The organism is Vitreimonas sp. (assembly GCF_036392335.1).
Classification (GTDB): Bacteria; Pseudomonadota; Alphaproteobacteria; order Caulobacterales; family Aquidulcibacteraceae; genus Vitreimonas.
This window is the reverse complement of sequence record NZ_DASVYD010000071.1, coordinates 1-51,667: the sequence shown is the minus strand read 5'-3', so window position 1 is coordinate 51,667 and position 51,667 is coordinate 1. Positions and strand designations below refer to the sequence as shown.

The window sequence follows — 51,667 nt, the reverse complement described above, 5'->3', positions numbered from 1 at the left end:
GGTGCAGATCGCCCGGTGATCGCGGCGAACCACGGAGCCCCAACCATTTCGCTCGATAGCGCGGCGAGGCTCGAAAACTTGTCGATCGAAACGCGCTTTGCAAACCACGCCGTGCAATGTGACGGCGGCCAACCGTCCATTCTCCGCTGTGACATCCGCCGCTTTGCAAATGCCAAGGCCACCGACGAGTATGACGCAGCATTCTATGTGGCCACTCGTGCAAACCCGATCGTCATTTCCTCGAGCGTCGCGTCGACTGGTTGCCGCGCGCTCCTCTTCGTCTCAAATTCAGGCGGGTTGTTCTTGGGGGTGAGCGTCGTCGCTTCGCGCGGAGACGGAATAACCTGTCGCGGCCGACCTCAGTTTCAAGCTTGCAACATTGAGGCAATCGGCGCGCCTGCGGTACGTGTGTTGGGTCAAGGATCGCCAAGCCTAGAAACCTGTGAAGTCACTGGTCGCGGCGACGCCGTGATTTACGCTCGCAATCGCGCGTACCCGCGCATCGCTGGCAGCCGCGTGAATGCCATACGGCAGCTTGCCTTTGACTTCGATGACAACGCCGCGGGACGCTACGAAGGAAACATAGTCTCGATCGAAACTGGAGGCGACGCAGGCACCAAACGTGTCGCAAACGACGGCTTCTTCGCGCGCTTCAAATCGAAACAAGATGCATTCATTCGGAAAGCTGAGACCGCGCAAGAGTTCGCGCGCCTCCGAGGCAACAGTCGCCCCCTGTTCATCGCGAACACGGCGCCAGACGGTCGCGCACTTGCCGAGCCAATCAGCTTTCATGCATTTTGATGCGTTACGCACCTCAGGAGCCGTAAAACGGAAATCAAAATTCTCAAAATCGCCGTCATCGGACGGCGGCGCGCGAAACGCCAGATGCAGCTAGTGAAGTCGCCGATCATCACTCGCGAAGTAGATTCGCTCCAATGCATCATAGGCCGCCACGCCTGGCGCGCCGCCCATTGTGGAGTGCCGAATTGGAACCTCCGCCAACAACGACACATGCCGGTAGTGGGTCGATAGAACGTCCTCCACGCATTCCCCAGCGCGCTGCAACAGACCGTTCGAGGGGTAGCTAAAGTAGAGCCCGGCTCCAGTATCGGACGCGGCGGAGACAAATGCGTCCATCGCATCAGCGACATGCGCTTTGTGTGAGAAGCCCGTCAGGTGGCGGTCCTGGCGGTACCTCCCCTTTCCATCGCACGCCGGGTAATCATAGAGCGCGATGGTCTCCAGCAAATGGTAATAGCGGCTGTATTGCGCCCGGGAATAAGGCGGGTCGGCGTAAACAATCAACGGCAGGCCAGACAAATATCCGCGCTTCGTCTCCAGCAGTGTAGTCGCATCCGAACAAAATGTTCTGTTGGACGTGCGTGAATAACACTGAATGGGCTTAACGGCTTCAAGTGCCGCTACGAACGCGGAAAACAGATCACGTCGGCGCATCCTTACAACCAACGCCGAATTGGCGTCGTCTCGAGGAACGAAAAATTGCGCGAAATGTCCTGGGCTTGCGGAGCACAGACTCATTGCCTGGCTCAGCGCGCACAGTAGCCGCGCCCTGCTCGAAACGGCAACACAATCAATCGCGTAGCGTATGGAGTCAATTTGCATTGCTTGGCGCAGGCCGAAATAGGCGTTTGAGAAATACTGCGTTGCCAAGGAGTATGGGAATGTCTGTGGTGAGCCCTTGTAACGCTCTAAGGTCGGCAGACCGTGAAAGCGCCGAGGCACAGACTTTGCCATTTGAGCCAGAGCATACAAGCGAAAGCGGGTAAGGCCGCGATCGCTGTTCGCCCGAGCGAGCATCCGATCTTCAAGATCGTACAACTCGCCAACGGCTTCGCGAAGCGCCCCAAGGTTCTCCTCGTAGTGCGGCAGCATCGCATCGCGAACTGACGATATACTTTGGGCCCTAAGGGGAGCGAGCAGAATTGACCGCGCAACATTTTCAGCAAAGTGGTGAATGTCATTCGCAAACACTACGTGCTTCGGCGCCAACTCGCTTCCAACGGCGCAAAGCCCGGAGAAGGCGTCAAGGATGGTTGCATTCGGATGCCTACGCGAAATGGCATCAGAAATCGAAGCTGCCAGGCTTCGCTTTGTGCCCATGTACCGCATGGAAATCGTCAATTACGCACCCTAGTCAAACCGAGCATTACTCAAACAACACGCTGCAGAACGTCATTGACCGACCTTCGCGCACATCTATCGGCTCATTTAATCCACCCTTTACGTATAAGCACGAAACGGCCTCGCTTCTTGAAGCAACCAGAAGCGACGCGAGGACGTGCGACTTGGGCCCCAATGGAACGATGATGCAGTTTCGTAGGCCGACGTGCGGAGCCACCATTTCGCCGACGGTTCTGTAACTCTGCTGTATCGACATGAGCGGCAGGATCACCGGAGGACCGTCAAGTTCGTCGAGGATCGCCTTATTGAGCTTTAATGTCCGTGCAACGCCGCCGTCATCTCCCTCGCCTGCGACAAAGGCATATTTCCAGTCAGGTTGAAGGTCCTCAAGAACAGATGGTGGGGTAATCGGATCGTAGCCCAACCCAAACAATGCCACCGACTCCACGTTGGGGTCAGCACGTCCCTCGAACCCCAGGAGCGCGATAGTTTGCGAAACTGCGCGAGTAGGATACGATCCGACATATTCTCCCGAAGCATACGCGAAATCGATCTCGATCCGATTTGCTGCTGACGCATACTTCGCCCAATTCAGAATATCGGCGTACCAGACGCGCGACATAGAGCTGATATCCACAAAGATACGTAGATGCTCTTGGGGAGCGGCAAAACGTTCCGACAGGATACCGGAGACCGGGCAAGCTGAGTTTCCATCGACTAGTATCGGCTCTGTTTCGAAACGGTCGGCGAAGAAGGCGTCGTTCTCTACCCGCTGATGTAGCGTAAGCTGATCCGGAAATCCGAGAGTGATAATTTGCCCTATCGATTGAAATCGAAGGCGCCTAGCAATTGCTCGTGCACGAGACTCGTATCCACTCGCAAATATTGCCACGTCGTACGCGCGAGAGATCACCACCCCTCGGTCAATGTCTTCGACTCTTGTAAGTTGGCGGGTCATGTCAAAGGCAACCGACGCTGTGGAAATACTACATTTAAGCTCACTGGCCGACCACGCCGTGGAAGCAACTTAAAGTATGGTGCCAATGTATAGGCGAGGCGAAACTCGCCCTCATCCGCCGGCAACGCGCTGCGCTTTTCATCTTTGAAGTGTGGGTACATGAAGCCCCAAGCAACGGCTTGGTGCACGAGCCCCGAGAACTCAACATCCTCCGCACGCAAAGCAATTGAACTAAACACATCCGTGCCGATGGGCTCTGCGTGAAGGCGCTCTGAAAAGTAACGACCGATCAGCCCAATGAATGATTTGAGATCCGGCCCGACGTCGCGAACGGCGCCGATGCTATCATAAAACCGCACGCCGATCGTTTCCATCACCTCGTTTTGCGCAGGCTCGGAAATCGCAGCACCGTCCCCCACCAGCACGGCCAAGTCGGGAAACAACATATTGAAGGTACGTATGAGGATGCGAGGATTCATGTCCGTACAAGCCAGCACCATACTCAGTCCAGAGTATGCGGTACCCTTACGTGCGCCTACGGCCCGCACGCGCTCCCTGAGCACGACCGCAGGCTTCATCTTCCGAACCAACTCATCCGACATACGCCGAAGCAGCAGCCGCTTGCCGGTCCGCGGACTTGTCTCGTAGGCGCTCAGAAGCTTCTCGATACGAAGCATCGTCTTGTCGTTCGCGTGTCGATAGAATCTTCGGGTGATCTCGTGTATGGAGGCGGACGTCACCTTCAACGGATCCAGCACTTCGCTGCTACCTAAAGCGCGCGCCAAGGCGTCGTGCGGCATGTCAATGCCCGCAGCGCGCGCGCGCTTTGTGAACAGTGCAAACGCAAACGAGTATCGCCGCTCCCATCCCTCCAACTGCGAGACAAAGTCTTGATCAAGGATCCGCTCGTGATCCATGTACACGTATTCGAAATCGTGCCCCTCGATCAGCGGCTGTGTCGTCTCCGTTTCCAGTGTGTAGTGGCAGTACGGCGCGGTTACAAACTTGAACACGAACCCCGGTGTGTCCACACGAAGCAGACTGTTGAGAATGCGGTGATGCTCTGCAGAGAGGAACTCCATCTCATCAATCGCAAGAATCCATTTCGTGGAAGGACCGAACTCGAACATCTCGTCCGCAAGACGTCGAGCTGCGTACGCGGGCTCAAGCAAACCGGTGCTAAAGGTTTGCCCCAGCGCCGCATCGAATGCCTCTGATGTAACAGAGTTGGTACGATAGATGGATCGTGTGTGTACCCTCTGCAGGCGGAAGTCCGCGTCGGCTATGCTTCGCTTCAAATCCTGCAATGAGTAGATGGGTTCAGGTGGCGGCACCTCTGGGGCCCAGAGCCGCAACAAACGCCTCACAATCTCATACTCTTGCGCTGCCCTTTTGCCTCCCTCAGTGTAGGCCTCGATGCAGCTTTGAATCGTGCCCAACAATGCCTGGGCCACTATGAAATTGAACCTCGTTATAAAGTAATCACGCTCATTTCCCTGTTGCACCAGGAGCTGGCTCTTGAGCCCACTGATCCAATTTAACCCTGCGGGAGCAAACACTCCTATGAAGCGCTTGTCGCGAACGATCTCCCGCGCTGCATCGTCATCCAACCTTCGCAAGTGGTCATGCGATACCATCCTCGCGACAGCGGTTTTCCCAGACCCACGAGTGCCCATGAGGACGTGGTTTTTCTCAGCGAGGAGGCGCCAATAGCTCCGAATCGGAACGAAGGTCGCGGCGACCTGCGCCGGATCAAGGTACTTCGCGTTGTCGTTCTCGAATGGATGCGAAAATATGGCGCTCATGGCGTCACCGTGGTCGAGAGAATGATAAGGCCATCAAGACTGTCGCGATCGCCATGAGGCCGCGCGCCGAGTTGGGGACAAACCGCTTCCAGTATGGGCCAAACAACCGTCCCCGCCTGGTAACGTAGCGCCTCGTGGCTATCGCACAGCTCCGCCCATGTGACGAACTGACGGGATGCGAGGATGCTTGTCAGCGCGTCGGTCACGAGTGACTGAATTGTGTGTCGATCAGCTACGTATCCGAATGGCGTGACGTGATCTATGCCATGTTCATTGGGCCTACTTGGCACCCAACCGCGTCCTGGAGCATAGGCCCATGATCGCGCTTGACCAAAGCAATCGTCGGAGCCCTCACGACGACCGTGCAATTCAACAAGGTGCCATAGATTTCCAATGCTTCCGTAGTACGAAGCGCCAAGCGTTTGAGAAAAACTTCCGGAGCACCACACTACTATGGGATCTCGAGCAGCTTCTACAAAGCTTCGGCACCACGGCCGGTGCTTGTGCCCATGCATTACGAGGTCGAACTGGTGTTCGATTAACATGTCCAGGAGCGCATCTCCGTTGATCATCGTGCTGAAGTCAGGCTGATCTGGGTGAGGATCGCGCTGCGGCCTTAAGTGGTGATGCGTCACGAAGACTCGATATTTATTACGTGCTTGTCCCGAGTAGGCTGCCTTCAATGCCGCGTGCAATTCTTCCCGATGCTTCTCGCGTATCTCGCCTCGGTGAGGCTTTTTGTCTGGCGTATCGTAGGCAGCCGAGTTGAAGCTCCAAAAGTCGCAGTCTCCGAAAGAACGCAATGTGAAGTGAGGCTCCTCGATCAAAGACCGATCGCCAATCGAACACCACTTCCCAAACACGTCATGACCACTAGCAAAGGGAGCAAAGCGATAGCCAAGCCAAAAAGCCTCGCCCCCATCGGTGGCAAGCTTGGCCACATCCCAGTTCAAGTCGTGATTGCCGGGTACACTGATGATCGCGTCGTCAGGGACTTTCAACGCGCGCGCGATACGGGTTATTACCTTGCCTGCATGCGAGAATTGCGATGGCTGTGCGCGGTCCGTGATATCGCCGGAGACCACCAAATAGTCGGCCGCAACGTCGAAACGCTGCACATCCTCCTCAAAAGAGTCGAGATACCCCTTTTGCCCGGCGTAAGCTGGCGATCCCCCCGGGCGCAGGTCAAATTCGCGCGCCGAATCACCAATATGCAGGTCGCTGACTATCGCGATGCGCTTCTTGGTCAAAAAACCGCCCCCTAGCCCAGGGTTGCAGACTAAGGCGATCCGGTTGAGCCACGCAATGGTCGGGCAAAATAATTCCAAAGCTACGAAGTGATAGGAGTGCGCCGCAGCGCCACACCGATGGCACCCGCACAGTCGAACGTCGGGCATTCTGCACTCATTCGGCGACGCGCGAACATCAGGAGGCCCGCGAGCACGACCTAAACCCAATGGACGCGCGCGGGCCTTGAACCGCCGCTGTTCGTTACGACAGCGCATCTTGAACGCTCTATTCCAGAAAGCGCCGCGCTACTGTCGGGCTCGCGCCGCGTCCTTAGCAGTAGCTCATATGGCGTCCGCTGTTGCGACACTGAGCATGTCGGCCAATTTCCGAGAATGCCGTGGCCGTCGGGCGGACTCTCGACCTCACCCTTACCGAGGGTGCGCTCTACCAGCGTCCGTTATCGCCACGCCGAGCGCTGTGGCTGATTTCCGAAAATGCCCCGTAGCCGTCGCGCGGACTGTCGACCTAACCCTTACCAAGGGTGCGCTCTTCCACAGTCCGCTTTCGCGGCGGCGGCGGCGGTCATCGCCAACTTCCAAAATGCCCCGAAGCAGGGATCGCATTGTATCGCGGCCTGAATTCACATCGAGCGATGCCTGGCGAGCATCGCGACAGTCGATTTCAGGTCTTTGACGTCGTCTACTAGAGCGCTAAGGCCGGAAACTGGAGGATCATTCCATGAGCCATGCGAAGGCCACCGACATTGCTTACGTGCGCTTCAACGCGCCAGATCTCGATTTGATGGAAGCCTTTCTCATCGATTTCGGCTTGGTCCGCGCCGCGCGCTCCGACAACGCGCTCTACATGAGGGGCATCGACGGCGCCCCTTTTGCGCATGCCACTGAGCGTGGCGAACCCGGCTTCGCCGGCCTTGCTTTTGAACTTGAAAACACGGCCGCGTTGGAAGCGCTCGCTTCAGCGACGGACAAACCGGTTGAAGACATCAACGAGCCCGGCGGCGGCCGCATGGTGCGCCTGACCGACCCCGATGGATTCCGTGTCGACGCCGTGGTGCGCCCGCACACAACCCCGGCCAAACCCAATTCGCGCGCCGCGCTCAATGATGGCCGCGTGCAGCCGCGCCTCAATGCCGTCAGCCGCGTGCCCGGCGGCCCCGCGCAAGTCGTTCGCCTTGGCCACGCCGTGCTGATGGTCAAGGATTATCGCACCAGCCAGCAATGGTACGCCGACCATTTCGGCCTCATCATTTCGGACGAGGTTGAGCCGGCGCCTGGCGTTGCGCTCGCCGCCTTCTTGCGCTGCGATCGCGGCGACGTCCCCGTTGATCACCACACGCTTTCGCTCGCTGGCGTTGGCGTATCAAAATACAATCATGCCGCGTTCGAGGTTGCCGATTTCGACTCGCTGATGTCCGGCCACTCACATCTAAAGAGCAAAGCATACCGCCCGGAATGGGGTGTTGGTCGCCACATACTCGGCAGCCAAATCTTCGACTACTGGCTCGACCCGTGGGGCCACACCGTCGAGCACTGGACCGATGGCGATCTGTTCGACGCGGCCTCCGGCTCGCGCAAAGCGCCACTGTCGGACCTACTCGCGGTACAATGGGGGCCGAACGCGCCGCCTTCGATGGGCGGCGCTTAGTTAGCGCATCATCCCGTCGCCTGCTCCGCTTCAATCAGACGCGCGAGCGTTCGCCGCGCATGCACGGGTGCGGCATCGCCGGCCAGCATAATCGGCTTCAACGAAAATAAATCCGTCGTTCCCATCATCGCTTGCTGCGCTTCAATCATAGGCTTGTCTTCCAACGTGAATGCCGCCGTCCCCCCCTCAAGCATCTGTGCGCTCAGCTCGTGATCATCCGTGCGGAACGAACGAGTGCCAGCCCAGAAATAGTGCGTTGTCGTCTCCGTCTCCGGCGTCATGAAATGGACGTTGAGCGTTTCCAATCCCGTCTCGCGCGCGCCGCCGACATCGGTCATGCCGAAGATCAGCGTCATCAGCGCCGGCGCATCCCATTGCACATCAAGCCAGGCGTCGACGCGCTGCCCGACACGTTCGAACAGGACGCTCGTCAGCGGCCCTTGGAAGTCATTCGCCATCCACCGGTCGCAACGCACGGTGTTGCCGTTCACCGCTACAATCGTCTTCGCACGCGCCGTCGCCTCACACCCGAGCGATGTCTCATGCAGGAAGTCCACGTGACCTAAGTCGAGGATGTTGTCCGTCATCAGCTCGTAATTGGCCTTCGAGTAGATGTAGCCTTCAATCCGTGCGAGCCGCTCGTCTTCCAGGAAGTCGTACGCCGGCAACAGAGCTGGATCAGCGCGCTTCGGCTCCCCCATCCAAATCCAGAGCGCGCCATATTTTTCCAGGAGCGGATAGCGCTTGATCTGCAGCGACTTCGGCGTCGGCCCCTCGGGAGCCTGCGGGTTGAACGTACATGCGCCCTCGGCGCTGAAGCGCAACCCATGATATGGGCATTGGATATCGTCGTTGACGATCTTGCCCATATGCAGCGGCGCAAATCGATGTGGACACCGCCCTTGCAGCGCCACCGCCTCGCCGGATTGCAATCGGCGCAGCACGATCGGCTCGTTCAGAATTCGCCGCCCGAGCAGCTGCTCGCCAACCACCTCTTTGGACCACGCCGCCACATACCAGCAGTTCCGCAGAAACGACATCCTTCTCTCCTCTCTCAGAAACCTGCAGATCGTATGCGGTCAACATCAAGCCGCGGCGCGCACACGCCCCTTAAGCCCAAGCAGCGCCCGCGCCTCATTTGGCGTTGCAGGCTCCTTGCCCAACTCACGCACGATCCGCGCCGCCTTTTCAACTTGCTCTGCGTTCGACGTCGCCAATCGACCGCGCCCGAGAAGCAAACTGTCTTCCAGGCCAACCCGCACGTGCCCGCCCATCAGCACCGATTGCGTTATGAATGGCATCTGAAACTTGCCCGCCGCCAGCACGGACCATTGGAAATTCTCCGACCCAAACAAGCGGTCGGCGGTGCGCTTCATGAACACCAGATTGTCGAGATCGGCGCCGATGCCGCCCAAGATGCCGAACACCATCTGGATAAAGAAGGGCGGCTTCACCAGCCCCGCGTCCACAAAGTGGGCCAGATTGTAGAGGTGGCCGACGTCATAGCATTCATGCTCGAATTTCGCGCCATCGACCGTGAGCGTCTCAAGTATGAGACGAATATCGCGAAACGAATTGCGGAACACGCTATCGTCCGACCCCTCGATCCACGCCTTCTCCCACGGATGCTTCCATGACGAATAACGACCGGCGATGTGATGCAGCGCGAAATTGATGCTGCCCATGTTGAGCGAGCAGACCTCCGGCTTGAACCGCGCGGCGGCGCTCAGGCGATCCTGAATGCTCATCCCGGGTGCGCCGCCCGTCGTGATATTGATCACCGCGTCGGTGTTGGTCTCAATCGTCGGAATGAATTGCGCATAGACATCCGGGTCCGGCGTCGGCCTGCCGTCCGCGGGATTGCGCGCGTGTAAATGAACAATCGCGGCGCCCGCGCGCGCCGCCTCGATTGATTGCGCGGCAATTTGCTCCGGCGTAATCGGCAATGCATCCGACATCGTCGGCGTATGCACCGCACCTGTCACCGCGCACGAAATGATAACTTTGTCCCGCATCTGCGACCTCGCCTGACCTTCAATCCGCCTGACTAAGGGCGCGGCGTGCGGCGAAACAGATTGCAAAATTCGGCCACCGAAATCGATTCCGCATCACCCAAGCGGCGCGATTCACGCCGCTTTCAGCGCGCTGCGCAATTCGACAAGCCGCGGCGAAATTTGCGCGCCGTTCGCGATCATGTCCGAGACACGCTTCGGCGCGACATCATCGATGATCACCTTCTGAAAACTCGGGCGCGCACTCACACGGTCGAACCAGGCTCTCAGATACGGCCGCTCTGCCCAGAACGGCGCTAAGCCGAGAAAATTAAAGCGCGCGATATAGGGCGTGAGCGCAATGTCGGCGATTGAGTACGCATCGCCGGCAAGCCAGCCGGTCTTGGCCAGCGCAGCATCCATCTGTCCCAAAAATTTATCGACATCCGCGACCGCCCCCGGAAAGAACGGCGCCTCGACACCGAGTTCGATCAGCGCCCGCTTGAATTTGCGTTTATTTTCATCCGGCGATTGATCCACGGCCTTCGCGACGCCCTCCGGCCCTTCGGCTAGATATTCATGCCGCGTAGAGATCGCCATCGTCAGAATGCCGACCCAGCCGTGAACCTTGGTGTCCAATTGCTGAAACCACAGCCGCATGGCTGCCAACGCGGCCGGGTTCGTCGGGCGCAATGACGGCGTCGGAAACGCATCCTCGATATATTCAAGAATGATATTCGACTCGATCACCACCACGTCGCCGTGAACGAGCGTCGGCACCACGCCGTTTGGATTGAGCTTGAGATAGCCTGGATCAAACTGATCGCCCTTACGCAGATTCAAATGATGGCTGGTCCACGAAATCTGTTTCTCATCGAGCGCGATGCGGACCTTCTGCGCGCAACTCGACAGGTCGTTGTGATAAAGTTGGATCATACGTTTGCACCATCAAGAACAGCTAAGCGCCACATCAGACCAAACGCCCGCAAAGGCGCGCGCCGCATGAAGCGACGCGCGCAGTCGGGAGGATCAATATTTGTAGCTAAGCTCCAGTGCGATCGTCCGCGGACGCTCCGACACACCGATCCAGCTGCCTGGCGGCGCAAACGGTGTTGGGAATGCAAACACGGTCCGATTCTCGTTTGTCAGATTGCGGCCAGCGAGACGGATCGAATAGCCGGCGTCCGCCTCCACGCCGATCGACGCATCGAACAGCGTGATGTCGTCCGATGGCGGCGGGAAACTTGGGTCCTGCTGACGCGTCTGGTCAGATTCGTAATTGGCGCCGCCATTGAGGATCAGGTTGAAGCCATCGGCGAGCCGATGCTCATAGGTCACCGAAACCAACCCGCTCCATTCCGGCGCGTTCGGAATTCGGCCGCCGGTGATCGAGTCTGACGCATCTGCGTACACGTTGCTCCAGTCGAGTGTTAGCCCCGGCGCAAAGTCTGGTCGCCAGATCACCTGCGTCTCGAACCCTTGCGATTCCAGGTCCGTGTTATCGATCACGAATTGCACGCCGTTGAACGTCACCATCTGATAGTCGGTGACTTCGGTCGAGAACAGAGTCGCGTTCGCCGTCAAAGAGCGATCTCTACTCTGATAACGCAAACCCAATTCGGTCGTCTGCGCGACTTCTGGATCGTATTCGCCATCAGAAAGCACGGTGGTGTTCTGCGCGAAGCCGCCACTCTTAGTGCCTTGCGCCCAGGCGACGTAGAACATTAGGTCGTCGGAGACTTCATAGCGAAGGTTCACAAGGCCATCCGTCGCCGATTCAGAGCGCGACATTGTGAATGGCGCATAAGGCTCGTAGCCGCCCGGCAACGTCAGAATGCCAGGCACGATCACGTTGCGCCCGATATCGACTTCCTTATCTTCATCGTTGTAGCGAATGCCGCCGCTCAGCGTTAGGCGATCTGTAATGTCGTAATCCGCTTGACCAAATACCGACCACGATTCCGTGGTTTGATCGAAGACAGTCTGCCAGTGCGCGGCGCCCGGCCCGTCCGGCGGCGGCGGCAAAGTGATGTTCCAATCGTCAGGCAACGACGCTTCGTTGCGGCCAATCCAAACACCGACCGCGTAGCGGAAGCGATCCTCGCTGGGCGACGTCAATCGAATTTCCTGGCTCAACGTCGATGTGTCGGTCGAGCTTTGATATAGGAAATAGTCACCCGGCAAAAAATCCGTGCCGCCAGCCGTCTGGCCCGAACCCTCAGACCAACCGGTTTGGCTCGTCAGCACAAAGCCATCGCCGAAATTCCAATGCGCCGTTAGCGACGCACGATTGATTTCGGCGCGGTCGAAATACCCCTCTGGCAGTCGGCTATCGGAATACGCCGTACGCCGATCGAAATCAGTTTCGAGATCGGGTACGCCGCCACCTGCGGCCAGCGCATCGACGCCCGCATTCGACGCCAAGATTTCCGTTGTAAAACCTTCAAGGCTGACATCTTGCGTTTCGTAGAGAAAAGTCGCGTCGAAATGCGACGACGGCTCCCAGAGCACAGTGAGACGACCCGCTTTGCGCTCGCCGCCGCCACCCATGTCGCCGGTGAGCACGTTTTCAACCCAACCGCCCTGTTCGTCATAGATGCCAGCCAAGCGAACCGAAAGCGTATCCGACAGCGGAATCGACACGCCTCCGTTGACGATCCACGATTCCAGTTCGAACTCGCGATTGACCGACAGATTGCCTTCCAGTTCACGCCCCGGCGCACGCGTCACCAGATTGACCGCGCCCAAGCTCGTGTTCTTCCCGAGCAGCGAGGATTGCGTGCCGTGAACCACTTCGATGCGATCGACGTCGAAGAGTCCCGATGAAAACTCTCGCGCACGCGGTAGATAAACGCCGTTTACGAAGAAGCCGACCGAGCTTTCAAACGACGCCGAACCTCCGGCGGACCCCAATCCCCGAATAGTGACTGTTGTATCCAAGTTCGCCGGGGCGCGCGAAATGTTCAAGCCAGGCGACACGCGCGGCAGATCGAGCAACGTCGTCACCTGCGCGCGCTCCACCGCTTCAGCCGTTGTCACAGCGACCGACATCGGCGCGTCCTGCAAGGTCTCCGCACGCAGGCGCGCGGTGACAACAATATCCTCAGAGCCGTCGTCCGTTTCCTGCGCATACGCCACAGTGGCCGTGCATAAAGCTGCGAGCACTATCGCCGACGCACCAAACCCAAAGCGATTCAACATTCGATCCTCCCCTCAATATTCGTCATTCTCGTCGGCTAGGGAGTACCGTCTGCAACGCGCCATCCTCCGACACGGTCCAGTGCGAACGGCCTTTGTGTGCCGCTCAACTGGCTTGCGCGCCGACCGACAGCGCCATCCCGAGCGACTGTGCGAATTTTGTCCAAGAAGGATCGCAGCGCCGAACCGCGCTCATAAGATGGCATCGACGCTGTAGTGATACCCGCGCGATATCGAAAACAGCCGCCACAAAGCGACAGAGACGCGCATCCGGCGCTACGCCGCCCCGGCTTGTTGGAGCTGATGCACGCGATGCCCAGCGACGCGCACAACGAGGTCGTTCCAATACTCAGCCGCCGGCGTCAGCGGCATATTTCCACGCCGCACGGCGCAGATCGGCGCGGCATTCGGCAACCCGCGGATGGGAAACGCCTCCAGCACTTCCTCTTCGTCCATAAGCTCGAGCAACAGCGCAGACATCGGCGCAAGGAGATCAGACGACTTAATGATCGTGGTGAAGCTCAAGCTTGAGCCCGCTTCCATCACAACTCTAGGCGGAGGTAGACCCGCCGCCTCGAACACCGCCACCACCTCTGTATCGATATCCATCGTCATATGCGCTGCGACCCAGCCTGCGTCCGCGAGCTGCTCCAGCGATGTCGCGCCTCGCAAGGGATGACCGCGACGGCCTACAATAATGCGCGGATTGTCCCACAGACGTTCAATGATCAACGCTGGATCTGAATAATCCTCCGGCACCGGCCCGTAGAAGACGTCAACGACGCCGTCGCGCAAATCCGGCTCCATCACGGGCAATGCGCTCTCCAACACCTTCACCCGCACATTCGGAAACCGTTGACGAAACGGCGCGATCAATTTCGGCAACATGGTGCCAAGGCTGGCGGCCGAGAACGCCACGGTGATCTTGCCGAAATCCTTACCCTTGAACTGCTCGATCTCATCAAGTGCGCGCTGCAGATCCGCTTGCATGCCCTTCGCGCGCCGCAAGAAAATCTCGCCCACCGGCGTTAGCGTCATTCCGAACTTGTTGCGTTCAAACAAGACGACGCCCAACTCGTCCTCCAGCTCACGAATGCTGCGAGACATGGCGGGTTGCGCAAGCCCAAGATGCTTGGCGGCCGAGCGCAAACTGCCGCGCTCAACGACGGCGACGACGTTGCGGATATGGTGCAGTTTCATCGCGACGCTCCCTGGACCGTAGCCTCATCTTGTAGTGGCGAAGGCTACGCGCGTGATCCCTGCCCGGCAACACGCGATGCCGATTAGGTTCAGTCCCGACGCAGTATTCGCATTCCGCGCTTCAGCTTCAGACAATGCGCAGGGGCAGTTTAGTGAACCCGTGCAATCCGGCGTTGACGCCGAGTTCTGGCTCACCCGCTTCAAACTTCGCGTCCGCTTCGATGAGCGCCTCGACGAGCACCTCCATCTCAAGCCGCGCCAAATGTACGCCCGCGCACATATGCGCACCGGTGCCCCAAGATAACTGATCCTTCGCATCGCGTGTCACGACAAATCGATCCGGATCTTCGTAGCGCCGCTCATCGCGGTTCGCGCAACCATAAAGCACCATGAGGCGCGCACCCTTCGGCAACACAGCGCCGTCCACCTCATAATCCTCCGCCGCCACGCGCGAAAACCATCGCAATACCGAGTGCAACCGCACACTTTCGATCACCGCCGCCCTCGCCAAGTCCGGCTGCGCCTTAACAGCTTCCCACTGTTCGACGTTTACAGTCAAGTTCCGCAGCAAATGCCCCTTCGCAAGGATCGTCGTGTCCAGACTGGGGATCAGGTAGGCGCTGATCGCCGCGCGCGCTTCAACCTCGCTCAGCTTCCCACTGCGCGTCGCCGCAAACAATTCTCCAGCCCATGAACCATCGCGTACGGAATCCTCCGCCAGCTCCATTATAAAGTCGCGCACTTCCATTGCCGCTCTGAGGTCGGCAGGATCTTGGTTGGGCCCGATCAGATTGAACGTCGCAGCCGCCCACGCCAGCATACGCTCGCGGCCGACCTCCGGCAGTCCGACAAGATGCGAAATCGCTTGCACCGGCAGGAACGACGCAAGCTCCTGCATCGCATCGAACCAGCCCTTACCCTTCAGTGCGTCCACGCGCGCCGCCACCATCACCTTCAAATCGTCGCGCGCCTTGCTGATTGTCGCGGGTGCGAGCGGTCGCATCACGGTTAAACGTAGGCGATTGTGCAATTCGCCATCGGACTGAATGACATTCATGCCCTTGGGTGCATTGAAAACATCGCTGAACCCGACACCTTCACCGCTGATCAGCTTATTGGGTGACCTGAGCGCCGCCTGAACATCCGCAAATCTCCCTACAGCGTACACGTCTGGGCGCGCCAACCGAACCAACGCACCCGCATCACGCAGCCTGCGATAATCCGCGAACGGATTTTTGAGGCTCGCTTCGTCAAAAAGATCGAGATCCACGTACGGCGCAGAACTGGTCACGAACTTACTCCCTCGCCGCGCCCTGCATTGAAATCCGCAAGCATCGTTTGCGCCGCGTTATGTCCGCAAGCGCCATGCACGCCGCCACCCGGATACACGCCAGGTCCGCCAAGATAGAGCCCAGATACGCTCGCGCGATACTGATCCGCACCCATACGAACCATCATCCGCCGCTCAAACCGCGACGTCGCATCGCAACGCATCGCAAGAATTTCGAAATCGTCTTCACAATAACCGCGCCAGACATCCACAAACGCTTCTGGGAAACTGGCCTCAACCGCGCGCCACGTCTCGCCATCGAGATGCTCCGCGGCTGGAAATGCGCTATCCACACCAACGACTTGGCAGCCCTCCGGCGCCAGTGTCGCATCCCAATGACCATGCATCCGCACCACACCGGCTGGTTTCGGCAACAGCCCGATGCGTACATCGGCCGATTGCGCGACCGCATCCTCTGGACGTTCGTGCCCAACGATCGTCTTCAGACATGCATCAATCTCTGGATCATGGCGTGCAGATTTGTAAATCGGTGCGCGTTTTAGGCAGAACATCGATCCCGCAATCGATCCCGGCCTGCCCTTTCGAAACGCTGCAAACTCGTCGCACTCCTTGCGCGACATCACGCCAGTCTCGAGCATACGCTCGACATCAACGATCGGCGCCGCCGCCAACACGCCCGCTGACGCCACGATTGTCTCACCCGCGGCCGTCACCACGCCCACAGCGCGCTCGCCTTCTGCAACAACGCGCGCAATACGCGTGGAAGTGCGTATCTGCACGCCCGCGTCGCGCGCCGCCGCCGCCAATGCGCCAACATATGAAGCAATCCCACCGTGGACCGTGCGCCATCGCCCAGCGATCCAAAGCGAATAGCTGAGGAAGGCTAGGTCACCGCCCTCGTCCTCCAGGCCAAGCCCCGTCTCCGTTGCGAGATGATAGAGCAGCAGCCGTACCTCGGGCGTCGCGAACAGATCGTCAATCAGCGCGCGCGCCGTGCGTTGACCCAACACACGAACATCGCACAGCTTCGCAAACGAGCGCCGCACAGCCTCGGCTTGTCTAGCGAACCATTCGGAATTTGGCGCCGCATACAAACCATCTCGAATGAGCGGCCCCATCGGCGCCGATGCCCGTTTGAGCGCAACATATTTCGCCGCATCCGCGGGCGAATAGACGCCTAGACTCGCCGCTGTTCGCTCTAACAAATCTGGCCTATGCAAAATCACCGGCGCTCGTCCGTCCGCGAACGCAACACCCAATTGCGCCGCCGGATGATGCAATTGCACGCCCCGAGCCGCCGGCGCGATCTGCTCCGGCATTAGCTCCGTAAACATCAGCGCATTCGCATGCGGATTGTGCCGAAAGCCCGGCAGCAACGGCTCGATCGTGACGGCGCAGCCGCCCGCCGACACCTCGGCCTCCAGCACCAACACCGACCAGCCGGCCGACGCAAGTTCGAGCGCCGCCGTCAAACCATTATGACCGGCGCCAATGACGATGACGTCGTATTGCTCAGCCATCCGGTCCCGGCTCGCTCACCGCGCTTAGTCACGCGGCCCAATATAGCGCCGTATCAAACCGTGAATCTCCGGCACAGTCTTTGCCGAATATTTCGACGGCCGTCCGGTCTTCGGGTTGATCGCGTAGATGCCGGCATGCGGCTGCTGTTCGCCTTCGATATAATGCACATCGACGCCCGCCTCCTTCGCTCGCGCCGCAAACGCGCGCGCTTCCTCGCGCAACACTTCCCATTCGCCCACCCAGATTACAGCAGGAGGCATACCTTCGAACGTCTCAGCCAAAATCGGTGACGCCCGCCAATCGAAGGTGTCTTCCTTCGACCGCAGATACAGCCGCGTGACCACCTCGGCCTGCGCTTGCGTCAGACTATAGTTCGCGAACTCTTCGTAGCTCTGCGTGTTGTTGCGCGCATCGAACACCGGCGTCCATAGCCATTGCACCGCGGGCTTTTGAACGCCCGCGTCACGCGCCATCAGCGACACCACAGTGGCCAGATTAGCGCCCGTGCAACCACCACCGATGCCGATCCGTGTGGGGTCCACGCCGAGTTCGTCGGCGTGCTCCACCACCCATTTGTAAGCTGCAAAACAATCCTCGACCGCCGCAGGAAACTTGGCTTTCCACGACACGCGGAAATCAACCTGCGCCACCGCGCAGCCGAAATCCTTGGCGTACATACTGTTTTCAGTGTCGCAATTCTCCAACCCGTCAAACATGCACCAGCCGCCGCCGTGTGTATGAAAGTAAAGCCCCACCTTCTCCTTGCGGTTCTTCGGCAAATAAAGGCGCATTTGCATGGGGCCGGCCGGGCCAGGCACCTCAACGTTCCGCGCTTCCAGCTCAGGCGCCAACACATGCATCGGCGGAGGCGGCGCTTCGCGCGGTTGCTCCGCGAACGGCAAATTGATGAGCCGGGTCTCTTCGTCGACTTCAGCCATGCGCTTTTGGCGCAACGCTTCGTAGTCGACCTTGTTCGCCAGTGGCGGCAGGCCACCGGGAATCGGCAGCTTCCAAGGCCCAAATTCTATCGCCGGTACGGCGTCACCATTCCACGCACCCGACTTCGCACCATTATCCGCCATTGCGTTCTCCCATTCCGGCACGTCCATTCACGGCGGCCATGCTATGTTGTTAGAGTGGCGCCACTTCAGCACGCGCAAATTGCGCCATCGCCTCGGCCATGCATTCCGGATCGGGATGCAGCGGCCCTTTCAAGCGATTAGCTACAGCCATACGATCTAGTGTCGGCAATATTTGGGGAAACATCTCGCCGGACAACGCCTGTCCGCGCTCCAACCCGGTCTTGCGCGGCAGCGGCATCATCCCGTCCACGCGATCATACCGCACGTCGTCACCGCACCACCGAGTCGAAATCGCGCGTCGCATCCTATTCGGCGAATTGTTGCCGCGTGCGCCATGCACTGTCTTCGCATGGAATAGCAATGCATCGCCCGGCTCAAGCGACCAGCTCAGAATATCAAATTTGCTTCGATTAGCATCGATGTCTGGCAACGCTTCGAGATTTGCCTCCTCTGAGACTATAGCGCCGCCAATCGCCACCGGCTTCCAGCGATTGCGCCACTTGTGCGAGCCTGCGATAAACTCCAGGGCTGAGGTTTCCGCATTGACGGCGTCGACCGAGGTCCAGAGCGTTGCGATCTGATTTCCGGTCAGCGGCCAGAATGTCATGTCGTGGTGCCAGGGCGTCGGGTCCGACGTCTTCGCGCCCTTGATGAATATTTGGTCGTAGAAGAAGTTGATCGCCTTCGATCGCATCGCCTGCTGCGCGACGCGCGCACTCGGGCCGTAGAGCACGAAGTCGCGCACGACATCGTTCTCAAGCCAATAGAAATGCGCCTCCTTGAAGGTCGCGCTGACGCCGGGCAATTGTGGCGTGTCGGACGCGTAGAACTCGTCCAGCACATCCGTCAACGTCGCCACCCATTGCGGAGAATAGATGCCGCGCAGGCACGCAACACCGTCGCGCTCGTAAGCGGTGATTTCTTCCGCAGTGAGGTCGCGCGCGGGCGCTCTATCCATAGGTCGCTCTCCCTGGCTTTCTTTTTCCGGGAGCTTAGCAAGCGGCCGGGTCTCGTCTGCATGTGAAATAAACACGGGCGATGCGGAAATCGCATCACCCCGCCACTCAGGCGATGCCTAAAGACAATCGAAGCCTCCGCGTTGCCATCTTGGGTCGCGCCGGTCCCACTCTAAAGTCGTCTCGAGAATGCCCATTGCGCGTCCGCGCCCCCCTCACTTCAGGAGAAACGCCTTGAAACTCGCAATGTTCGACGATGGGGCAGGCCCGCAATCGGGCGTGGTGATTGGAGAGCAGATCGCGCCCACCGGCATCGCCGGTGCGCTGGCCGACCTGATTCCGCAATGGTCGAGCGTCGAGGCGCGCGTGAAGCAAGCGGCCGAGACGGCGCCGCGCGTACCGCTATCCAGAGTAAAGCTCCTCGCGCCGGTCGCGCGTCCGGGCAAAGTGTTCGCCATCGGCCTCAACTACGCCGATCACATCGCCGAAAGCAAAATGGAGACGCCGCAAACGCAAGTGTGGTTCACCAAGGCGGTGACTTCCATCAACGGTCCGTTCGATCCGATCCAGATCGCCAAGGACAGCGCTCACACCGACTACGAGGTCGAACTGGTCGCCGTCATCGGCAAGCGTGGCCGCTACATCAGTAGGGCGGAGGCGCCTTCGTACGTGTTTGGCTATTGCGTCGGCAACGATGTGACCGAGCGCATGTGGCAGCATCGCACGCCACAATGGAGCCTCGGCAAATCGTTCGACACGCACGCCCCGATCGGTCCGTGGATCACAACAGGCGACGAAGTTGGCGATCCGCACGATCTCGGTCTGCGTTGCTTCGTCAACGGCGAGAAGCGCCAGGACTCGAACACCAAGCATCTGGTGTTTGATATCTGGGACCAGATCGAGCACCTCTCCTACGCGATGACGCTCGAACCCGGCGATCTCATCTTCACCGGCACGCCCGGCGGTGTCGGCGCCGCAATGGACCCACGAAAATTCCTGAACGCGGGCGACGTCGTTCGCTGCGAAATCGACAAGCTCGGCGCCATCGAAGCGACGCTTACGTCCGCATAAAGGATTATCGCACGACGGCGCTCTTGGGCGTCACCGCTTGGCGCGCCTCCACGGCGGCGCGCCCCGACGCCAGCAACAGAATTTCGGCGCCCGGCCACACATCGCCGCGCCAAGCCACGTGCTGATCGGGACGGATTAGAACCAACGATCGCTCATAGAGCGCCGCAATCCGTGCATCTGTGATGCGTATCGTCTTGAGCGGAATTCCCAGGCCGTGCGCGTCCGCTTCGGCGCGTTGAAGCTCAGCGTCGCCCGCGCGCTCAAAACCAATCAACGTGAATCCTTCGCCGAATACATCATAAAGCGAGCGCCCATCGTCCAACCATGCGTGCGGCGCCCGCGCACCCGGACGCGCTGTGGGCTCATATGTCCGCATCGCCGGGTCACGCGCGGGCGCACCGCCCTCCTCGGCCATGATTGGCGAGTCATCGTAACTCGCTCCAAGCATGACGCCGAGGCTACGAAACTCTTGCGCGCGCCCTTCCGCTAACAGCGCGCCCACTTGCGCCCGCAACGCCGCGCCTTCGTCGCTGTCCGCCTCAAGCGTCGGCGACATCGCATCGTGCAAGGATAACGTCGCGTGGTTAGAGAGCGCCGCGTCGATCACAAAACGATGCACTTGCCGGCGCTCTTGCTCATAAGACTTCAGCAAGCCTTGCCCGCCCCAGCCGTGCAGAACCGCGGCCATTTTCCACCCAAGATCGACCGAATCCCCGATGCCCATATTCATGCCGTACCCGCCGACGGGCGGATGCAAATGGCACGCGTCACCTATTAGGAAGATGCGCCCTTCGCTATATTTGTCGGCGATGAACTCGCTCGCCGCCCACTCGTCGGTACTCAATATTTCGATTGGCGTATCTAGCCCCATTGAGCGCTGAATCAGCTCAGCTGCGCTCAGTTTGTCGAGTTCAGTCAGCCCTTCGACCCTGCCTCGCATGAAATACCACAGATCGTCCTTGTCCATCGGACCAATGACGCTCGGCACGTCGGCGTTAATCTGCCAATACATGATGCCCGGCCCATGTTTATGCAGGCGCGATAAGCCTGGCGCGCGGAACACGATGTTGTAAGCGTGCGCAAGTCCGTATCGCCCCTCCATCTGCGCCCCGATCAGATCGCGGATCGCAGATCGCGCGCCATCGGCGCCCACGAGATAGTCACACCGCAGCACATTGTCCGCACCGGCCGCGCGAACGCGACAAGTCACTCCGTCTTTATCCTGCTCCGCTTCTAGAAACTCATGCTCAAACAATACCTGCACGCTCGGCAGCGACTCCGCCCGTCGGCGTAGCACCTCCTCGACGCGATATTGCGGCACCCATTGCGCGTGCTCGGCATAGAATTCGTTGCGCTCGGGCGCGCAATTGAACGCATTCTCGATCGTCGCCAGCGGAAACCCGCCAAGTCGCGTCACGAATTGAATGTTCGACGGGTAATCGACGCCAAAAGGCGCCATTGCGGCCAGATCTTCGGCGATGCCCCAGCGTCGAAAGTGCTCACGCGTGCGCGTGTGCGTGGTCTTCGCCCGTGGCGCGTATCCGACGCGATCGTTGCGCTCCACAACGATGCACTTGACGCCGCGCGTGCCCAACTCGACCGCGAGCGCCAACCCAGCCGGACCCGCGCCGCAAATCAGAACTTGAGTGCTTATCGCCGCCACGGCTTGCTCCCCTACATTTCAGCTGGCGGCCGGTTGGTCCGGATAACCGCGCTGAAACTCTAATCGGGCCGTGGCGATGCGCCTGGATGGCAAAAAGCAAAGAGCGATGCCGCCAGATTATAGCCCGCCGCCGCCAGTCGTTTGCGCGCTACGCCTGGGGACTGATATTGGCGTATGGCAACGCCCGGCGCGGCAATCCGCGACGAGCCCTTGGCCGGGCATCCGCAGTCTATCGGTGCAACACACCGCAATGGCCAACGCCCGCTTCTGCCCCACTTGAGGCGCCGGCCCACTCCTAGCCCTGTGGTCAACGCCGCCGGCAGGCGCGTCGATTTCTTGGTGGACGCCCTGCGGCCCGACGCTTTCCAGTCAGTCATCGCGCGCAAGCGTGGGGCAAGGGACGTGCGTCAGCGCGGCGCGTGAGCGCTCGCCCTTGCCCCACGCGAGCACGACGGCATCACCGCCCGAGATCAAGCCCGCGCGCCAAGCTCTTCACCAACTCATGCTTGGCCGGCTCCCGCGAAGGTCCGCGTCCCGCCATCGCTTTGAACGCCACCTCATCGCCCGCCTTGATGTCGCTGCCGCGCCCCAAGGGATGCGCCAGAACATCGCGCCCGCGCTCCAGGATCGCCGCCTTGCCGGAGAAGAGCTCCTTCACCTCACGTACGCGCCAAGTCTCACCTTCACGGATCAGATCGCGTGCATCGCCCCGTGTGCGCGTGTCCCCCTCACGCTCCAATTCAGCACGCCGCAATTCCTCGCGGGCGCCAGCGCGGAAATAGAATTTCCCGCTTGGACTGCGCGCGCCCAAACCAGCGCCTTCCAACACTTGCGCCCGCTGCTCCAGCGCCTCTTTAACCTCCGGCGCATCGGGCAGTCGCGGCGCAACACCGCGCGCCTGGCGATCAAGCTCGCGATCCAGCCCTGTCTCCGCACGCACGCGCACCTGCGCGTCGAGCCCATGAAACGATAGACGCTGCACCTCCGCCCGCTTGCCTTCGGGCTCAAAAGCCACCCACGAGCCACGCTGCAGATCGGCGATCTGTTCCATCGACGTGTTAAGCAACAAGCGCCCCTTATTGTGCGTCTCGATCACCAGCACCGCCCGGTCCGGGTTCTCACCGCGCGACCCCAACTCCATCACTTTGCCAGCGACATGCCCCATGCGCGGCTCATAGAGTCGCGCTCGCGCCAATTCGCGCCGCACATCGAGCGGTCGCGACGCTTCTAATCTCTCTTTCCAATCGCGCTCAAACCGCAGGACGTTGCGTCGCACTTCTTTTGCTAGGCCAAGCCGCGCCAATTCCTGCGCACGCGCCTTCATCGCGTTGGCGAACGCTGCATTCCGCTCGCGTCCCAGCCTTTGCACCAACACCTCGCGTTTCTCAGACAATGCCTGCTCAATTGCCCGGTCCAGCCGATTGAAACCCCGCGCCTCCACCTCACGATCGAGCCGCAGCCGCTCGTCCGCGATCGAGCGCTCGCCCAGACGTTCCGTCGCCACATCCCGTGCGGCTTCCCGCAGCCCATGCGCCACATATTCACGCGGCAAAACCAATTCGACGCCGTCGCGACGCACGCCTCGGATAATCACGTGCGCATGCGGATTGTCGGTGTTGTGGTGATCGACCGCCACCCAATCTAGCTGCACACCCAGGTCGCGTTCCATCCGCGCCATCACATCGCGGGTGTAATCTTTGAGATCGCCATCCTGTTCGATCAGCCGCGCCCCGCTCTCTGGCGCCAACATGACCCGGAAGTGACGCTTATCGTTCACCGCCCAATCGCGCAGCCGATCGTGCGCACTGTCCACCTCGTCATCGCAGCGATCGTAGAAGCGTCCCTGCTCGCCCTCACGCGCGGCGCCATCGCGTTCGAGATAGCTCGCATGCGCCAGCAGTTTCCCGCCGCCGCTACCGCCGCCCGCGGCGTGCTTCCGAAAACTGACCTTCACCACCGCGCGCTGACGTGGATCGCTCGCGAGCGGACGCGGTGCTGATCCAGTCGAGCCGCCGCCTCCAAACTTCCTCCCGTGCAGCGCTTTGCTGAGGCGCGCGCCTAGTGCGCCACTCGTGCCGCGTCCAGTCTTGCCGTTGCGCGCAAAGCCGACGCGTCCGCGCAACTCATCCTCAATCGGCAAGCGCAATGCAGCGCGTGCGAGAGATGCAAAGGGCTCGTCTGCCATCGCGAATTCTTCGCTTCATGTCGGCGCGATCAAACTTCTTTGCGCGCCATCCAACTTGCCGAAAGCATAGCAAAACCAACACTCAAAACCAATAAAATTCGCCCTTTATCTTGCTGTAATCGTTTGGTTTTGCGATCATGGGTTTGTTGTACAAGACAAGACTTGACGTGACAAAATATGCGAAGCCGCGATCATGCGCGACAAGATCGATCTGAACGCTCGCACGGACAGAAACTTGTGTTGCGCGATGCGAACGCCTTGTTGCGGAGGCGCGTCACGTGATCTGGTTGACGCATCTGCGCACGATTGTGATCGCATTGAGCGCGTTCACGTTCTGCTGCGACTTGGTCACGCAGATGATGGCGCGCGCTTTGGGCTACGCGGCCGCACTTGGCCCGCCGCTGCTCGATTTAGGGAGTCTTCGTCTCTACGCGCCGTTCTCGTTCTTGAGCTGGAGCGTTGCCTGGGCGTCCGTCGCGCCGGCGCTCGTTGTCCTGTCGCTATTTCTTGCGCTCGTCTGCGCGCTCGCCGCCTATGCGGTGGCGATTGTATTCGCCAAGCTCGAACCGATCGCGTTGGCCGAACGCTCACCGAGGCGCGATTTGGCCTCGTGGCGTGAGTTGGGACATTACGGGATATTGCGGGACGACGGCTTGGCGTTGGGCGCCGTGCATCGTCATGCCTGGGAGAAACACCGAACCATACGCAGTGACCTCCGCGCGTGCGTCTTCCTGGGCCAAACTCAGCACACCGATGATGCGGTCTTAGCTGCACTCGACTCCTGGACCGGGACGCTTGTGCTCGTCGATGCGCGCGGAGGCGCTTCGCAGAGGCTTGGCCGCGAAGGCGTCTTGCGGTTCTCTCCAAGTCGCCGTGATGGCGTTGCCATCAATCCCATGCTCGCAATTCGCGGCGGTCCTTATGCGTGGGGCGACGCACGTCAGCTCGCCGCCGCCCTTTTGGCCGACACCTCCGCCGCGCCTCAAACCGCCGTCGACGCCTTCGCGCTCCTCATGCTCGACCAGCTCCTCTGCGCCCCGCTTGAGGCGCGCACGCTCGCCTGCTTACGCCGGCGGCTGATCGATCCGGCCGCGTTGGTGGGAGAGCTGTGCAGACGTTGGACCGCCGAACCCAAAGCCGACGCCGCGCCGGTGATCTGGGAGATGCTGCGCGTCGCGCGGGCGCAGCGTGTTGAGTCAGACCAGGCGCTCGCCGATTTTGTCCAAATTGATCTAGCGCTCGCCGTCTTTGCCGACGCCAGGCTGGTCAACGCAACCAGCGCACATCATTTCAACTGGACTGACTTCATCTCGGCGCCCACGCCGCAGACGCTGGTGTTGTCCCTAGAAAACATTGGCGAGTCTGGGGCACCGCTCGTTCCCGCCTTATTGGCGCAGCTTGCAACGCATCATTCCTCGGCAAGCGATGCGCTGCCGTTGATACTCGCCATCGAAGCCGACGCCGCGCGGCTCTTGGTGGAGCAGCGGGCCGCGCTGCCGATCGGCCCCAACACAAAAATACTCATTCAAGCGACGGACATCGCCGACGCGGAGCGCTTGCGCGGCACGGGTTGGAGCGAGAGCCCAATTGTCGTCATAGGCCCGCAGACAGACGCGAGCGCACAGGGCGTGAGCCGGCTTGCGGGTCGATGCGTCGTGTTTGAGCCGATGCCCCACGCCATCCCCCGTTGGCGACGCCTGCTGCTTCCGACTTGGGTCAAACAAGAGGTGGACCGCTTGCCCACAACGGCGCTGAAGACGGTGTCGCCCAGTGAAGCGTTGTTGGTCGCACCAAATCAGAAGCCGTTGCGCATGCGCGTCTTCGTGGGTGGCGGCGCGACCAGCTTCAGGGCAGCCGCCGCGCCAGCGCAGCACGATTGGTCCGCGCCCCCCGTCGACAGCGTTCGTCTGCCAGAGCCGCCAGCGGACACCCACTCACCCGTTCTTGCCGGCCCAACGGCGACGAAGCTGCGCCGCGTGCTCACGCGCGCTGTTGCGAAGCCCGCCAATAAGGGGGCGCCCACCAAATGAGCCTCAAACGTCAGCTTACCCTGCATTTGGACGCCGATGTCACGGCTGCAATCCAAGCGGAAGGCAAACGCCGCGGCCTCAATCTCTCGCGCGCCGCCAACGATACGCTCCGACGCGCGCTGATCGACGAGGCAGGCCAAGCGCTCGCCGACACCATCAAGGTGCGCCTCGATCGGCTCGACAAGCGCGATCACGCAAGGGCGCGCGAGCTGGCGCTGCTCAAGGAGATGGTGCTGCTTTTCGTGCGGGTCTGGTTTGAATATGCTGGACCACTCAACGACGATGATCCCAATGCCAGCGCCAATGCCGAGATCAGGTTTCAGGGATTTCTGGAAATGCTCTCAGATTAAACCGGCGCAAAACCTTCCGACGCTGTCGATCGACGTAGTCTCCATGGATGGCGCCTAAGTCGACGGCGATCCGATAAATCGGGGAGATCTCGCCGGCATGCAACCCGGCAACGCTACGTACGCGACTCGGTGCGGAAGGTGAACTCGTCGACTGCAGCGTCAACAGGCCATCTGCCATCGCCATGTGCGGTGGCTTCTAGACCGACGATTATGCCCTCTTCAATCCATACAACAAAATCCCCAAGGTGAGGCAATGATGGATGGGTAACGATGCACGCGGGCGGTCTGCTCCTGATGTCGCCTGGCACCGAAGCCGCCTTCACAACTCCCTTGACCGCGAAGTTGGTGAACCCGCCGACATCACTATAGTCGCGGTCGACTACGTAGAGCGCTGTCACTTGATCACGAAGCGCGGCTCGCCACGGCTCTAGACCAGACAGTGCACAGCGAAGTGCCGCAAGCTCGACTGGGTTGGGTTCGTTCATGCTAAGGAATCCACGCGGAACCAACTCGGAATACACCGTTCACGCTTGTACCCCTCACAACCACGGACGTCCCGCCTACGTCAATCGCTGCGGTTACTACGCCCTGTCGGCCAGCCAAAGACTGCGCGCTCCCGTGAATCGCTGCAAACGCCGACTCTTGGGACCCGTAGCGCCCAACGAGCGGTCCGAGATTGTGGCGTGGCACGAACACATGGCGCAGCTTGTTGGCAAGGTCGCCGTAAATTCGCGTCAGCCAACTGCAATTATGGACCACCGCGCCATCTTCACCCACCAGGAACGTGTGCGGCCCGGAGACGGTGAGATTGTAGGTGTGCTCGACGCGGTCGGTGCGAGCGATGTCGAGGATAAGCAGGCCGCGATCGTCTGCGGTTTCGATGCGTTGATCGGCGGCCAAGTGCTGCGTTTCAACCCAGCCAACGCCTTCGACGTACCAAGGGTGATCGTCGGTGACATGGAAGATTTCCGTTTCACCGTCTGCGTTGCGAACTTCCAACCGCCACAACACTTTCGGTTCAGGGCGGATCAGCGCCGTCACGGTTTCCGTTGTTGTACGACCTGTGTCAGGACTCCAGGCGAGCACCTGATCGCCGACCTCGATTTGCTCGATAGGTCGCAGCCCGGTTGGTGTTGCAACAAGCGTTCCTTGTTCGAAGCATGCACACGCCGCTCTCCCAAATCTTCCCCAGCGTAGCGCGTCATCAAACGGCCCGGGTAGACTGAACCAAAAAGTCATCGCGAAGTCGGGGAACAGCTGGTCAGAAATCTGCGCATCACGCTGTGAAGCGCGATACTGCCGACAAGCCATGTTACACTCGCCGTACACGAGTATTTCGCCGTCCTCCACGGCGTTTGGGTTTGTGAACTCTCCCACGTGAATCTGCGCCGAGGGGCCTGGCCCCCACCAGTCGTTTCTGTGCTCAACGGCAACGACCACGACATCGGGACCATCGGTTACAGGAATGTCCTGCAATCCAAACCGGTCAACCAAGTTGACCGGATCGTTCCACACGTAGGCATAGAGGTTCAAACCACCTTCAAATCCGATGGGATCTACTTGCGCAAATCTCCCGATTGCGGGCGAGTAAGCGCGCGCGCGCATGTGGTAGAGTTGCGCTTCGGGGAGCATCACTGCGCCTGCATACCGAAAACGCGAGCCGCCCGCGCCTGGCGCTGACCAAGCATTGGGAGAACCGTATTCATCGTAGGCATAGATATTGCTCACCGAGCCCGCGCTGTTCGCGCGCGCGACGATCGAGCCCAACGGATCGGCCAAGAACCAACTACGTGAGCTTGTGCTCGCGCCTTCGTACCAGGTCACCGGTTGATCGACGCCGTCGCCGCTTACATACCGGCGCAGCACGTTGCCCGAACTGTCGTACTCAGCGATGATCTCATCGCCGTTGTAGAGAAACCGAGTCGATGCACCTGAGGTGCTGACCTCATACAATCGCCCCGCCGGATCATAGCTCAACGAAAGCGAGCCAGCGCCCGACACGCTGGTTATGCGGTTAAGAACATCATAACCGTAGGTGCGCGATCCATCGCCGGTGAGATTACCGCGGCTGTCGTAGGTGAAACTCGTTCCACCGACGCTCGGATATTGGTTCAAGCCATTGTCGGTATAGGCCGTCGTGCCGGGCCCCGGCGGCGACCAATCCCAGCTCGCATTCGAACCGTCGCGGGTCAGCGATTGCGAGCCCGCATTATAGCTCAGGGTATAGCTCTGATCGTCGCCAGAACCCGCCAGGTCATGCGCGAGCGAGGTCAAACGCGAGGCGCCGTCATAGCCGTAGGCGGTCGCCACGCTGTTGCCGCGCGTGATTCCGGTACGGCGGCCAAGATTGTCGTACGCATAGGTCGCCAGCACGCCTATGCCGGAGGTCGCGCCATTCTCGCGAATGGCGGTCACCGCATTGGTCAGATCGTAATCGTACTCAGCATAAAAGGCGTCTGGCCAGGTGATGCGGGTCTGCCGCGAGGCGGTATCGTATTGATAGGACACTGTGCCCAGCGGGCTTGCTTGCGTGAGATTTCGCGACAGCGCGTCGTAAGTGTAACTCAGCGTCTGCGAGGGTGTCGCTGAACTCAGCAACCGGCCCAGATTGTCGTAAGCGTAATCGACATCAAGACTTGTGCTCGGCGCATCCAGCGTCGTCAGACGATTGAGCGTGTCGTAGTCATAATCGATGGTTTGCCCGTCGCGGCGGCGCGCCTGCGTGACATTCGAAGCCGCGTCATAGCTCCATTGTTCATAGTCACTTGTACTCGTGCCGCCGCCCGTGGCGTTCGGATAGCGCAGCTTCCGCTGCCGATCGAAGCCGTCATATTCAGCGATGGTCACGTTTCCCGCCGCATCGGTGATGGTCGTGGGCAAGCCATTGTTGGTGTAGGTCAGCGCGAGTGTCGTTTGCTGCGATGGCGCGCCATAAGCGCTTTGTACCTGCGTGACACGATTGGCTGCGTCATAGACTTGGCGCGTGATCCGGTCAGGTCCATTGGGTCCCGCGGTGCCAAGCGTACACGCCGACGCGGGCAGAGCCCCGAAGAGTGTCGGGTTCATTCGGATGGCCGCGCATTCTTGGCGGTTGGCGGCGTCATAGCTGAGATCACTGACCGAAAACGTCGTCCCGCTCGCGGTCAAGGTTTGCCGCGTAGGCTGGCCGAGTGCATTGAAGCTGACATTGCCTTGTTGCAGCGAAGCGAACGCGGCCCAATTCGGATCGCTCATGCCATCGACCGTGCCCCGCTCGACCATCGTCGCCCAGCCATTGGCATTGTATGTGACGCGGATGGCCCGATGCTTTAACGAGCCGCCGCCGTCCGGATCGGGACCGACGATGCCGATTTGCTGCCGCACGGAATCATAGCGAAAGCGCGTTGTGTCGGCCGTGCCCGAGAGCGGGCCATCGACGGTCAACAGATTGCCGACCGGATCGTAGGTGTAGGCAATCGTTGCTGTCAGCGAGCCATCGCCCGATCCGGACGAGGTAGAGATTGGCAAGCGATTGTTGGCGACGCCCGTCGATCCGTAATCAATGATCGTTTGCGTTTCATCGGCGCCGCCGGCGCACGACGAGGTCGTCATGCAGGCCGAGACTTCCGTCACGCGCGCAACCGGCGTCGCCGCCTGCACAATCGCGCCGCCGCTATTCTTATACCAGGCGTAGAGCGAGCTATAGCTGTAACGCGTTTGCGGGCGCACATTGGGCCCGCCGCCGTCGGGATCAGGTAGGGTGACGGTCAGCACCCCGCCATGGCTTGAATCGTAGGTATAGTCGGTTTGATTGCCGCGTGGATCCGTCGTGCTGTTGGGCAGGTTGCAGGTCACCTGATTGCTGCAGGTGGAATCATACGACGCTGACGTCACGATGTTCGAAAGGCCCGAACCCGACTTCGCGACCTCGGTGGTTTGGGTGACGTTGCCGCGTCCGTCGTAGGCATAGTCGGTGTAATTGCCTTCGGGCAACGTCACCCGTGTTAGCTGATTGGCGCCATTATAGGTAAAGCTGGTCGTTTGATTGACGCCATTGGTGTCGGAAACAATTGTGCCATTGGCGATGTTGGAAACCACCACGCGCGTATTGGACAATGGATCGGTGGTCGTCGTGGTGCGCTGTCCCGAGGCATCGGAATAGGCATAGGACCACAGATTGCTGCTGCCTCCATACGCAAGCGCGATCACGCGGTTGGTGGACGTATTGTAATTGATGTTGAGAAAATTGACGGTGTTGGTCGGCAAACGAATGGCGCCGACGAAGCCGTCCTCGTCGATAAAATAGCGCGTCGTTTGGTTGAGCGCATCGGTGATGGTCTGCACCAAGCCGCCCGATTCCGTGCCGAACGTCAGACTTGGCCACGTCTGCGTGAACGTGCAGGTGTTAGCGGTCGGATTGCAATAATCTGTCGCATTGTTGAGCGCGGTCGCCTTGACCAGCACCAAGCCGCCAGTGGCCGGATCATTGTTCTGGTACTGGAAATGAAGCTGGTAGCCCAGGTTGTTGGTGACGGATTGAATTCGCTGAACGTTGGCGCTGAGCGTCGTATAGGTGAGCGTCATCACCTCGCCGCTCGGCGCTGTGAGCGTGGTCATTCGCCCTTCATTCGCCTGGGTCGGACTTGTACCTGCCAGCGCCTTGGAGAAGAGCGCGACCGCCCCCAACCTGGTCGTGAACGTATACGTGTTGGTCCCGGAATCGAAGCTGAGCGAGGCGCCCGGCGTGTCCATTGGCGTGAAGACACCGCCCGCCAGAGAAAAGCGCGTCGAGCTGCCCAGCAACGTTACTGTGTAGGTCGTGCCGCTGCTGTTGAGCACGCTTGAGAGATTGTCGCGCCAATTCTGGGCCAATGAATCGTACTGGCGAATGTAGGTCAGGCCACCCGCATCCGGCTGCCCTATTGTGATCGACGGCGTTGGGAAGCGCATTGAGCCATCGACAAGATCGACGCCGTTCGCATCGATCGTCATCCGCACGGGCGGCGGCGGCAAACTTTGCGCTTGAGCGTGGCCCAACACGAGCGGCAAAGCGACCAGCGCAAAAACAATCGCGCGCACAATCCAACGCCGCATTCGCCACTCCCCGTTGACATGCAAGTCAAGACTGCGCTGATGTAAGAGTCAATCTAGGCGCGAATAGATTCATGTGCGCATTGGAGGAACGATGAGGATCGCACGTCGGACTTTGCTCGCGGGCTTCAGCGGCGCATTAGCCGCGCCCTCCGCGCTCGCGCAAGACATCGACTATGTCTACGACGAACTCGGTCGCCTGATCCGTGTGATCTATGACAATGGCGCGACGGTCACATACAGCTACGACGCCGCCGGCAATCGCACGGAAGTCGCACGCACCGCGTCGCCGCCCTCAAGCACCTTCACGGCAACCATCGCCATCACAGGTACGGGTACGATCAATCTGCGCACGCTGGCGAACAGCGCCGGCTATGACGGTGCGCGTCCCGCAAGCGTACTTTTCACTTTGGGCTCGGGCGTCACGTTGATCGGCACGAGCGGCGCGGGACTTGAGACCGGCACGTGGCCGATCACACAATATTATGTCGATCTTGATCTTCAGATTTCGGGCAAAGTCTACGGACGCGGCGGTCAAGGCGCGCAAGGCGCCTCGCCGAGCGCAGCACTTCCTGCGTTGGCAGGCGGAGACGCCATCGCCTGTCAGACGCCAATCGACATCGTCGTCAATGCCGGCGGCGAAGTGAAAGGCGGCGGCGGTGGTGGCGGCGGCGGCGGCGGCTGGTGGAATAACATCACTGAGGCCGAGCTTGGCGGCGGTGGCGGAGGCGGCGGATTCCCTAATGGCGCAGGCGGCAGTGCAGGCGGTTCAACCAATGGCACGCCGCCTAATAACGGCGCTGCGGGCACGGCATCTGGTGGCGGCGCAGGCGGCTCAGGGAACGGCAATTACATGACGCGCTCCGGAGGCGCCGGGGGCAACGGTGGTGGCGCAGGCGCGTCGGGTCTTTCGGGCGGAGGTGCTGCCGGCAATCCTGTTGATCCTTGGATACGCCGCAATCAATCTGCGGGCGCCGCAGGGGGCTATGCCATTCGCAAGAATGGCCACATCGTCAATGTCACCAACAACGGCACGATCGTCGGTACACAGGGCTGAGTTATCCTCGCGCGCGCGATTGGTTTGGCGCAAGCACGCCAAGCCGTTGAAAACACAGGCGCGTGGGTTTGGCAGTTTTTCGCGTAAGTGTTTGAGACGGTTCGGGCGGGGCGGTCTCTCCGGGGTCGCCACTCCATGCCAGCCCTCTCCGCTGGGTTCGTAGAAGCGCCAATCGCGCACCTCATCCCATTGGCGCGCCCGGTAGCGTTGATGCGCGACGAAGCCGCAGCGCGCGGATGCGGCTGCATGTTCGGTGGCGAACACGTGGACGCGGGCTTCGGGGAAATCTTCCAGACCGCCGGCGTGGTCAAAATCGAGATGCGTGAGCAAGATGTGGCGGACATCGTGCGCGCTGAAACCGAGAGCTTCGATCTGGCGGCGCGCGGTTTCGCCTTCGCGCAGGCGCGGATTGATGAGCAACGGCCAGAGCACCGGCAAGCGTGCATGTGGGCGGCGGACGTCTTCCAGGCCGTAACCGGTGTCGACAAGAACCAAGCCCGCGCTTGGCGTTTCGATCAGCAGACAATGGGTCGGCAAATGCCCGAACAGGCCGCGCGAGGCGCCGTCGAAGAGAGCGCCGCCGAGCGGGCAATGCGTGCCGCAATTGAGATGATGGACACGCATTGCCGCCGGCCTCGATCAATCGGCGCCTTCGATCTTTTTGCCTTCGACGAAAGCAAGCAAATCGGGGTTGATGACGTCCGCATGCGTCGCGAGCAGGCCGTGCGGCAGACCCGGATAGGCTTTGAGCACGCCGTTCTTCAACAGCTTCCTCGAAAGCGGCGCTGAATCGTCGTACGGGACGATCTGATCGTCGGTGCCGTGCGCGACGAACGTGGGCACTTCGATCTTTTTCAGATCTTCGGTGAAGTCCGTCTCCGAGAACGCCTTGATGCAATCATAGTGCGCGTTGGCCGCGCCCATCATGCCTTGGCGCCACCAATTGTTGATAAGCCCCTGCGAGACTTTCGCGCCCGGACGGTTGAAGCCATAGAACGGCCCTGTTGGCAGATCGATGAAGAATTGTGCACGATCCACAAGGAACGCAGCGCGCAGGCCATTGAACACGTCGATCGGCAAGCCGCCCGGGTTCTTCTCTGACTTCACCATGATTGGCGGCACGGCGCCGACAAGTACGGCTTTCGCGACACGGCCGGGCCTTGCGCGCGCCACGTAGTGCGCGACTTCGCCGCCGCCGGTGGAGTGGCCGATATGAACAGCGTTCTTAAGATCGAGCGCATCGGCGAGTGCGGCAACATCCGCCGCATACGTATCCATCTCATGGCCGCTGCTGGTTTGCGACGAGCGACCGTGGCCGCGACGATCGTGCGCGATGACGCGATAGCCGCGATGCAGGAAGAACAGCATCTGACTATCCCAATCGTCGGCGCTGAGCGGCCAGCCATGATGGAATACGATCGGCTGCGCGGATTTCGGACCCCAATCCTTATAGAAAATCTCCGTGCCGTCTTGAGTGGTCACGTATGGCATGTTGGCCTCCTTAACCTGCCTCGGATGAGGCGAATTCCCATTGATCCGCACTGGTGCGGACTAGATCGATGATGGCGCCGCGCGCGCGATCGAAATCCGCGCGACCGTTCTTCGCCACACATTCCCCTTCGGCGACGAAGCCATTTGGCGCCGTCACGCGGACTTTGAAGGTGAGATAGGTCACATCGTCGTCGGCGCGCATGGCGTGCCTCCTTTTGGACGCCTCAGTGCATCAGGCCGCTTTCGCGAAATCGCCGGCGCGTTGGTTCTTCTCAGCCCAGGCGAGCGCGAAATCGGCCACCTCTTCCCAGCCTGGCTCCAAGCAGGTGTAGTGCGAGCGATCTTCGAGGATCTTCAGTTCGGTGAGCGAAGCGGCGTGCTTTTGCTTCTTGAAGATCGCTTCCGTCATGCTCGCCGGGGCGATCAGATCCTTACCGCCGCCGATCAGCAGCATCGGCGCGCGAATTTTGCTGTCCCAATCGATCGGCCCTGCGCCGCCCGAGGTGACGCCGTCCCAATAGACTTTGCCGGCCGTCGGCACGATGTAGCGCTCAAAATGCGCATCGACTTGATCGCGCGGCAGACCGTTGGCGAAACGCGCGCCGAAGAAGTCCTTCGACATCGAGACGACCTTCGCGCCACTGAACGGATCGCTGAGCACCGGCAGCGCCGAGAGCAAGCCGTCGAGCGGAATGCCCACGCCTGGCGTCGGCGCTGGGTCAATCGCAACAGCCGCAACACCGAGACCGCGATCGGCCAGATGCTGCACGAACACGCCGCCGGCCGAGTGGCCGATCAGGATCGGCGCTTCAGGCAGCGCGCGGATCAGGTTTTCGTAATGATCGACGATTTCCTTCGGGCCGAAATGCGTGAGCGCTTTGTTTGGGTGCGCCTTCAATTCGACAGGATCGCCTTCATCACCGGGCCAATCGGGCGCCAGAACTGTATAGCCCTTCGCTTCGTAGCGCGCTTTCCAAAGTTCCCAGCTCTTCGAGTTTAGCCAGGCGCCGTGGACGAGTAAGATGGTCTTGGTCATGGGATGCTCTCCGCTTCAATTCGTTGAAGAGAAGATGCGCCCAGCCTCGGCGGTTCGCCATTCTACCTACGGCTAACGCTCTAATACACTCGTATATGCGCGTTCAATGCGCGGCGGGCAGCGTGAACGCGAACACGGCGCCGCCGCTTTCAGCATTGCGCGCACTGATCGCGCCGCCATAGGTCTCAACGATCGAACGGCAGATCGGCAGCCCCATGCCCATGCCGTTGCTTTTGGTCGTGAAAAAACGTTCGAACAGACGCGACTGATGCACGGCGTCGATGCCTGGGCCTGAATCTTCAACGGCGACATGAACGCGGCCGTCACTAAAGCTTGTACGAAGGGTCACGCGGCGTTGATGAGTCGGCGTTTGCGCCATGGCCTGCACCGCGTTGACCGCAAGATTGACGACGACTTGCTGCAATTGCGTCCGGTCAGCCAGAACCAGCGGCAAACCTTTGCCCAGGTCGAGCTTAAGCGTAACACTTTGGCCTTGCAGTTCGTGCGCCAAGAATTGCATCGCCTCCTCGACGACGCCGTTGATCGCCAGGCGCGCGGGTTCCGGGGCGCGATGGTCGGCCATGGCGCGGACGCGGGAGATAATGTCGGCGGCGCGTTGGGCGTCGGCGATGATGCGTTGGGTGAGCGCGCGGACCTCCGCCACGTCTGGTTCGGCCCGATTCAGCCAGCGCAGGCCGGCGGATGCGTTCGTGGCGATGGCGGCGAGCGGCTGATTGACCTCGTGCGCGATGGAGGCCGTGAGTTCGCCCAACATGGAGACACGCGCAGCGTGGGCGAATTCGGCTTGCACTTGGCGCAGCATGGCTTGAGCCCGCACTCGCTCGGAAATATCGATCACGCCGATCAGGAGCTTGCCGTTGGCGACGGTCTCGGGGGCGAAGCAGGCTGTGAAGAGCGCGTCGAAGATTTCACCGTTGAGTTTGCGGAGCTTGGTTTCAGTGGCGTAGCTCGGCTTGCCTGAAACGGCTGCGAGCACGCTGGCTGCGTACACCTGATTGCTCTCTTCCGGCCAATAGACGTCGAGCGTTTGAAACAGTTCGGCTTTATCGCCATTGCCGAACAGCGCCACGGTCTGATCGTTCACGTCGATTACGCGGGTGACGTGCATCATTTGGCGGACGAAGGCGGGATTGTCGGCGAAGTAGGCGGCGAAATCGATGACGCCCTGCTTGCGCAATTCACGCAACATGCCGCCGACGGGCGTGAAGTCGAGTTCCCAGAAGGAGGCGGCCATCGCCTGGAAGAGATTGCGATAGCGATACTCGCTTTCGCGCAACGCCTCTTCGGCGCTCAGTGTCGGTTGGTCGCCCCCACTCATCCGAGTCCCGTACCCCAACGCCCCCTATTTCGCCAGCGCGCGCTCCAAGCAATCGATCAGAGCTTCGGCGGCAAAGGGCTTCTTCAATACGCAGAGCGCACCGCTGGCGAAGGCGCGCTCTTGCAGACCCGGCTCTGACCGCGCGGTGATCATGATAACGGGCGCGGCGCAGCCGTCAGCCGTGAGCCGCTCCTTCAGTTCGATCCCGGAGAGGCCGGGCATTTGGATGTCGGTGACGATGGCGGCGCTGGCGTTTGCCTGGTCGGCCGCCAAGAAATCCTCGGCATTGGCGAAGCCGCTGGCGCGATAGCCGAGCGAACGCACCAAGCCAACCAGGGCGGCGCGCAAGGATTCATCGTCGTCGATGATGGAGATCAGGGTGCTTTCAGCCACGCTCGGAATGTCGGCCTAGGCGGGATGTGATGAAATCATACGCAAGTATGAAAGTGCAGCCTATGGGTCAGGCGCCGAGTTCCGGACGGACATCCAGGGCTTCGGCCATGCGGACGAGGTCGGCCAAGGTTTTCGCGCCCATTTTCCGCATCGCCGCGCCCCGGTGGATTTTGACCGTGATCTCGCTAAGCGAGAGATCGCCCGCCACTTGTTTGTTCATTTTGCCGGCGGCGACCAGGGCCATCACCTGGCGTTCGCGCGGTGAAAGCGTGGCATAGGCGGCCTTGAGGCTATCGAGTTTGCCGCCTTCAGCGCGCTGGGCACGGTCCCTCTCCAGCGCCGCCGCGACAGCGTCGAGCATTTCTTGATCGCGGAAGGGCTTGGCGAGGAAATCGACGGCGCCCGCCTTCATGGCGCGCACGCTCATGGGAATGTCGCCGTGTCCCGTCATGAACACGACAGGCAGGCGCACGCCCAGCTCTTCGAGTTTTTGTTGGAACTCGAGCCCGCTCATGCCGGGCATGCGGACGTCAAGCACGAGGCAGCCCGGCGCGTCCGGCAGCGGCGCATCCATGAACGCCGCGACAGAATCATAAAGGCGCGTCGCCTGCCCGGTCGAGCGAAACAGGCTATCGAGCGCGCCACGCAAAGAGGCGTCGTCATCAATAATGTGCACGATCGGCGCGTCTGCCATCGTCAATTACCTACGCCCCTTCAGATGTGGGCCAAACTATACCATGATATGATTTCCACCAAAGCGTGGACACAAGACTATCGCGCGGGAGACCGATCATGGTGGCCGAACCAGTCCTCACGCCGACGCGCGAACAATTGATCCACGCGCTCTATGAGGCGGCGGAACTCGAGCACAATTTGATGTGCACCTATCTCTACGCCGCTTTCAGCTTGAAGGACGGCGAGAGCGAGGGCCTGAGCGCAGAAGAAGCCGAGGCCGTAAAACGCTGGCGGCGCGCAATCCTCGATGTGGCGATCGACGAAATGGGCCATCTGACGGCGGTGTGGAACATCACGGCCGCCCTTGGCGGGCAGCCGGCGTTTGGGCGCGATAATTTCCCGCTTGATCCGGGCGGCTTACCCGGCAGGGTCGTGGTGAAACTCGCGCCCTTCAACATGGATGTTTTGCAGCATTTCATCCATCTTGAACGGCCGGAAGGCTCGGACGAACCGGATGGCGCGGGCTTCCAACATTTTTCGTTCAAGCGCGGCGCTGTGAAGCCCAGGCTGACGCCGATGGCCATCGATTACGACACCGTGGGCCAATTCTATCAGACGATGGAATTCGCGCTCAAGTACATGACCGACAAGTTCGGCGAGAAGGATTTGTTCTGCGGCGATCCGGGCTTGCAGCTTTCGCCGAACGAAATTGATTTGCGCGGCGCCAAGCCTGTGCTGTGCTCGAAGACGGCAATCGCGGCGTGCGCGGCGATTATCACCGAAGGCGAAGGCGCCAGCGAAGAAAGCCAGAACTCGCACTATTGCCGCTTCCGCAACATTCGCGATGAGTACCAGGCGCTGCTGGCGAAGAATCCGGATTTCGTACCGGCGCATCCGGCCGCGACCAATCCGGTGCTGCGTCGTCCGCCGATCGCGGAAGGTCGCGTCTGGTTAGAAGACGAAGCGGCGACCGCAATCGTCGATGTGGCGAATGCAGCGTATCAGACAATGCTGCGGCTGATTGCGTATTCCTATTCGGTGCACGGGCCGAGTCCGGAGAAGAACCTCGCCGTCGATCTGGGCATCGACCTGATGAAGGCGATGACGCTGCTGGGCGAAAGCGCTGCGCGGCGGCCGGCTGGGCCATCCAATCCGGGCTGCAATGCGGGCATGTCGTTCACGGCGCTGCGGGATTCCGCGCCCTTCACGCAAGGCGCCAGCGCGCGGCGGTTTTTTGCTGAACGCATGAATGAGTTGTCACGCTATGCGGCGCGTTTGGATCAGAGCGATATGCGCGTGGCGCGCGCGGCGGGCTTGATCAAGGCGCTCGCTTTGCGGGCGCAACGGTTTACCGCGATGACGACAGCGCCAGCCGTGACGACTGACGCCGCGTCTCCGGCCTTGGCCAAGCCTGCCCCGCCCTCAGCAATGGTCGATGGCGCGGAGGTGGTCGATGGCGAAGCGGTGCAGATCATCTATCATGGCAAGCTTTGCATTCACTCGCGCTTCTGCGTGACCGGCGCGCCGAAAGTGTTCTTGGCGAACGTGCAAGGGCCGTGGATTCATCCCGACGACATGGACGCCGAAGAATTGATGGCGGTGTCGCGCGAATGCCCATCCGGCGCGATCCAGTATCGACGCAAGGATGGCGGGCGCGAGGAACAACCGCCGCCGGTGAATCTGATCTCGGTGCGCGAGGCAGGCCCCTACGCGTTTCGTGGTGATCTCAGCATTGATGGTAAGCCGTTCGGTTATCGCGCCACGCTCTGCCGCTGTGGCGCCTCGAAGAACAAACCATTCTGCGACGGCTCGCATCATGACGTGCATTTCGATGCGAGCGGTGAACCGCCAACGGGCGACAAGACCGACATGCTCGCCGTGCGAGATGGGCCGCTTGAAGTCACGCCGCAACTCGATGGTCCGCTGATGGTGCGCGGCAATATGGAGATTATCTCCGGCACCGGCCGCATGGTGGCGCGCCGCCAAGCCGCAAGACTCTGCCGCTGCGGCCATTCCAACACAAAACCCTATTGCGACGGCACCCACGCGAAGGTGGGGTTTCGATCGACTTAGGCCAGGCTCCTTGCGCAGTCCAAGACGTCCAGCCACGGCGGGCCTCATAACGACGCTCGTTATGTCCGCTCAGCTGGTTCTCTTGCCAAGCCAAATGTCTCTTCCTGCCCCGATTGAGATGGCAACCCCTGATTGAATGTCCGCTTGCGTTGATTTCGCAACGGAGCGGAATGGCTCACCTCGCGCACGCGCCAAGTCTCGCCTTCGCGGATCAGATCGCGCGCATCGCGCCGTGTGCGCGTATCTCCCCCTCGCTCCAGCTCCGCACGTCGCAGCTCCGCGCGGGCGCAAGCGTGGAAATAGAACTTCCCACTCGGACTACGCGCGCCAAGGCCCCGCCACGCGTCGACGATTGCGTTGTCAACCAGACCAGCCCATTGAGCGCGCTTCAGATTCAGGCGCTGGAAACGTTCTGTGATCCAGCGCTCAATCGCGATGGCCGCCACGCCCAACGTTCGACGGCGGCGGCCACGTGTGGACTCGCGCGACGCATAACCGCAGTCTATGACCTTGATAGATTTTAGGTCTTGTCGGACCCGTTTCGTCTTCCTCAAAATCTCGTCGACGCAGATTTGGGGGATGGAAGATGGCCGGACTTCTCGCGCATTCGCGTGTGCTGGCGCTTACTTGCGTAGTGTGGGCCGCGCCCCATCTGGTCGCGCCCTCGCACGCACAGACGCCAATCTGCGCCACGGCCACCGCCTCCATCTCTGTGGACTTCCCGACGGGCGGGCGGCACGGCTGCAGAATTGAGGACGAGCGCAACATAACGCTCACTGTACCGCCTGAGGGGCGGCCCATAAATTCAAGCCCTTGGTATGCCTTCCGCATCGACGCAAGCGCCCGCACACGCCTTAATGTGACGCTCGACTATGATTACACCGAGCATCGCTATCCGCCGCACTTCACGCGCGACGGCGTCACTTGGCGGCCCATTGCTCCATCGGACGTTCTTATTGACGACGCCAACCACCGCGCGACGCTTCGACTCCACTTGGCGCCCGGAACTACCTTTATCGCCGGTCAACCCATACTCACCACCGGCGCCATGCATGACTGGGTCAGAACTCAGGTCGCTGGAGAAGGTTTTGAAACGATCGAATATGGCCGCTCCATCGATGGAGCGCCGCTTGTCGCTTATGCCGGCGGCGACGGCCCGGAATTGGTTGTCGCGATAACCCGCCAGCACCCGCCAGAAACTACGGGCGCCGCAGCGTTTCGCGCGTTCGTCGCGCGGATTATGTCGGATAATGAACAAGCGCGCGCTTTCCGCGCGAGCCACCGCATACTGCTTTTCCCTGCGCCGAATCCAGACGGCGTCGCGCGGGGGCATTGGCGCTGGAATAACGGCGGGCTCGATCTCAACCGAGATTGGCAGCGGCTGACGCAGCCGGAAACGCAAGGCATGACCAGCCTCATCCTGCGAGAGGCCGAGAATCGCGCCACGGTCGCCTTTCTGGATTTCCACTCCACGGGCCGCAACGTGATCTACGCGCCGCCGCTCGATAGTCCCTCGCCGACCATCTCCTTCCTGCCGTTCCTGCGCCAACAGCTCGACGCCGGCATGCGCACGCCGCCGGCCTGGAGCTACAATCACACGCCGGAGACCGGCAATTCCAAGGGATGGGCCCTAGAAACACTGGCCGCACCCGGCATCACCGTAGAGCTTGACGACATCGCGAACGCGGAGACAACGCAGCGCGTCGGCGAGATCGTCGCTGACGCGCTGATGCAGTACCAGGCCGCGAACTAGTTGAGCTTGGTCGCGAACAGCTGGGACATGTCCTTGAAGCTCTTGAACTCAAGAGCCGCCCCAGCCGGTTCGTACAAGAAGAATGTGCCCTGCTCGCCCACTTCGCCCTGGAAGCGGACATAGGGCTCGATCACGAATTCAACGCCCTTGGATCGAAGACGCTCAGCGAGCTTCTCCCAATTTTCCCAATCGAGCACGACACCGAAATGGAACGTCGGCACCTTCTTGCCATCGACCGGATTGGTCGAGGCCTTCTTCGCGCTGGCGTCGAGATGCGCCGTGATCTGGTGACCGAAGAAATCAAAATCCACCCACTTGTCACACTCCCGCCCAACGCCCACGCCGAGAACATCGACAAAGAATGCGCGCGTCGCCGCCAAGTCCGAAGTCGGAAATGCCATATGGAAGGGTTGCATCTTTCTCTCCTGCACAAGCGTTAGATGTCTTTGGCGCTCTTATACTCGGCGACGTCGATCTCTTTCTCGGATCGCGCCACCACCGTCGCAATAGCGAGGTCGCAAGTAACGTTGGGCACTGTGCGGATCATGTCGAGCGGCCGATCAAATGGCAGAATGAAGCCAACGATCAGCGCGGTCTGCTCAGGCGATACGCCAATGCTGGAGAGCACCGCCGCCAATACGAATAGGGATCCAGACGGCACTGGCGCCACGCCCATTGCGACAATCGTCGTCGTACCAGCAATCAACAGATAATCCGCCATCGACAAATCAATGCCGAAGGCTTGCGTCGCAAACAGGGTTAGCATCGCGATGTACATCGCGGTGCCGTCCATGCCGATCGTCGCGCCAAGCGGCAGCACCGTGGAGGCAATCGACGGTTTGATGCCAAGATTTTCCTCGGCGACGCGGATCGCCACCGGCAACGTCGCCGAGCTTGAGGAGGTGGAGAACCCGACCATGATCGCGTCCGCGACGCCGCGATAGAAGGGCAGAAGCGGCAGCCAAGCCAGCACGCGCACCAGCGTCCCATGTGTTACGAGCGTCTGCAGCACCGCGCCGACCAGCACGCAAAGGCCCAATTGCAGCACGCTGACGAACGCCTCGAAACCCTTCGTGCCGATCACGACCGCAATCAGCGCGAAAACGCCGAAGGGAGCCGTCTCCATAATGAAGCCGACGATCTTCAGCAGGACTTCCGACGCCGATGCGAGCACCTTGGCGACGGGCTGTCCGTCTTCGCCGGCCGCAAGCACGCCCGCGCCGAACAGCACGGCGAAGAAGATCACGGCGAGCGTCTCGCCGTCCGCCAGGGCGCGGATCGGGTTGAGCGGAATGATGCTCATCAAGATTTCGCCGGGCGGGCGTGGCTCAGCCACCGCTTGCGGGACGATCCCGTCCAAACTGACGCCGGCTCCGGGCTGCAACCATGTGGCCACGCCGAGGCCGATACAGACCGCGACAAAAGTGGTCGCGACATAGAGTGCAATGGTCTTAACGCCCACGCCGCCAAGGCGGCGCACGTCGCCCATGGCCGCAACACCAGCCGCAATGATGATGAACACCAACGGCGCGACCAACATGCGGATGAGCCGAACGAACAAGTCGCCGATCCAACGGATGCTCTCGGCGCCCGGCCCCCAAAACGCCCCCGCCACTGCCCCCAGCACCAAAGCGAATAGAATTCGTTGCCACAGCGGCACGCCAAACCAAAGCTTCAAAACAGCTCTCATCCGCATGTACCTTCTGTCGGCTGTTTGAAGATCGCCTCGCCCGCCAACGCTTCGGTGGGCGCGCCATCGGCTAGAGCGACGACGCCATTGACCACAACGAAGCGCATGCCGGTCGACAATTCCTCTGGATTTACGTAGTCGGCGCGCGCGGCGAACGCCTCAGCGTCGAAGACAGCGATGTCGGCGTAGTAACCCTCGCGCAGATAACCGCGACCGGCGAGGCCAAGAATATCAGCCGTAAGTCCGGCGCCGCGATGTACGAACTCACCCACGCTGATCACATTCTGCTCGCGCACGTACCGCTGGAATTTCCGGGCAAAGCTCCCAACTCGGCGTGGATGGCCCACCGTGCCATCGGAGCTGGTCACCACCCAGGGCAGCACCATGAATGCGCCAATTTCCGCCTCGCTCATATTGAACGACGCAAGCCGCGCATCACCGTCGGCGGCAATGCGGCGCGCCAGTTCTTCGGGAGCCAGCTCAGCGCGCTCCGCCGCTTGCTCAAGGGTCAAGCCACGATAATGCCCGGTGAGGATAAGCAGCGTCTCGGCGCCGCCGCGTCCGCGAATGCGCGACGCGATCTCCCCATGCAGCCGATCGCGCAACCTTGGATCGGACAAACGCCGGCGCATGGCCTCATCACCGCCGTCTTGGGTCCAGCGCGGGATCAACGCATTGCCGACGCGGGTGCCGGACGCCGTCCAGGGGTACTGATCCGCGGTGACGCGCCGCCCCGCGGCGCGCTCCGCCTCAATCAGCGCGATCATTTCCTCCGCCCGTCCGCTCGCCTCGCGGCCAAGCGCCTTGATGTGGGCGATATGCACCGGCGCGTCGGCTTCTCGACCGATACGCAACGCTTCGCGCAGGGCGTCAATGTTGCCGGCGCCTTCGCTGCGTATGTGGCTTTCGTAGAGACCACCGCGCGCGCCCGCCTCGCGCGCCAACGCGATCACCTCATCGGTCTCGGCGAAGCTCTGCGGCGCGTAGTAGAGACCCGTGGATAGGCCAAGCGCGCCCTCGCACATGGCTTGCGCCACGAGCGAGCGCATTCGATCCAACTCCGACCGACTTGGCGCACGATCATCCTCACCGACGACGGCTTCGCGTACGCTGCCAAAGCCGACGAAGCCCGCGACGTTGACTCCAACGCCAGCGCTCTCGTAGCCCTCTAATCGCCGACGAATTTCAATTGGACCGTCTCCGTCGTTGCCAATGACGATCGTTGTGACGCCTTGCGTGATCTGGTGCAGCATTGCGCGCCGGTCGCGATCTTGGGCCCCCAGGTCGCTCCCCGCGTGCGTATGCGGATCGATGAAGCCAGGCGCAACGATCAGCCCGGAGGCATCGATCGTCCGCACTGCGTTCAAGTCACTGGTATCTCCGATGCGAACGATGCGATCACCGCGCACCGCGACATTTGCGAGACGTCCCTCGCCGGCGGCGCCGTCAAAGACGCTTCCACCGGCGATGATGAGATCCACGCGCTCGTCCGCGGCGGCCGTTCCGGTCGCAACCGCCACCAGCCCCGCCACCAGCATCGACTTCCAGATCATGCGCCCTCCCACACCTGATCCTCGGCGCCACTCAGAAGCGCTTGTTGAGCGACAGATACCAAGTGCGTCCACGCGGAGAATGCAGGTCGCCAATGAAACCGTACTCGCTGTCGGCCAGTGGCGGCGTCTCGTCGGTGAAATTGCGGGCGCCGACGCGAATACGCAGATCGTCAACAGCCTGCCCTGGCGCATCGAATGTGTATTGCAGATACAAATTGTGCGTCTGGTAGCTGTCGACGCGCCACAGCGTGCCGTCCGCCAGCGAAGCGCTCGTATCATTTACGCCGCTGACATAGGACATGTAATAGCCGGCGCCGACATTGCCATTGCGCCAGGTTACGGTGGCGGTGCTGCGCCATTTCGGGCGGCCATTTTGCTCGACTAGGCTTTCGGCGCCTGGAACCGAAATGGTGTCGTCGATCGTGCCGTCCGCCTGGCCATCGAGCAAAGCTTGCTGCTCTGGACCAGGCGATTGGTAGAAGCTCAGCAACCGCGCGAAATTGAGTTTCACGTCGAAATCGCCAAGGGGCGTATCGTCGATCTCATAATAGATGCCGATGTCCACGCCGTCGGCCTCGCGCGGATTCAAGTTGCGATAATTGTCGATGACCTGAATGACTTCACCGACAGGCGCGATGCCAGTGCCATCGAACAGCGCAATATCCTCGGCGGTTGGGTCCGCGCGCAGCACATTCTCATTGTAGCTCCCCTGCACGCGCAGCAGGTAGTCGAGGGTCAACGCGTTAGCGTCGCCGAGGAGGCCGATCACGTCGGTCTGCTCGATGCGCCAGTAATCGGCGGTGATGGTGAGCTCACCCCATTGTGGCAGCCAACCTGGCGGCGAGAAGACAAAGCCGGCGGTGAAATTCTCGGATTCCTCCGGCTGCAGATCCTCACTCCCGGATCGATTGCTTTGCACGGAAACGCCTGCGGTGTTGCAGTCGTCAAAATTGGTGATATTGCCCTGACGCAGCTCCGCCTCGCAGCGGATCCAGTCAGTGCGGCCGTTGCTACGCAGGATGCCGCGCTCGAATTGCTGCGGCAGATTTGGCGCACGGAAGCCCTCCGACCAGGAGGAGCGCACTTGCAGCCAGTCCGTCGGATACCAGGAGAGCGCAAACTTCGGCTTCGCCACGCTGCCAAACAGCGAGTAATTCTCGTAACGGAGCGCCAGCTGCGCGTCGATGGAGCGGGCGAAGGGGATGTTCATCTCCGGCGACACGAGCGGCACCGCGAGCTCCAGGAACGCGGATTCCACATTGCGCGAGCCGCTCGTATCGGGCGTCGGGCTCGCACCCATCACATCCGATCCCGTCTCCACGCCGCGCACGTCCGTGAATGTGATCGTGCCATCCAGCCGATCGTCGCGGTTATCCTCGTAGGTTTCGCGGCGCAGCTCCACACCGGCCGCGATGCCGATATCCCCCGCCCAGTTCGTGAACAGATCTGGCCGTGAGATACGGAAATCCCACATCGCCAGCGATGTGTAACTGTCGCGCCGCACCGGCACGATGAAGCTGTCGATCACTTCCTGCGCGTTCTCAGACCCCCAACCCGAACCCGGATTGGCGGGATCGCCGCCGACGAACGGATTGTAGGCATCTGGCGTGGAGCGCAGCAGCGCGTCTTGGAACAGCGTCAAGCTCGGTTGATACATTGTGTCATGGGTGTCCGCGCGCGAGTACACATACGCGGTCTCCCAGTCCCAACCCCAATGATCACCGCGAAAGCCGCTTAGGAGACGATAGACGCGTTGATCGACGTCCACGCGCAGTGGGCCCGCGTCGGCCGGTCGATAATCCTGCAGCTCAAACGCCACGCCAGCGGCGTCCACATTGACGCCCGCCATGCGGCCGGGCCCGGTGCCGAAAGGATTGTAATAATTGTCAGCGCCCACCACGAGCAATTGCGTGCTGAGGTTGGTCTCCTGCTCGCGATAGCTGGTGAAGTCCGAAAAGTAGAACCCGCCTTCGGCGAAGAACTCTATGTTGCCGAAATCGTGGTTGAGATAGGCGAAGAGATTGGCGCGCTCTGTCTCACCGTGCAGTGTGCTGACTGCGTTGGAATTGTAGCGCAGGTTTTCATCTTCGCTGATCGTTGAGAGCACGCTGTTGTCGAAGCACCGACCATTGGCGACAACGACGATACAGCCGGGATTGGTGTCGGGCTGCACGTGGAACGTAGCCGCGCCCGAGCTCGTTGACGAAACCGCGACGCCGTTGATGCGCAGAATCGACGTTGACGGCGCGAAGGTCACCGGATTGAGGCGGCGGAATTCACCCCATGTGGTGTCCAGGCTGTTATTGCGAAAGTCGGTATCGCCCTCCCACGCCGTACCGACGAGGCGATCGCGGAGGTCTGAATCGGCGGTGTAGCCAAACTCGCGCGCATAGAGCGGATCGCGGAATGTCGATGAGCCAAACAGCGAAAGATTGGTGCGCCCACCATTAAAGTCGCGCCCCCACTCGAAGCTCGTGTCGAATTGCTGCTGATCAGCGCTCTCCGTTTGCACCGCCTCGAAATTGACGCGGAAGCCTTCAAAATTGTCGCGCAGCACCGTGTTGACGACGCCAGCCACGGCATCGGTGCCGTAGATTGCCGCGGCGCCGTCGCGCAATACTTCGACGCGGCGCACGCCGGCAACCGGGATGGTATTGGTGTTGACGGTGGCGACGGGCACCAGATTCTCTGTTTGGATCGCAGGGTGCAAGGTCATGCGGCGACCGTTGATCAGCATCAGCGTGTTGCCGGTGCCGAGCGCGCGCAAATTGATCGAGGCAGTGTCGCCACGCGCGTCGTTGATGCCGCCGCTCAAGCGCGCTTCGTTGAAGGTAACGTCGCCAGCTTGGGGGATGGTGCGGAAGAGATCGTCGCCGCTCGTGGGCGCGGAGGCCTGAATGTCCTCTTCGCCGATCACAGTGACCGGAAGCGCATCGTCAATGCGCGCACCCCGGATCTGGGTTCCGACGACGACGATGTCTTCCTCGCCCGCCGTCGGATCGGCGCCAGCTTCCTCGTCTTGAGCGTACGCCAACGGCGCAAGTAGGAAGGACGCCCCCACCAAGAGCACTGAACGCAGTGTCGCCTTGCCGCGCTTACCAGCTTTCGTCATTACCCCGACCCCCATATTTCCATGTCGCTGTACTCGCGACGCTTGTCTGCTTAACTCCAACACTAGCGCGGCGCTTCCGCGTGTAGTTTTTATTCAAGCGCCTATAGCTTGCGGCTATGGCCGCGCGGCGTGCATTCCCCATCCGTGCGAAGGCGGCGTGAGCCATCCATCGCTAAAAACAAGGCGATTCTCGCGATCTTGCGCCAGCCACCAAGGGCCATCGAGGTCGACGAAATTCGCGTCTCGCGCGACATGCAGCGCTGGCGTCATGGCCAGAGAGGTGCCGATCATGCAGCCAACCATCAGCGTCATGCCCATCGCGGAGGCAGCTTCGCGCAGCGCAAGTGCTTCGGTTAGCCCCCCGGTCTTGTCGAGTTTGATATTCACCGCCTGATAGCGGCCCGCCAGCTTCTTCAAGTCAGCGCGCACATGGACGGCTTCGTCGGCGCAAATCGGTACGAGTGGTTTCAGGCGTTCGAGCGCCCGATCCTCCTCCGCCGGGATGGGTTGCTCAAGCAACGCCACCTCCAAGGCACACATTTCGGCTTGCCACACCTCTAGTTGCGCCACCGACCAACTCTCATTCGGATCAACGATCAAGCGTGCGAGCGGCGCTGCTTCGCGCACGGCGCGGACAGCAGCGACGGGATCATTCGCGTCAACCTTCACCTTGATCAGCGGGCAGCCGCTCAGGGAGTTTGCCGCTTCGCCCATGACGCTCGGCGCGTCGAGCGAGATGGTCACAGCAGTCACCATGCGACGCGGCTCAGGTGCGCCAATCATCTCGGCCACCGTGCGGCCGCACAGTTTGGCTTCAATATCCCACAAAGCGCAGTCCAGCGCATTGCGGGCGGCGCCTGCCGGCAACAAGACCTGCAATGCCTCTCGACTTGCACCCGCTTCGATCGCGGCGCGTACGCCCTCGATCTGAGTGAGCACGCTGTCGGTCGTTTCACCATAGCGGCCATAGGGCGTCGCTTCGCCCATCCCGACCGCGCCATCAGCGGCAATCTCAACGGTCACCACGTCCGCCTGCGTTTTCACACCTCGCGAAATGCGAAAAGGCCGACTTAGCGGCCAGCGCTCGCCGCGCGCCGTGAGCTTGCGAAGCATTCGAGCATCCGATCCACGATGAGAGAAACGCCATGGGCGACGGGGTCTTGGACTGGGAGCCCGGTTCTGTCGGACGTCTCCGCACAGAGCCGATCGGCGGCGGCGCGCGGCAGACCTGACGTGTTGAACGCCACACCGACGACGACGACATTTGGGTTGGTGAGTCGCGCCGCTTCGAGGTTCACCCGGATCGTGTCCTCAAGGCTCGGCAACACACGGCCTGGCAAACCGCGCATGTGCGCGCGCCCAGGTTCATCACAAATCACCAGCGCATCCGGCTGGGCCCCATGCAGCAATCCGAGCGACACGCCCGCGTAAGACGGATGATAGAGCGAGCCCTGGCCTTCGATGATGTCCCATCCCCCATCGCTGCGGGCCGGCGACAATTGCTCGACGGAGCCGGAGATAAAATCGGCCACTACCGCATCCACCGGAACGCCCGCGCCGTCGATCATGATCCCGGTCTGCCCGGTTGCACGGAAGTCACAGCGCACGTTGCGTCCCTTGAGCTCACGTTCGAGCGCGAGGCTTGTGTACATCTTGCCGACCGAGCAATCGGTGCCCACCGTCAACAGGCGATAGCCAGCGCGCTTCTCGCCATTGCCGACCGGCAGGTTCGGCGCCGGATCGCGCACGTCATAGAGCTTGCGGCCATGGCGCGCCGCCGCTTGAGCGATATCCTTGTTGTCGCGGAGGCGCTGATGCAGGCCCGACGCGACGTCCAGACCTGCGGCGATCGCGGCGAGCACCTCGGCGACGTCGCCTTCCGTCATCACGCCGCCGCGATTGGCCACGCCGATGAGCATGGTGCGTGCGCCGCGGGCGACCGCTTCGCCATAGCTCAGATTGGCGAGCCCCAGGCTCTGCGCATCCGCGCTGAGGCGACGCTCGCCCACGCATTTTTCCGGCCGCCAATGCGCCACACCGCGCGCGGTTTTAATCGACAGCGGATCCTGGCTCGAACCGAGATAAAGGAGATAGGGCGCAGGGATCACGTCGAAGCCTTTCCACACTGGACTGACTTCAATTGGCGCTATCCGCGCTCACACAGCAATTTCCGATACCTCGGCTGGACATAACCGCAGGCTATGCGGGCGCGACCTAATCGCCCGCCAAGGTGCGCTCCAATTCCTTGCGCAACTCGGAGATGAATTTCGTCGCCAACTGCGATAGCGGCCTATCCTCCAGGTGCACGGCCATGACGTCGAAACGCACGGGGGGATCGAGCTTGCGAAACTCAAGCCGATCATCCGCATAAGCACGTGCGGTCAGCTCATCGAGTATCGCCACGCCCGCACCCTCCCGCACAAGAGCGGCCGCGACAAAGAAGGTGTGCGCCGACACGACCTCCCGGACCTCGCCGCCCAATTTGGCATGGGCGGCCGCCCACAAATCCCCTACGGGACCGCTTGCAGTGATGCCAATAACATCCTGCCCCACGAGAGAGGATATGGGGATGCGGTCGCCAACATTGGAGAATGCGCCACGAGGGAAGACCAAGACCAACTCGCCGCCCCCGATGCGCTGCGCTGCCACGCGTGGATGCAGCGCTGCATCCCAGACGATGGCGACCTCGCAAGTGCGATCGAAGAGCGCGCGCAACGCTTCATCCTGATGAAAAGTGCGCACGTCGAACACGACATCTGGCCGCTGCTTACGAAAGCGCGCGATGGCCGCCGGCGCCGCCGCCAGGCCTGCGGAATGCACCGCCGCCACTGAAACGCGCCCGCCTTCGCCTGCCCGCAGACTACGACACGCTTGCTGCAGCGTCTCCAGCTTTGCGTACACTTCGCGTGATTCTCGATAGACGACGTGCGCCTCCTCGGTCGGCAAAAGCCGGCCGCGCACACGACGAAAAAGCTTGAAGCCGAGCTGATCCTCCGCGTGGCGGAGCGTCTTGCTCAGCGAAGGTTGTGACACATTGAGAAACTTGGCCGCTGCGCTGATCGTGCCGCACAGATAGATCGCATTGAACACTTCGATGTGCCGTAGCCGCATAGGCGAGGCATTGTGGCGCGCAGGGCTGACTTTGCCCTCCTTCGCACGCGCACCACCATGTTTTCCGCCCCTTGCGCCGTGCATTTATCGTCGCGCTCGTCCTCTGGCGGCGAACGCCGCTATTGCACACTTTCGCTGCGCGCCACGCCCTCGCGTCGTGAATCCGCGCCGCCGTCGAATCCGCCATCTCTCAGCATGACGCCGTGAATACCGGACTCCTCGCCACTGCCGCGCCGCACCTCAATACCGCGCGTCGCAAGCTCCACCAGCACCGCTTCCGGAAAACGATGCGCTTCGCCGTTGAAAGCGTCGCCGCGCGCAACGAGGTTGGGGAGGTCGATGGCTTGCTGCATAGAGAGCCGCCAATCAAGTACGCCCACCAGCGTTTTCGCCACATAGGCGGGAATAGCATTGCCGCCGGGCGACCCGACAGCGCCCACGAGACGACCCTCTTGGTTAAGGATGAGCACAGGCGACATGGAAGAGCGCGGCCGCTTCCCGCCCGCAACCGCATTGGCCGCGGCGCGGCCATCGTTGTCGTTTGGTGAGAAAGAGAAATCAGTCATCTGATTGTTGAGGAAAAAGCCGTCGACCATTCGGCCTGAGCCAAAATAGGATTCTACCGTCGCGGTCATGGAGACTGCGTTTCCGTCGGCGTCTATCACAACGAAATGCGTGGTGCCGGCCGGCTCCTCGGTCGCGTCCGCCGCTTGGGCCGGCGCGCCAACGGGGTTACCGGGCGCATAACGTTCAGCCGCGGACTGACCAATAAGCGCCGCACGACCGTCGACGTAGCGCGCATCCAAGAGCCCATCGATCGGCACATCGACAAAGTTCGGATCGCCGAAATAGCGATCACGGTCGGCGTACATCACACGACTTGCCTCGGCGAACAGGAACCACGATTGCGGATCAGTGGCGTCGCGGGAGGCTATGTCCGTGCGTTCCAACACCTCCATCAGCAACAAGAGGCCGC

The 51,667-nt window shown here is 61.0% G+C and carries 38 protein-coding genes and 1 pseudogene; 8 read left to right on the top strand and 31 right to left on the bottom strand.

The window, feature by feature from the left end:
* A partial coding sequence (locus VF769_RS16955; protein WP_331009619.1) for a right-handed parallel beta-helix repeat-containing protein occupies positions 1-801 on the top strand: 801 nt, incomplete at its 5' end.
* A 90-nt stretch (positions 802-891) separates the two neighbouring features.
* Here the strand turns inward: VF769_RS16955 and VF769_RS16950 are convergent.
* The 4 genes from VF769_RS16950 to VF769_RS16935 form a co-directional block, all read right to left on the bottom strand.
* Positions 892-2,142 carry a DNA adenine methylase gene (locus VF769_RS16950; protein WP_331009618.1) on the bottom strand — a complete coding sequence of 417 codons (1,251 nt, stop codon included), beginning with the start codon at positions 2,140-2,142 and terminating at the stop codon, positions 892-894.
* A 25-nt stretch (positions 2,143-2,167) separates the two neighbouring features.
* Positions 2,168-2,764, bottom strand: coding sequence for a hypothetical protein (locus VF769_RS16945; protein WP_331009617.1), 597 nt, complete (start codon positions 2,762-2,764; stop codon positions 2,168-2,170).
* A gap of 332 nt (positions 2,765-3,096) precedes the next feature.
* A complete protein-coding gene (locus VF769_RS16940; RefSeq protein ID WP_331009616.1) occupies positions 3,097-4,905 on the bottom strand; it encodes a hypothetical protein in 1,809 nt (602 codons plus the stop codon).
* Complete coding sequence (locus VF769_RS16935) at positions 4,902-6,155, bottom strand: metallophosphoesterase (RefSeq protein WP_331009615.1); 1,254 nt, start codon at positions 6,153-6,155, stop codon at positions 4,902-4,904. Before VF769_RS16935 ends, VF769_RS16940 begins: the two co-directional genes overlap by 4 nt.
* Positions 6,156-6,873: 718 nt before the next feature.
* On the opposite strand from VF769_RS16935, the gene VF769_RS16930 reads away from it, so the two are divergent.
* The gene (locus VF769_RS16930; protein ID WP_331009614.1) at positions 6,874-7,800 is read left to right on the top strand and encodes a VOC family protein; all 927 of its coding nucleotides are present in this window, start codon (positions 6,874-6,876) and stop codon (positions 7,798-7,800) included.
* An 8-nt stretch (positions 7,801-7,808) separates the two neighbouring features.
* Here the strand turns inward: VF769_RS16930 and VF769_RS16925 are convergent, their stop codons facing one another.
* From VF769_RS16925 to VF769_RS16885, 9 genes are all read right to left on the bottom strand, one after another.
* Positions 7,809-8,840: an aromatic ring-hydroxylating dioxygenase subunit alpha gene (locus VF769_RS16925; RefSeq protein ID WP_331009613.1), complete on the bottom strand. Its 1,032-nt coding sequence runs from the start codon at positions 8,838-8,840 to the stop codon at positions 7,809-7,811.
* A 45-nt stretch (positions 8,841-8,885) separates the two neighbouring features.
* Positions 8,886-9,815, bottom strand: a complete 930-nt coding sequence (locus VF769_RS16920) for a 3-keto-5-aminohexanoate cleavage protein (RefSeq protein ID WP_331009612.1) — start codon at positions 9,813-9,815, stop codon at positions 8,886-8,888.
* Positions 9,816-9,926: 111 nt separating this feature from the next.
* Positions 9,927-10,727 carry a glutathione S-transferase family protein gene (locus tag VF769_RS16915; RefSeq protein ID WP_331009611.1) on the bottom strand — a complete coding sequence of 267 codons (801 nt, stop codon included), beginning with the start codon at positions 10,725-10,727 and terminating at the stop codon, positions 9,927-9,929.
* Between the two features lie 93 nt (positions 10,728-10,820).
* Positions 10,821-12,992, bottom strand: coding sequence for a TonB-dependent receptor (locus VF769_RS16910; protein ID WP_331009610.1), 2,172 nt, complete (start codon positions 12,990-12,992; stop codon positions 10,821-10,823).
* A gap of 273 nt (positions 12,993-13,265) precedes the next feature.
* Complete coding sequence (locus tag VF769_RS16905) at positions 13,266-14,189, bottom strand: LysR family transcriptional regulator (protein WP_331009609.1); 924 nt, start codon at positions 14,187-14,189, stop codon at positions 13,266-13,268.
* 127 nt (positions 14,190-14,316) lie between these two features.
* Positions 14,317-15,480, bottom strand: coding sequence for a cytochrome P450 (locus VF769_RS16900; protein ID WP_331009608.1), 1,164 nt, complete (start codon positions 15,478-15,480; stop codon positions 14,317-14,319).
* Entirely contained in the window at positions 15,477-17,000 is a 1,524-nt protein-coding gene (locus VF769_RS16895; protein WP_331009607.1) for a phytoene desaturase family protein, read from the bottom strand. Before VF769_RS16895 ends, VF769_RS16900 begins: the two co-directional genes overlap by 4 nt.
* A 24-nt stretch (positions 17,001-17,024) precedes the next feature.
* Complete coding sequence (locus VF769_RS16890; protein ID WP_331009606.1) at positions 17,025-18,083, bottom strand: alpha/beta hydrolase; 1,059 nt, start codon at positions 18,081-18,083, stop codon at positions 17,025-17,027.
* A 49-nt stretch (positions 18,084-18,132) separates the two neighbouring features.
* Positions 18,133-19,041, bottom strand: coding sequence for a phytanoyl-CoA dioxygenase family protein (locus VF769_RS16885; protein WP_331009605.1), 909 nt, complete (start codon positions 19,039-19,041; stop codon positions 18,133-18,135).
* Positions 19,042-19,273: 232 nt separating this feature from the next.
* Here VF769_RS16885 and VF769_RS16880 point away from each other — a divergent pair, with 232 nt between their 5' ends.
* A complete protein-coding gene (locus VF769_RS16880; RefSeq protein ID WP_331009604.1) occupies positions 19,274-20,110 on the top strand; it encodes a fumarylacetoacetate hydrolase family protein in 837 nt (278 codons plus the stop codon).
* Positions 20,111-20,114: 4 nt separating this feature from the next.
* Here VF769_RS16880 and VF769_RS16875 read toward each other — a convergent pair whose 3' ends face one another.
* Together VF769_RS16875 and VF769_RS16870 are read right to left on the bottom strand one after the other, a co-directional pair.
* Positions 20,115-21,773: an FAD-dependent monooxygenase gene (locus VF769_RS16875; protein ID WP_331009603.1), complete on the bottom strand. Its 1,659-nt coding sequence runs from the start codon at positions 21,771-21,773 to the stop codon at positions 20,115-20,117.
* Between the two features lie 457 nt (positions 21,774-22,230).
* Positions 22,231-23,958, bottom strand: a complete 1,728-nt coding sequence (locus VF769_RS16870) for a DUF3363 domain-containing protein (RefSeq protein WP_331009602.1) — start codon at positions 23,956-23,958, stop codon at positions 22,231-22,233.
* Positions 23,959-24,236: 278 nt separating this feature from the next.
* Between VF769_RS16870 and VF769_RS16865 the strand changes: the two genes are divergently transcribed.
* Positions 24,237-25,988, top strand: coding sequence for a hypothetical protein (locus VF769_RS16865; protein ID WP_331009601.1), 1,752 nt, complete (start codon positions 24,237-24,239; stop codon positions 25,986-25,988).
* Positions 25,985-26,338 carry a hypothetical protein gene (locus tag VF769_RS16860; protein ID WP_331009600.1) on the top strand — a complete coding sequence of 118 codons (354 nt, stop codon included), beginning with the start codon at positions 25,985-25,987 and terminating at the stop codon, positions 26,336-26,338. The genes VF769_RS16865 and VF769_RS16860 overlap by 4 nt, the downstream gene beginning before the upstream one ends.
* Before the next feature lie 486 nt (positions 26,339-26,824).
* Here the strand turns inward: VF769_RS16860 and VF769_RS16855 are convergent, their stop codons facing one another.
* Entirely contained in the window at positions 26,825-31,411 is a 4,587-nt protein-coding gene (locus VF769_RS16855; RefSeq protein ID WP_331009599.1) for an RHS repeat-associated core domain-containing protein, read from the bottom strand.
* 91 nt (positions 31,412-31,502) lie between these two features.
* Between VF769_RS16855 and VF769_RS16850 the strand changes: the two genes are divergently transcribed.
* Positions 31,503-32,465: an RHS repeat domain-containing protein gene (locus VF769_RS16850; RefSeq protein WP_331009598.1), complete on the top strand. Its 963-nt coding sequence runs from the start codon at positions 31,503-31,505 to the stop codon at positions 32,463-32,465.
* Between the two features lie 165 nt (positions 32,466-32,630).
* Here VF769_RS16850 and VF769_RS18475 read toward each other — a convergent pair.
* The 7 genes and pseudogenes from VF769_RS18475 to VF769_RS16820 all read right to left on the bottom strand — a co-directional run.
* Positions 32,631-33,089: pseudogene (locus VF769_RS18475) on the bottom strand (MBL fold metallo-hydrolase); the annotation flags it as partial.
* A gap of 15 nt (positions 33,090-33,104) precedes the next feature.
* Complete coding sequence (locus VF769_RS16845) at positions 33,105-33,956, bottom strand: alpha/beta hydrolase (protein WP_331009597.1); 852 nt, start codon at positions 33,954-33,956, stop codon at positions 33,105-33,107.
* Between the two features lie 10 nt (positions 33,957-33,966).
* Complete coding sequence (locus VF769_RS16840; protein ID WP_331009596.1) at positions 33,967-34,158, bottom strand: hypothetical protein; 192 nt, start codon at positions 34,156-34,158, stop codon at positions 33,967-33,969.
* Positions 34,159-34,188: 30 nt separating this feature from the next.
* Complete coding sequence (locus VF769_RS16835; protein WP_331009595.1) at positions 34,189-34,992, bottom strand: alpha/beta hydrolase; 804 nt, start codon at positions 34,990-34,992, stop codon at positions 34,189-34,191.
* Positions 34,993-35,095: 103 nt separating this feature from the next.
* Positions 35,096-36,331: a PAS domain-containing sensor histidine kinase gene (locus VF769_RS16830; protein ID WP_331009594.1), complete on the bottom strand. Its 1,236-nt coding sequence runs from the start codon at positions 36,329-36,331 to the stop codon at positions 35,096-35,098.
* A gap of 24 nt (positions 36,332-36,355) precedes the next feature.
* Complete coding sequence (locus VF769_RS16825) at positions 36,356-36,724, bottom strand: response regulator transcription factor (protein WP_331009593.1); 369 nt, start codon at positions 36,722-36,724, stop codon at positions 36,356-36,358.
* A 67-nt stretch (positions 36,725-36,791) separates the two neighbouring features.
* Complete coding sequence (locus VF769_RS16820; RefSeq protein WP_331009592.1) at positions 36,792-37,418, bottom strand: response regulator transcription factor; 627 nt, start codon at positions 37,416-37,418, stop codon at positions 36,792-36,794.
* A 98-nt stretch (positions 37,419-37,516) separates the two neighbouring features.
* Here VF769_RS16820 and VF769_RS16815 point away from each other — a divergent pair, with 98 nt between their 5' ends.
* Both VF769_RS16815 and VF769_RS16810 read left to right on the top strand, forming a co-directional pair.
* The gene (locus tag VF769_RS16815; RefSeq protein WP_331009591.1) at positions 37,517-39,472 is read left to right on the top strand and encodes a ferritin-like domain-containing protein; all 1,956 of its coding nucleotides are present in this window, start codon (positions 37,517-37,519) and stop codon (positions 39,470-39,472) included.
* A 586-nt stretch (positions 39,473-40,058) separates the two neighbouring features.
* Complete coding sequence (locus VF769_RS16810; RefSeq protein ID WP_331009590.1) at positions 40,059-41,225, top strand: M14 family zinc carboxypeptidase; 1,167 nt, start codon at positions 40,059-40,061, stop codon at positions 41,223-41,225.
* On the opposite strand, the gene VF769_RS16805 is transcribed toward VF769_RS16810, so the two are convergent.
* The 8 genes from VF769_RS16805 to VF769_RS16770 all read right to left on the bottom strand — a co-directional run.
* On the bottom strand, positions 41,222-41,641 hold the full coding sequence (locus tag VF769_RS16805) for a VOC family protein (protein WP_331009589.1): 420 nt from the start codon (positions 41,639-41,641) through the stop codon (positions 41,222-41,224). The genes VF769_RS16810 and VF769_RS16805 overlap by 4 nt on opposite strands.
* A gap of 20 nt (positions 41,642-41,661) precedes the next feature.
* The gene (locus VF769_RS16800) at positions 41,662-42,915 is read right to left on the bottom strand and encodes a dicarboxylate/amino acid:cation symporter (protein ID WP_331009588.1); all 1,254 of its coding nucleotides are present in this window, start codon (positions 42,913-42,915) and stop codon (positions 41,662-41,664) included.
* Positions 42,912-44,468 carry an N-acyl-D-amino-acid deacylase family protein gene (locus VF769_RS16795; RefSeq protein ID WP_331009587.1) on the bottom strand — a complete coding sequence of 519 codons (1,557 nt, stop codon included), beginning with the start codon at positions 44,466-44,468 and terminating at the stop codon, positions 42,912-42,914. The genes VF769_RS16800 and VF769_RS16795 overlap by 4 nt, the downstream gene beginning before the upstream one ends.
* A gap of 31 nt (positions 44,469-44,499) precedes the next feature.
* Positions 44,500-47,580 carry a TonB-dependent receptor domain-containing protein gene (locus tag VF769_RS16790; protein ID WP_331009586.1) on the bottom strand — a complete coding sequence of 1,027 codons (3,081 nt, stop codon included), beginning with the start codon at positions 47,578-47,580 and terminating at the stop codon, positions 44,500-44,502.
* 114 nt (positions 47,581-47,694) lie between these two features.
* Complete coding sequence (gene dgcA, locus VF769_RS16785; protein WP_331009585.1) at positions 47,695-48,693, bottom strand: N-acetyl-D-Glu racemase DgcA; 999 nt, start codon at positions 48,691-48,693, stop codon at positions 47,695-47,697.
* Complete coding sequence (gene dgcN / locus VF769_RS16780) at positions 48,651-49,706, bottom strand: N-acetyltransferase DgcN (RefSeq protein ID WP_331009584.1); 1,056 nt, start codon at positions 49,704-49,706, stop codon at positions 48,651-48,653. The genes dgcA and dgcN overlap by 43 nt, the downstream gene beginning before the upstream one ends.
* Positions 49,707-49,794: 88 nt before the next feature.
* Positions 49,795-50,691, bottom strand: coding sequence for a LysR family transcriptional regulator (locus tag VF769_RS16775; protein WP_331009583.1), 897 nt, complete (start codon positions 50,689-50,691; stop codon positions 49,795-49,797).
* A 119-nt stretch (positions 50,692-50,810) separates the two neighbouring features.
* Positions 50,811-51,667 (bottom strand): gamma-glutamyltransferase (locus VF769_RS16770; RefSeq protein ID WP_331009582.1); only part of this gene is annotated, 857 nt, incomplete at its 5' end.

Coding starts and splice junctions, on each gene's coding strand:
- VF769_RS16820 (WP_331009592.1), bottom strand. CDS start 37,418: ATGGCAGACGCGCCGATCGTGCACATTATTGATGACGACGCCTCTTTG.
- VF769_RS16835 (WP_331009595.1), bottom strand. CDS start 34,992: ATGACCAAGACCATCTTACTCGTCCACGGCGCCTGGCTAAACTCGAAG.
- VF769_RS16920 (WP_331009612.1), bottom strand. CDS start 9,815: ATGCGGGACAAAGTTATCATTTCGTGCGCGGTGACAGGTGCGGTGCAT.
- VF769_RS16855 (WP_331009599.1), bottom strand. CDS start 31,411: ATGCGGCGTTGGATTGTGCGCGCGATTGTTTTTGCGCTGGTCGCTTTG.
- VF769_RS16775 (WP_331009583.1), bottom strand. CDS start 50,691: ATGCGGCTACGGCACATCGAAGTGTTCAATGCGATCTATCTGTGCGGC.
- VF769_RS16850 (WP_331009598.1), top strand. CDS start 31,503: ATGAGGATCGCACGTCGGACTTTGCTCGCGGGCTTCAGCGGCGCATTA.
- VF769_RS16840 (WP_331009596.1), bottom strand. CDS start 34,158: ATGCGCGCCGACGACGATGTGACCTATCTCACCTTCAAAGTCCGCGTG.
- VF769_RS16910 (WP_331009610.1), bottom strand. CDS start 12,992: ATGTTGAATCGCTTTGGGTTTGGTGCGTCGGCGATAGTGCTCGCAGCT.
- VF769_RS16885 (WP_331009605.1), bottom strand. CDS start 19,041: ATGGATAGAGCGCCCGCGCGCGACCTCACTGCGGAAGAAATCACCGCT.
- VF769_RS16805 (WP_331009589.1), bottom strand. CDS start 41,641: ATGCAACCCTTCCATATGGCATTTCCGACTTCGGACTTGGCGGCGACG.
- VF769_RS16815 (WP_331009591.1), top strand. CDS start 37,517: ATGGTGGCCGAACCAGTCCTCACGCCGACGCGCGAACAATTGATCCAC.
- VF769_RS16860 (WP_331009600.1), top strand. CDS start 25,985: ATGAGCCTCAAACGTCAGCTTACCCTGCATTTGGACGCCGATGTCACG.
- VF769_RS16830 (WP_331009594.1), bottom strand. CDS start 36,331: ATGAGTGGGGGCGACCAACCGACACTGAGCGCCGAAGAGGCGTTGCGC.
- VF769_RS16790 (WP_331009586.1), bottom strand. CDS start 47,580: ATGACGAAAGCTGGTAAGCGCGGCAAGGCGACACTGCGTTCAGTGCTC.
- VF769_RS16930 (WP_331009614.1), top strand. CDS start 6,874: ATGAGCCATGCGAAGGCCACCGACATTGCTTACGTGCGCTTCAACGCG.
- VF769_RS16810 (WP_331009590.1), top strand. CDS start 40,059: ATGGCCGGACTTCTCGCGCATTCGCGTGTGCTGGCGCTTACTTGCGTA.
- VF769_RS16905 (WP_331009609.1), bottom strand. CDS start 14,189: ATGAAACTGCACCATATCCGCAACGTCGTCGCCGTCGTTGAGCGCGGC.
- VF769_RS16940 (WP_331009616.1), bottom strand. CDS start 4,905: ATGAGCGCCATATTTTCGCATCCATTCGAGAACGACAACGCGAAGTAC.
- VF769_RS16945 (WP_331009617.1), bottom strand. CDS start 2,764: ATGTCGCGCGTCTGGTACGCCGATATTCTGAATTGGGCGAAGTATGCG.
- VF769_RS16800 (WP_331009588.1), bottom strand. CDS start 42,915: ATGAGAGCTGTTTTGAAGCTTTGGTTTGGCGTGCCGCTGTGGCAACGA.
- VF769_RS16915 (WP_331009611.1), bottom strand. CDS start 10,727: ATGATCCAACTTTATCACAACGACCTGTCGAGTTGCGCGCAGAAGGTC.
- VF769_RS16895 (WP_331009607.1), bottom strand. CDS start 17,000: ATGGCTGAGCAATACGACGTCATCGTCATTGGCGCCGGTCATAATGGT.
- VF769_RS16795 (WP_331009587.1), bottom strand. CDS start 44,468: ATGATCTGGAAGTCGATGCTGGTGGCGGGGCTGGTGGCGGTTGCGACC.
- VF769_RS16925 (WP_331009613.1), bottom strand. CDS start 8,840: ATGTCGTTTCTGCGGAACTGCTGGTATGTGGCGGCGTGGTCCAAAGAG.
- VF769_RS16845 (WP_331009597.1), bottom strand. CDS start 33,956: ATGCCATACGTGACCACTCAAGACGGCACGGAGATTTTCTATAAGGAT.
- VF769_RS16870 (WP_331009602.1), bottom strand. CDS start 23,958: ATGGCAGACGAGCCCTTTGCATCTCTCGCACGCGCTGCATTGCGCTTG.
- VF769_RS16890 (WP_331009606.1), bottom strand. CDS start 18,083: ATGGCGGATAATGGTGCGAAGTCGGGTGCGTGGAATGGTGACGCCGTA.
- dgcA (WP_331009585.1), bottom strand. CDS start 48,693: ATGCTTCGCAAGCTCACGGCGCGCGGCGAGCGCTGGCCGCTAAGTCGG.